Source organism: Coprobacillus sp. (assembly GCF_984815275.1).
On sequence record NZ_CFJNYH010000018.1, the window covers coordinates 1 to 57,671 of the forward strand.

Annotated in this window: 60 protein-coding genes and 1 pseudogene (1 of these 61 running past the window's edge); 10 read left to right on the forward strand and 51 right to left on the reverse strand. The window is 30.9% G+C overall.

The window, feature by feature from the left end:
• Positions 1-30: 30 nt before the first annotated feature.
• Positions 31-906 (forward strand): LysR substrate-binding domain-containing protein, encoded by an 876-nt coding sequence (locus AC5M21_RS07740; RefSeq protein WP_493531483.1) that lies wholly within the window; start codon positions 31-33, stop codon positions 904-906.
• Positions 907-917: 11 nt separating this feature from the next.
• Here AC5M21_RS07740 and AC5M21_RS07745 read toward each other — a convergent pair whose 3' ends face one another.
• The 8 genes from AC5M21_RS07745 to AC5M21_RS07780 form a co-directional block, all read right to left on the reverse strand.
• Complete coding sequence (locus tag AC5M21_RS07745) at positions 918-1,577, reverse strand: MBL fold metallo-hydrolase (RefSeq protein ID WP_008787151.1); 660 nt, start codon at positions 1,575-1,577, stop codon at positions 918-920.
• Positions 1,578-1,761: 184 nt separating this feature from the next.
• Entirely contained in the window at positions 1,762-3,360 is a 1,599-nt protein-coding gene (locus AC5M21_RS07750; protein ID WP_008787150.1) for a permease-like membrane multi-spanning protein, read from the reverse strand.
• Positions 3,353-4,066: an ABC transporter ATP-binding protein gene (locus AC5M21_RS07755; RefSeq protein WP_008787149.1), complete on the reverse strand. Its 714-nt coding sequence runs from the start codon at positions 4,064-4,066 to the stop codon at positions 3,353-3,355. Before AC5M21_RS07755 ends, AC5M21_RS07750 begins: the two co-directional genes overlap by 8 nt.
• A gap of 73 nt (positions 4,067-4,139) precedes the next feature.
• Positions 4,140-4,775 (reverse strand): SdpI family protein, encoded by a 636-nt coding sequence (locus AC5M21_RS07760; protein WP_008787148.1) that lies wholly within the window; start codon positions 4,773-4,775, stop codon positions 4,140-4,142.
• Positions 4,772-5,044, reverse strand: coding sequence for an autorepressor SdpR family transcription factor (locus AC5M21_RS07765; protein ID WP_008787147.1), 273 nt, complete (start codon positions 5,042-5,044; stop codon positions 4,772-4,774). Before AC5M21_RS07765 ends, AC5M21_RS07760 begins: the two co-directional genes overlap by 4 nt.
• 155 nt (positions 5,045-5,199) lie before the next feature.
• Positions 5,200-5,469, reverse strand: coding sequence for a phosphocarrier protein HPr (locus AC5M21_RS07770; protein WP_008787146.1), 270 nt, complete (start codon positions 5,467-5,469; stop codon positions 5,200-5,202).
• Positions 5,470-5,660: 191 nt separating this feature from the next.
• Positions 5,661-6,707 carry a class I SAM-dependent methyltransferase gene (locus AC5M21_RS07775; protein WP_044927313.1) on the reverse strand — a complete coding sequence of 349 codons (1,047 nt, stop codon included), beginning with the start codon at positions 6,705-6,707 and terminating at the stop codon, positions 5,661-5,663.
• Between the two features lie 10 nt (positions 6,708-6,717).
• Positions 6,718-8,235, reverse strand: a complete 1,518-nt coding sequence (locus AC5M21_RS07780) for a WG repeat-containing protein (protein ID WP_008787144.1) — start codon at positions 8,233-8,235, stop codon at positions 6,718-6,720.
• A gap of 104 nt (positions 8,236-8,339) precedes the next feature.
• Between AC5M21_RS07780 and AC5M21_RS07785 the strand changes: the two genes are divergently transcribed.
• The 4 genes from AC5M21_RS07785 (at position 8,340) to AC5M21_RS07800 (ending at position 10,069) form a co-directional block, all read left to right on the forward strand.
• Positions 8,340-8,879, forward strand: a complete 540-nt coding sequence (locus AC5M21_RS07785; protein WP_008787143.1) for a nitroreductase family protein — start codon at positions 8,340-8,342, stop codon at positions 8,877-8,879.
• Positions 8,880-8,972: 93 nt separating this feature from the next.
• On the forward strand, positions 8,973-9,395 hold the full coding sequence (locus AC5M21_RS07790) for a LytTR family DNA-binding domain-containing protein (RefSeq protein ID WP_008787142.1): 423 nt from the start codon (positions 8,973-8,975) through the stop codon (positions 9,393-9,395).
• Position 9,396: 1 nt separating this feature from the next.
• Positions 9,397-9,879 carry a hypothetical protein gene (locus tag AC5M21_RS07795; protein ID WP_008787141.1) on the forward strand — a complete coding sequence of 161 codons (483 nt, stop codon included), beginning with the start codon at positions 9,397-9,399 and terminating at the stop codon, positions 9,877-9,879.
• A 55-nt stretch (positions 9,880-9,934) separates the two neighbouring features.
• Positions 9,935-10,069 (forward strand): hypothetical protein, encoded by a 135-nt coding sequence (locus AC5M21_RS07800; protein ID WP_017143961.1) that lies wholly within the window; start codon positions 9,935-9,937, stop codon positions 10,067-10,069.
• Between the two features lie 877 nt (positions 10,070-10,946).
• Here AC5M21_RS07800 and bglX read toward each other — a convergent pair.
• The 14 genes and pseudogenes from bglX to bsh all read right to left on the reverse strand — a co-directional run bounded on the left by bglX (position 10,947) and on the right by bsh (position 27,005).
• The gene (bglX, locus tag AC5M21_RS07805; protein ID WP_008787139.1) at positions 10,947-13,151 is read right to left on the reverse strand and encodes a beta-glucosidase BglX; all 2,205 of its coding nucleotides are present in this window, start codon (positions 13,149-13,151) and stop codon (positions 10,947-10,949) included.
• A gap of 13 nt (positions 13,152-13,164) precedes the next feature.
• Complete coding sequence (locus AC5M21_RS07810; protein WP_008787138.1) at positions 13,165-14,430, reverse strand: PTS sugar transporter subunit IIC; 1,266 nt, start codon at positions 14,428-14,430, stop codon at positions 13,165-13,167.
• 168 nt (positions 14,431-14,598) lie between these two features.
• A complete protein-coding gene (locus AC5M21_RS07815) occupies positions 14,599-15,426 on the reverse strand; it encodes an alpha/beta hydrolase (protein ID WP_008787137.1) in 828 nt (275 codons plus the stop codon).
• 17 nt (positions 15,427-15,443) lie between these two features.
• Positions 15,444-16,292 carry an AraC family transcriptional regulator gene (locus AC5M21_RS07820; RefSeq protein WP_008787136.1) on the reverse strand — a complete coding sequence of 283 codons (849 nt, stop codon included), beginning with the start codon at positions 16,290-16,292 and terminating at the stop codon, positions 15,444-15,446.
• Positions 16,293-16,311: 19 nt separating this feature from the next.
• Entirely contained in the window at positions 16,312-16,686 is a 375-nt protein-coding gene (locus AC5M21_RS07825) for a hypothetical protein (RefSeq protein WP_008787135.1), read from the reverse strand.
• A gap of 28 nt (positions 16,687-16,714) precedes the next feature.
• Complete coding sequence (locus AC5M21_RS07830) at positions 16,715-17,830, reverse strand: C39 family peptidase (protein WP_008787134.1); 1,116 nt, start codon at positions 17,828-17,830, stop codon at positions 16,715-16,717.
• A 213-nt stretch (positions 17,831-18,043) separates the two neighbouring features.
• Positions 18,044-19,675, reverse strand: coding sequence for a transposase (locus tag AC5M21_RS07835; protein ID WP_008787133.1), 1,632 nt, complete (start codon positions 19,673-19,675; stop codon positions 18,044-18,046).
• Between the two features lie 89 nt (positions 19,676-19,764).
• Positions 19,765-20,523: a ChbG/HpnK family deacetylase gene (locus AC5M21_RS07840; protein WP_008787132.1), complete on the reverse strand. Its 759-nt coding sequence runs from the start codon at positions 20,521-20,523 to the stop codon at positions 19,765-19,767.
• Complete coding sequence (locus AC5M21_RS07845) at positions 20,520-21,428, reverse strand: ROK family protein (RefSeq protein ID WP_008787131.1); 909 nt, start codon at positions 21,426-21,428, stop codon at positions 20,520-20,522. Before AC5M21_RS07845 ends, AC5M21_RS07840 begins: the two co-directional genes overlap by 4 nt.
• A 52-nt stretch (positions 21,429-21,480) precedes the next feature.
• Positions 21,481-22,323 (reverse strand): helix-turn-helix transcriptional regulator, encoded by an 843-nt coding sequence (locus AC5M21_RS07850; RefSeq protein WP_236916414.1) that lies wholly within the window; start codon positions 22,321-22,323, stop codon positions 21,481-21,483.
• A gap of 42 nt (positions 22,324-22,365) precedes the next feature.
• A complete protein-coding gene (locus AC5M21_RS07855; protein WP_008790866.1) occupies positions 22,366-23,832 on the reverse strand; it encodes a family 1 glycosylhydrolase in 1,467 nt (488 codons plus the stop codon).
• Positions 23,833-23,843: 11 nt separating this feature from the next.
• A complete protein-coding gene (locus AC5M21_RS07860; protein WP_017143965.1) occupies positions 23,844-24,578 on the reverse strand; it encodes an alpha/beta hydrolase in 735 nt (244 codons plus the stop codon).
• A gap of 43 nt (positions 24,579-24,621) precedes the next feature.
• Positions 24,622-25,911 (reverse strand): PTS sugar transporter subunit IIC, encoded by a 1,290-nt coding sequence (locus AC5M21_RS07865; protein WP_008790864.1) that lies wholly within the window; start codon positions 25,909-25,911, stop codon positions 24,622-24,624.
• Positions 25,912-26,055: 144 nt separating this feature from the next.
• Positions 26,056-27,005 (reverse strand): annotated as a pseudogene (gene bsh / locus AC5M21_RS07870) (choloylglycine hydrolase).
• A 153-nt stretch (positions 27,006-27,158) separates the two neighbouring features.
• On the opposite strand from bsh, the gene AC5M21_RS07875 reads away from it, so the two are divergent.
• The 3 genes from AC5M21_RS07875 (at position 27,159) to AC5M21_RS07885 (ending at position 29,803) form a co-directional block, all read left to right on the forward strand.
• On the forward strand, positions 27,159-27,698 hold the full coding sequence (locus tag AC5M21_RS07875; protein ID WP_008790861.1) for a transposase: 540 nt from the start codon (positions 27,159-27,161) through the stop codon (positions 27,696-27,698).
• A 274-nt stretch (positions 27,699-27,972) separates the two neighbouring features.
• Entirely contained in the window at positions 27,973-28,743 is a 771-nt protein-coding gene (locus AC5M21_RS07880) for a transposase (protein ID WP_008790859.1), read from the forward strand.
• Between the two features lie 274 nt (positions 28,744-29,017).
• The gene (locus AC5M21_RS07885; protein WP_008790858.1) at positions 29,018-29,803 is read left to right on the forward strand and encodes a MurR/RpiR family transcriptional regulator; all 786 of its coding nucleotides are present in this window, start codon (positions 29,018-29,020) and stop codon (positions 29,801-29,803) included.
• Between the two features lie 10 nt (positions 29,804-29,813).
• Here the strand turns inward: AC5M21_RS07885 and AC5M21_RS07890 are convergent, their stop codons facing one another.
• Positions 29,814-31,133: a PTS sugar transporter subunit IIC gene (locus tag AC5M21_RS07890; protein ID WP_008790857.1), complete on the reverse strand. Its 1,320-nt coding sequence runs from the start codon at positions 31,131-31,133 to the stop codon at positions 29,814-29,816.
• 224 nt (positions 31,134-31,357) lie between these two features.
• On the opposite strand from AC5M21_RS07890, the gene AC5M21_RS07895 reads away from it, so the two are divergent.
• A complete protein-coding gene (locus tag AC5M21_RS07895; protein WP_008790856.1) occupies positions 31,358-32,170 on the forward strand; it encodes an MBL fold metallo-hydrolase in 813 nt (270 codons plus the stop codon).
• A gap of 30 nt (positions 32,171-32,200) precedes the next feature.
• On the opposite strand, the gene AC5M21_RS07900 is transcribed toward AC5M21_RS07895, so the two are convergent.
• From AC5M21_RS07900 to AC5M21_RS07930, 7 genes are all read right to left on the reverse strand, one after another.
• Positions 32,201-32,791, reverse strand: coding sequence for a uracil-DNA glycosylase family protein (locus tag AC5M21_RS07900; RefSeq protein ID WP_008790855.1), 591 nt, complete (start codon positions 32,789-32,791; stop codon positions 32,201-32,203).
• A gap of 41 nt (positions 32,792-32,832) precedes the next feature.
• Positions 32,833-33,645 (reverse strand): Cof-type HAD-IIB family hydrolase, encoded by an 813-nt coding sequence (locus AC5M21_RS07905; RefSeq protein ID WP_008790854.1) that lies wholly within the window; start codon positions 33,643-33,645, stop codon positions 32,833-32,835.
• 3 nt (positions 33,646-33,648) lie between these two features.
• Positions 33,649-34,440: a Cof-type HAD-IIB family hydrolase gene (locus tag AC5M21_RS07910; protein WP_008790853.1), complete on the reverse strand. Its 792-nt coding sequence runs from the start codon at positions 34,438-34,440 to the stop codon at positions 33,649-33,651.
• Between the two features lie 82 nt (positions 34,441-34,522).
• Entirely contained in the window at positions 34,523-34,975 is a 453-nt protein-coding gene (gene bcp / locus AC5M21_RS07915; RefSeq protein ID WP_008790852.1) for a thioredoxin-dependent thiol peroxidase, read from the reverse strand.
• Positions 34,976-35,111: 136 nt separating this feature from the next.
• On the reverse strand, positions 35,112-36,095 hold the full coding sequence (locus AC5M21_RS07920; protein WP_008790851.1) for a serine hydrolase domain-containing protein: 984 nt from the start codon (positions 36,093-36,095) through the stop codon (positions 35,112-35,114).
• A 50-nt stretch (positions 36,096-36,145) separates the two neighbouring features.
• Positions 36,146-36,976, reverse strand: a complete 831-nt coding sequence (locus tag AC5M21_RS07925; protein WP_008790850.1) for a MerR family transcriptional regulator — start codon at positions 36,974-36,976, stop codon at positions 36,146-36,148.
• A gap of 115 nt (positions 36,977-37,091) precedes the next feature.
• Positions 37,092-38,069, reverse strand: coding sequence for an NADH:flavin oxidoreductase (locus tag AC5M21_RS07930; protein WP_017143967.1), 978 nt, complete (start codon positions 38,067-38,069; stop codon positions 37,092-37,094).
• Between the two features lie 110 nt (positions 38,070-38,179).
• Between AC5M21_RS07930 and AC5M21_RS07935 the strand changes: the two genes are divergently transcribed.
• Positions 38,180-38,500: a winged helix-turn-helix transcriptional regulator gene (locus tag AC5M21_RS07935; protein WP_008790848.1), complete on the forward strand. Its 321-nt coding sequence runs from the start codon at positions 38,180-38,182 to the stop codon at positions 38,498-38,500.
• 56 nt (positions 38,501-38,556) lie between these two features.
• Here the strand turns inward: AC5M21_RS07935 and AC5M21_RS07940 are convergent, their stop codons facing one another.
• The 21 genes from AC5M21_RS07940 to murQ form a co-directional block, all read right to left on the reverse strand.
• Entirely contained in the window at positions 38,557-38,859 is a 303-nt protein-coding gene (locus AC5M21_RS07940) for a hypothetical protein (protein WP_008790847.1), read from the reverse strand.
• A gap of 26 nt (positions 38,860-38,885) precedes the next feature.
• Positions 38,886-39,461 carry an SOS response-associated peptidase gene (locus AC5M21_RS07945; RefSeq protein ID WP_008790846.1) on the reverse strand — a complete coding sequence of 192 codons (576 nt, stop codon included), beginning with the start codon at positions 39,459-39,461 and terminating at the stop codon, positions 38,886-38,888.
• Positions 39,462-39,508: 47 nt separating this feature from the next.
• Positions 39,509-39,922 carry a peptide deformylase gene (locus AC5M21_RS07950; protein WP_008790845.1) on the reverse strand — a complete coding sequence of 138 codons (414 nt, stop codon included), beginning with the start codon at positions 39,920-39,922 and terminating at the stop codon, positions 39,509-39,511.
• 101 nt (positions 39,923-40,023) lie between these two features.
• Positions 40,024-41,016, reverse strand: a complete 993-nt coding sequence (locus AC5M21_RS07955; RefSeq protein WP_008790844.1) for a LacI family DNA-binding transcriptional regulator — start codon at positions 41,014-41,016, stop codon at positions 40,024-40,026.
• 71 nt (positions 41,017-41,087) lie between these two features.
• Positions 41,088-42,497: a glycoside hydrolase family 32 protein gene (locus AC5M21_RS07960; RefSeq protein WP_008790843.1), complete on the reverse strand. Its 1,410-nt coding sequence runs from the start codon at positions 42,495-42,497 to the stop codon at positions 41,088-41,090.
• Between the two features lie 8 nt (positions 42,498-42,505).
• A complete protein-coding gene (locus AC5M21_RS07965) occupies positions 42,506-43,945 on the reverse strand; it encodes a glycoside hydrolase family 32 protein (protein ID WP_008790842.1) in 1,440 nt (479 codons plus the stop codon).
• An 11-nt stretch (positions 43,946-43,956) separates the two neighbouring features.
• The gene (locus AC5M21_RS07970; protein WP_008790841.1) at positions 43,957-45,870 is read right to left on the reverse strand and encodes a PTS sucrose transporter subunit IIABC; all 1,914 of its coding nucleotides are present in this window, start codon (positions 45,868-45,870) and stop codon (positions 43,957-43,959) included.
• 189 nt (positions 45,871-46,059) lie between these two features.
• Entirely contained in the window at positions 46,060-46,278 is a 219-nt protein-coding gene (locus AC5M21_RS07975) for a DUF6465 family protein (protein WP_008790840.1), read from the reverse strand.
• A gap of 215 nt (positions 46,279-46,493) precedes the next feature.
• On the reverse strand, positions 46,494-47,399 hold the full coding sequence (locus AC5M21_RS07980; protein WP_008790839.1) for a hypothetical protein: 906 nt from the start codon (positions 47,397-47,399) through the stop codon (positions 46,494-46,496).
• Positions 47,400-47,468: 69 nt separating this feature from the next.
• A complete protein-coding gene (typA, locus tag AC5M21_RS07985; protein WP_008790838.1) occupies positions 47,469-49,289 on the reverse strand; it encodes a translational GTPase TypA in 1,821 nt (606 codons plus the stop codon).
• Positions 49,290-49,438: 149 nt separating this feature from the next.
• The gene (locus tag AC5M21_RS07990; protein ID WP_008790837.1) at positions 49,439-50,176 is read right to left on the reverse strand and encodes an alpha/beta hydrolase; all 738 of its coding nucleotides are present in this window, start codon (positions 50,174-50,176) and stop codon (positions 49,439-49,441) included.
• Positions 50,177-50,188: 12 nt separating this feature from the next.
• Positions 50,189-50,746, reverse strand: a complete 558-nt coding sequence (locus AC5M21_RS07995; RefSeq protein WP_008790836.1) for a hypothetical protein — start codon at positions 50,744-50,746, stop codon at positions 50,189-50,191.
• Positions 50,743-51,342, reverse strand: a complete 600-nt coding sequence (locus AC5M21_RS08000; protein WP_117598968.1) for a GDSL-type esterase/lipase family protein — start codon at positions 51,340-51,342, stop codon at positions 50,743-50,745. The genes AC5M21_RS07995 and AC5M21_RS08000 overlap by 4 nt, the downstream gene beginning before the upstream one ends.
• Positions 51,318-51,632, reverse strand: coding sequence for a branched-chain amino acid transporter permease (locus AC5M21_RS08005; protein WP_008790834.1), 315 nt, complete (start codon positions 51,630-51,632; stop codon positions 51,318-51,320). Before AC5M21_RS08005 ends, AC5M21_RS08000 begins: the two co-directional genes overlap by 25 nt.
• Positions 51,625-52,314 (reverse strand): AzlC family ABC transporter permease, encoded by a 690-nt coding sequence (locus AC5M21_RS08010; RefSeq protein ID WP_008790833.1) that lies wholly within the window; start codon positions 52,312-52,314, stop codon positions 51,625-51,627. The genes AC5M21_RS08005 and AC5M21_RS08010 overlap by 8 nt, the downstream gene beginning before the upstream one ends.
• Positions 52,307-52,951, reverse strand: a complete 645-nt coding sequence (locus tag AC5M21_RS08015) for an HAD family hydrolase (RefSeq protein WP_008790832.1) — start codon at positions 52,949-52,951, stop codon at positions 52,307-52,309. The genes AC5M21_RS08010 and AC5M21_RS08015 overlap by 8 nt, the downstream gene beginning before the upstream one ends.
• A gap of 78 nt (positions 52,952-53,029) precedes the next feature.
• The gene (locus tag AC5M21_RS08020) at positions 53,030-53,917 is read right to left on the reverse strand and encodes an N-acetylglucosamine kinase (RefSeq protein WP_008790831.1); all 888 of its coding nucleotides are present in this window, start codon (positions 53,915-53,917) and stop codon (positions 53,030-53,032) included.
• Positions 53,918-55,012, reverse strand: coding sequence for a DUF871 domain-containing protein (locus tag AC5M21_RS08025; protein WP_117598969.1), 1,095 nt, complete (start codon positions 55,010-55,012; stop codon positions 53,918-53,920).
• 610 nt (positions 55,013-55,622) lie between these two features.
• Positions 55,623-56,921, reverse strand: a complete 1,299-nt coding sequence (locus AC5M21_RS08030; RefSeq protein ID WP_008790829.1) for a PTS sugar transporter subunit IIC — start codon at positions 56,919-56,921, stop codon at positions 55,623-55,625.
• Between the two features lie 19 nt (positions 56,922-56,940).
• Positions 56,941-57,294 (reverse strand): hypothetical protein, encoded by a 354-nt coding sequence (locus AC5M21_RS08035; RefSeq protein WP_008790828.1) that lies wholly within the window; start codon positions 57,292-57,294, stop codon positions 56,941-56,943.
• A gap of 16 nt (positions 57,295-57,310) precedes the next feature.
• Positions 57,311-57,671: the final stretch of an N-acetylmuramic acid 6-phosphate etherase gene (murQ, locus tag AC5M21_RS08040; protein ID WP_008790827.1), read on the reverse strand. Its footprint extends 548 nt past the window's final position; 361 of the gene's 909 nt are visible here — the last part of the coding sequence; its start codon lies off the right edge, out of view; it ends in the stop codon at positions 57,311-57,313.

Consider the following 57,671-nt stretch of genomic DNA (forward strand, 5'->3'; position numbering starts at 1 on the left):
TTATATTATAATCTAAACGAGGTGATTATAATGATAGATATAAAATCGAAAACATTCATAGAAGTTGTAGATTGCAAAAGTTTTACGCGAGCAGCTGAACATCTTCATTTAACACAACCAGCAGTTACACAGCATATCAAACAATTAGAAAACTATTATCAATACAAACTTATTCAAAATCCCCATAAAGAGTTTCAATTAACTGAGGCTGGACTACGTTTGTATGAATACGCTAAAATTCAAGTTCAAAATGAAGAAATTTTTGAATCTCAATTGTATAAAGTTGCCATACCTCTAACAATTGGATCCACATTATCTATTGCTGATTATTATCTTCCTGAAATTCTTGGACAATATCTAACTTCATCTTCACAACGATGCCAGATTTATGTAAATAATACACAAACATTAGTTCAAAAAATGATAGATGGAGAAGTTGACTGTGCCTTTGTTGAAGGACAATTTGATCCACAACTCTTTACCTATCATCTTTTTAAAAATGAGAAATTTATTCTTGTCGCTCATAAAGATCATCCTCTTGCTAAGCAGAAAATTACATTTGATGAATTGCTTACTTTCCCACTTTTTATTCGTGAAGAAGGTTCAGGAACAAGAGCTATTTTAGAAAACTATCTACTCCAAGAGATTTACACACTTTCATCATTTCAAAAAGTCATTGAAGTCCAGAGTCTAACAATGATTAAGAAAATGCTAGCATGTACACAGGGAATTAGTTTTTTGTATGAAGGGGTTGTCCATCATGAACTTCTAACTGGTGAATTAACACAGATCCATTTGGAGAATTTTGAACTTATAAGACCAATGCATTTTATTTACTTAAGGAATAATATTAATAAACAAAAATACAGTGCCTTCTTTAAAAATATTTATAGAGAAAAACTGTAACAGAGTTACAGTTAAGCATAAAATGAAATATATTTTCCCTTATATTCTTTACAAGGGAGTCTTGGATGGAGAGTTCCTTGTAACTCTCCATTTTTTAATGCTATTGCATCTTCTATACAATACTCAATATATTCATGACTCAATGGATACTCATGATGACTAGGCAAAATAACATCTATATCATCTTTTTCTTTCCATAACTTCTTAAGACTTCGTATATACATATTTAAATCTCTACGATCTCCAAACATATAAATAGGTCCTTTTTGGATTGTATCACCGCTGATTAGCAATTTGTGACGCCTATCTAACAAAGCAATACTACCAGGTGTATGTCCAGGAATTTCAATGACTTCAAAACAATATTTCCCTGCTCTAATATATTCACCCTGTCTAATATTATAAGTTTGTACATCACTTGGAATTAAATTCTTGTCTCTTTCATGAACATAACATTCTTCAAAATCACATAAGCCTCCTCGATGATCTCCATCTCCATGGGTCAGTAAAACTGTAATCGGTAATGATGTAATTCTCCTTACAACATCAATAATATGAGTTCCTGGAAATCCAGTATCGATCAATAAAGCCGTGGTCCGACTTAAAAAAAGAAATTCCCTCACTTCCCCATCGTCCAATATAAATATATCATTATAAAGCGATACTTGCATCCTTATCAGCTCCTTATCATAATTGTAACACAAGAAAGAGATTGATTGAAAATAATTTCTATATGTTTCATCTATTATACGTTATCATTTGATGACCATCTAGGTTTAATATATCAATAAAATAATACTTGTATTTCATAATATTTTAACATAATGAATGAAAAAGAGAGAAACATTATTCTCTCTATAATTCATCAAATCTGCGAAGTCCCCAAGTCATTAAAACATAATATAATGCTATACTTAATGTAATAAAGATAGCAATCATAAGATACATATAGCTATTTAAATCAAAGATATTAGCAAACAATCCCAGATACCCACCAACTATTACAAATACCAAGCCCATAGATATAAACATTGTCATCATAACTGGCATACTTTGTTTAACACACACTGTCTCATTCACCCAATCAAATTTTGGCTTCCATAAGTTAAGAAGTAAACCTAACACTGCAATAAAGAATGTAAACAGAACAGGTACAAAAACAACAATAATAGCATCTAATATACTTAGCTGAAATAAAATAACTTCAACGATTGAAAAGAATATCCCAGCTGGAATACATAATACAAGATGCATTCCTAATTTTACAAGTAAAATATCTTGAGTAGCAATTGGTAAAGATTTAATGATCCATAAACGATCTCCTTCTAATGAAACTGAGGAAGCACTAATAATATTCATTGATCCAATTCCTATTCCCATCACACATAGAATTGGTGTTAGCATAGATTCAATACCAGGTAATTCTCTTAATAACATATCTATTGTATCCTTATACATAATCAATGCTATACCACCAATGATTGTAAAGATGATACCAATTGCTCCATTCAACATAACCATTGCATTAGAAGTAAAATGTCTAACTTCTCTAATTAATAATGCTTTAAACATAGAATTTTCTTTCATAGGTTTTTCGACATATTTAATTTTCTTTGTTTTTGGTTGACTTGTTGCTAATTTAACAAAACTTATTGACAAAAGATAGATAACCAATACAAATGGTATCAAAACACAAAGAAGGTAAATCAACAAACTTATAAAGTTTCCTTCATTTAATGCTATTGCAAGATGATAAATTGGAAAAACACCTTGTTCTATCGCCTGTGCAATACTCTTTCCATTCGTAATTAATAAACCTATATATTCTTGAATAGAGGATACTGCATACAAGTAAATACCAAAGAATCCAAGTGATAGAACTAATGTCACAATATTCTTTCTTCTTACATGTCTCATAATATTTGCCATTAACCACCCAAATACACATGAAAGTGCCAATACAAAAAGTGGTAAAGTTAAAAAGACAATAACAAACATAAGGATTTGTACAGCATCCATACCAACAGATGTCAAATAAACATAAAGTGCTGGTCCAGCAACTAATATTTCATAAATATAATTTAAAATTAAAATAACAAAAACACGACTTAATAAAATATCTCTGTTTGAGATAGGCATAGATAACAATAAATCATTATCTTTAGCCTGATATATTTCATGTTGTGTCAAAAAGACACTCCCAACAAAACATAACATAATAATCATTAAACTCATTAAAGCAAAATATAGCCAATCAATCCCCATTAAATGTAGTGGTTCAATTAATGAAGAAAATAACATTCCAAACATACCACAGAAGACAACACCCACATAAGCAAAAAGAAGTCCCATCAAGACAATCTTTCCAATTGAATTACCTTGATTTTTCTTACTGCTCTTTGTTTGCCTTAATAAGATCCCTTGTAATCTTATCTTAATTAAAGTCTTAAGCATTGTCGTTCTCCAACTCTAAGAAGACATCTTCAAGAGAATCATTACCTATAACATCTTGAGTACGACCACTAATGACTAATTTACCCTGTTTAATAATTGCTATTCTATCACACAATTTCTCTGCAACCTCTAAAACATGCGTTGAAAAGAAAATAGCACCACCTTGATCACAATGTTCTCTCATCAATTGTTTTAAAAGATGAGATGCCTTAGGGTCAAGACCTACAAAAGGTTCATCCATAATAATTAATTTTGGATTATGAATAAATGCTGAAATGACTGCAAGTTTTTGTTTCATCCCATGTGAATAAGCACTAATTGGTTGTGCGAGATCAGAAGTTAATTCTAACATATCAGCATATTTCTTTATACGTGCTTCTCTATCAGTTTTTGAAACCTGATAAACATCAGCAATAAAATTTAGATACTGAATACCAGTTAGATATTCATATAAATCTGGATTATCTGGTATATATGCCATAATTTTTTTACATGCCATAGCATTTGTTTTCATTGACTGATTATCAATAAAAATCTCACCTTCATCAAATGGTAAAATACCTACAACAGATTTTAATGTCGTTGTCTTTCCAGCCCCATTATGACCTATAAATCCATATATATGCCCATCTTCAATTTCTAAAGACAAATCATCAACAGCTTTATATTGATCATATTTTTTTGTTAAATGTTCTATTCTTAACATAATATCCCTCTTTTCTTATAAATAATTATTAAAATTATTTATATTATCATTATATATTTAAGTTATTCATAAATCAATCTTTTTCAGTTTCAATTCTCTTAAAAACTATATAAGAATAAATAAAACTAAACACTGCATCAATAAGCAATCCAACGATAACAACTATAAAACTATAAGGCAATTCCAACAATCCATACACTGCAATAATAATACCTACAATCACAAAAGAATATCCACCTATTTTATGCGTCTTCTGCCATACATATTCATTTGATAATGTCCATGGTGTCTTAATTCCTAAAAAATAATTCTGTGGCAAACGTGGCATATAATTTCCCATTCCTATAATTAATATTCCTAATAACAATAACATAATCTTTTCTCCATTGGCTTTAGGAAAAAAAGTCATATAATAGAAAAAACAACATAGAAGAATAAAAAAGAATGACAAACCATATCGAAACAGATCATATGTTTTTTCCCGCGATTGAAAATTATGTCTTTTAGGGTCCACCTTCTTTGCCAAAAGCATTCCATAATACAAAAGAATAGGAATTATAGCAAGAATAATCAGTGTATAACGACTTCCATATCTATCTATTTCCCAATTTCCATTCCAATGGACTGGAACTGATTCTGGCAATAAGAAAATTGCACCTATAAAAAGACCTGTTACACACCATATAAAAATATCATATGCTTTTTTCATTTCTCATTTTCCCCCATACTTGTAAAGTTCATAAACCACTTCATCATATCCTGAAAAACTGACATATCTAAGCTATAAACAATATTTTGGCCATGACGTTCATCAACTATCAATCCACTATTCTTGAGTATAGTTAAATGATGAGAAATAGAAGGCTTTGTTATATGAAAGTAATCTGCTATTTCTCCTGCATTCAAAGATTTCTCTTGTAAAAGTTCTAATATCTTTCTTCTTGTAGGATCACTCAATGCTTTAAAGGCATCTCCCATTTTCTCACCCCTTTAATATTTAGACAATTGTCTAAATATCTAAACAAATCATATCACTACTTATATTTAAAGTAAAGAAAAATCATACCTATTGGTATGATAATATAATAGGACCACATTTCTGTGGTCCTAAGTATATTTTGTGTTGCTAGTTATTATTCAGCAACTTTTTGTTCTTTGATAACTTTTGCGATTGAAGCAATTACATCTTTTTCGTCTTCACCTTCAGCAATAATTTCTACTGTAGCTTTAGTAGGAACACCTAAAGACATAACACCCATAATAGATTTTAAGTTAACTTCTTTACCGTTATAACTTAATTTAATATTACTAGTGAATTTGCTAGCTTGGTTTACTAAGATAGTTGCAGGTCTAGCGTGTAATCCAACTGGATCTGAAACTACAAAAGATAATTTTTCTGCCATTTATAGACTCCTCCTTAATAATTTATAGTCTTATTATAACACAATTAATTTACATTTCCATATATTTTGCAAAGAATTTATGCGCTTTCACAATATTTTTTTGTCAAGATTATTTATGGTATTTTCGCACGACATCTTCTTAGGAATAGCGACAGCAATAAGTGCTGATATCAAGCAGAAAAAGCGTATCTCTAGGCTTTTTGAGCAACAACTAAAAATCTGTGTGTTGTCATTTCATAAAAACTTTTTTCTTTAATTTCTTTTAATGCTTTTAAGTAAAAAATTTGATATTTATTGATATCAGCAATATCTGGTGAATATTTTTTGAAATAACTATGAATTGCTTGAATACTATGAAAACGCAATGTTCCATAGTCATCTATCTTCTCAACAATTCTCATACCAATGCTTTCTAAAGTTCCTGCACATGCATATGCATCCCAAGAGCCTTTCATACGAAATGGCATATAAATATGTAAAAATTCTTTGAGATTCGCAGTTCCATTTTGATTAACAACAAAATAACCACCCGGCTTTAAAACTCGCTGTATCTCAAGTTTGTCATAATTTGAATATTGACACATCACAACATCCATCTTTTCATCTTTAAATGGCATCTGCCCAGATGGTGTATACTTTAAAACTTTAACAGGCATATCAGCAAATTTATTTTGAACACTTGTTATATCTGAATAAGGCTCAATAATAAATGTTGCTTCAGGAAGAGGCTTAAAATTTTTAGCCAGTTCCCCTTGATCTACTGATAAGAAAGAGACATGATCTGTTGGTTGAACATATTTTGATAGGATGATTTCTTCATCGTATTGTCTTGGTGATTCTATCCATGATTCATCCATTGTCATTGTTTCTGCAATTTCTAACAATTCATTTTTTAAAAGAGTTGCATTTTCAATGTCTTTTTGACATCTTTTTTTACTATAAACAAGAATTAAATATTGTACAATAGCATCAGAGACAATTCCCATTGCTAAAAATAATACAAAATAAATAATCCAAGACATACTGAATATAGGTTCTGGACTTGATATTAAATAACAAATAAAGCAAATAAAGAACATATATCCAACACGATGATAATTAAATGGTTTCTTTAATGACAAAAACCAATTCATATTATTCTCTTTTGACATCTTGTTTCTTGTTATCTCAAAGAAAACCAATTGCATCAAGAATAAAACTCCTATAAATGAAGCCAATAAAATAAATAAGTATTCCATAAAATCTCCTTTATTTAATTTCTTCTCCTTCAAAAGTAAAATATTGATTATCAACTTTAAAGTATCCCTTTTCGCTTAAAGTTACACTACCTTCATGAGAAAAAATTTCTTTCATTTCATCTTCAATATCATAAACAAACGATCTTCCATTCTTACCTAATATCAAATAATCATGACTATCATAATTGACAATAGCTTCAGTTGGCAAACTTGTATATTCCATCGGGAAAATCTCTCCAGCATCTTTATCTAAGATACCAAATGTTCCATTTTCATTATAGACTGCATAATATGAACTGCCTATGTACTTGATTTGATTATAAACATCTTTTGTTAAAACTTTACCAGTTTCATCAATTAATGAATACCCCTCTTCTTTACTTTTCACAATAGCACGCCCATTCGCATCAAATGGTTCAGCCGCCAAAAAAGTCTTATCAATAACTTTTTTGTTATCAAAGTTATAATACTGATATCCTTTATCTCTTATATAGACAGGGAAAATCTCATAATATACATGATATGCTACAGGATATAACTGGCAATTTTCAAAATCACCTGTTGATTTTCCATCTTTGAATATATGATGAGGTCCATAGATATCTGTCGAACGTGCAACATATGTATAAGCTGACATATAATAACTTGTCATCAATACTGGAGCTTTTCCAACTTCATAAACAAAAGTTTTATTATCATTTGTTAAAACAATATTTCCTGTTGAATCAAATGATGCTTCCTTAATAGCAATTGTATTTTGATAATATTTTTTATGTTCAAAATCTATATAAATCATACTTTTGGTTGCCTCATCATTTAAAACAACACCTTTATCATTTTGAGCCAAAAATTGAAATGTTCCTTTTTCATTAATTGTTAATTCAATATTATTCTTTTCATCTTGTTTATCAAAATAATAATAATTCTCATTTTTTTCTAAACCAAGAATAACACTTGTACTATTCTTATATTGATTTGCATATCTAACAATTTGAATATCATTGTATAATATTTCACCATTATGATAGAGAACGATATAAGTATTGTCTTTGAGGATAATTGGTAATCCGCTTTTCATAATTCCTGTTTTTTCATCAGCAGAATAAAGAACCTCTCCTTTATTATTAAGAACATAAAGATTATTCTTTATGAATGTTTGAGTTGGTGTAGTTTGTTTCTCTTCCTTTTTATCTTTATCATCTTTTTTTTCTTTTTTGACTTCAACCTTTTTTGTGGCATATAACATTTCATCTACAGCTTCTAAAGTTTCATATGTTCCAGGTTTAATAATTTCATCACCTTTATCAGAAATAACCCCTTTTTGATCATTTGCATCAGTCACAATATATCCAATTCCACTCACTTCTTCAAATGTTTTATAACTATACTCTGTGAGTCTTTCTCCATTTTGATTATATAAAGCATACAACGTATTATCACGTGTAACCATAAATGTTGTATCTTTCTTTTGTTGTGAGCATCCTACTAATAACATCATAGCAAGTACCAATACAAGTAGTTTCTTCATAAACAACCTCCTTAATATCGACAATAGTATAACATAAATATTTGGTATTATCATTGTTTTTTAACATAAGAGGGCTATAATATTATACAGAGGAGGTATTTCAAATGAATGAAACATTAAATACAATAATGACAAGAAGAAGTTGTCGTCAATATCAAAATGAGTGTATCAAAGAAGATGAACTTATAACAATTCTTGAGGCTGGTATTCAAGCCCCAAGTGCCATGAATCAACAATTATGTGAAGCTTTTGCTATTATAAATAAGGATTTAATTGATGAACTTGCAAAGGCAATTAAAGATGTTTTTGATGAACGTGGAGATAAAAAACCTGAAACCTATCATTGTGCATATCATGCACCTGTCTTGGTTATTGTTAGTGGTCCTGAATACGATAGTCGCCGTGTTGAAGATGGAAGCTGTATGTTGGAAAATATGTTTTTAGCAGCAACAAGTTTGAATATTGGTTCATGCTGGATTAATCAATTAAGAGATACACAGAATGTAGATGAAGTCAGAAATATCTTAACACGGATTGGTATTCCAGCAAATCATCAGGTTGTAGGTTGTGCAGCTTTAGGCTATATATCATCACAATCAACAATTAAAGAAAAGAAAAAAGAAAGAATACACATTGTCAAATAAAATGTAACTCAGTGACTTTTCTAAGTAACTGGGTTTTCTTTTATAGATAATTATACAGAATACATATATAATACGCCTAGGGAGTGATTTGATATGAAGATTAAAAATGATACGAAATCATTATCAATTGGTATTGAATTTGATTCTTTTGATGAAAAAGATAAAGTTCTTGCTTCTATCCAAAATATGAATACAAAAATACCCTGTTACAAAAGAGAGAAAAAGTATTTATTAAATATAGATTCTATTTACTATATTGACTTAATAGATAAAAATACATTTATTTTTACAAAAGACGACTGTTTTGAATCTCCACTTTGGTTATATCAAATAGAAGAACTATTAAATGAAGATTTCATAAGAGCAAGTAAATCGACACTCTTTAATATGCAGCATATTAAAAGTTTAAAAGCTGATATTGGTTCAAGAGTTATTGTTTATTTAGATAATGGTGATCAAATACTTGTATCTAGAAAATATGCAAAAGAATTTAAAAAAAGATTAGGAGGTGTTTAATATGGATTCGATTTTTGATTTCATTCTCAATATTTTGAAAAAAACTGTTATGCCTTTTACAGTTTCTATAATATTTTTAACCATTTTTGGATATTTTTTTGGAGATGATATGGCTCAGATTTCACCACTATCTACAGGAAGTGCAATTTCATATATAACTATTTTTCAATTACTTTCTTTAAGCATTTTTATTGGTTTTATAAATACTTTATTTGATTCAACTTATTTTCTAAGAAAAATACTTTTTCTATATAAAAATATTTTAAGAATTATTATTATTGTATTTATCACTATTATATATATTGTTTTATTTGATTGGTTTCCATTAAATAATATTCTAGCATGGATTGGATTTATTATTGCTTTTGGAATATGTTTAATCCTATCTTTATCAATTAGTTTGTATATTACACATAAACAAGACCAAGAATATCAAGTTCTTCTCAAACATTATCAAAAAAAGAAAACACAAAAACGTAATTAATATTCTGTATATTTTTTTAAGATAATCACATAATGATTGTAGGAGTGATAAAAAAATGATTGATAAAAGAAAAAATGTTAAAAAAGAAGCCCCTGCTAAAAAGACGGCTTACAACAATCAATGGACGAATAATTCATTGAAGTATTACCCTGATGAGCGACCACGACAAGATGGCCCAGGCGGCAATTAATATATTTTTCATTTCGATGCGAGCACTATAACACAGGCTGATCCCCTGTGTTTTTATATATTTAAAAAAGTAGACTTCTCAACAAAAAATATAAACATATGTCTTACTTGTGTCCTTAAACAATTCATTTTCAATATCATTTCTATCTTTTTGTGAAACTGCATTTAACGACTCATCCATCAAATATATCTCTTTATTTGATAATGTATTGATATAAGTCGATCCGCCTTAGGATTTTGTATCATGATAATTATATAAGTCATTATTGATTAAAGCATTTCTTATTTTATATGCTTTTTTATGAATAACTATATTTCGAATATTACAATATATAAATCCTAACAGATAGATAATAAGAAGTATAAAACTTATTATTAAAATCAACATAACTAAAGAATTAATAGTAAAATCTTGTTCTAATCCAGAATCAAAAATATATTGAAAACAAAATGACTTTATTATATTTTCAGCTATAAAAAAAGGAAAATTCAAGACTATACCAATTATATATATCATATTTATTGACCTGCCTTTCTAAACCATCTCGTTTTACCTACACTATTGCGTATATTTCATTTCACTTAATATCACTTATAACTTTTTATTTGAATGATAAATGATATTTTCGACATCTTCATTTTAAATCAAATATACTGGTTGTGACAACATATTCTGGTTTGCAAAGTAGCAACCATGAGTTGTACCAGTGATTCTCCAAATTTCACTTACATAACAGAAACTTTTTGTACTATTACTGACTTGACTAGCTTTTCCTAGAACTGTCATTTTATTGTAAATGTTCTGTCTTTAATAATTAGGGATACTTATAGGAGAATAATAGCACCAAATATTATGTTGATTACAGCAAAAAAGAGTCCTAAGACTCTAGTGTAAAGATTTGCTTATTTTGAGTATTGCTGTCATGACCAATGAAGATGTGGAATTCTCCTGGTTCACTTGCAAAACTCATATCCTTAGTTATAAATCTTAGCATCTCTTCTTTGATTTCAAAAGTTACTGTTTGAGATGTATGAGGTGCTAAATATACTTTTTGCACTCCTTTGAGTTCTTTGACTGGTCTCACTACCGAACCAGCAATATCTCTTATATAAAGTTGAACAACTTCTTCTCCTGATATATCTGAAGTGTTGCTCACAGTCACACTGGCAGTGATTGTAGAATCATTTGTCAGAGTTGTCTTGTCTAAAGTGATGTCACTATATTCGAATTCACTATATGATAACCCATAACCAAAACAGTAATAAGGATCATTTGGTATATCAATATATCGTGATGTAAAACGTTTGCTGTGTGTACTTTCTAAAGCAGGTCTACCTGTACTCATATGATTATAGTAAATTGGGCATTGTCCTACTGAATATGGAAATGTCATAGACAATCTTGCACTTGGATTGACTTTTCCATAGACGAGATCAGCAATACCATCACCACCTTCAGTACCAGGAAACCAGCATTGTAAAATTGCATCACTATTTTCTGCAACATCTTTTAATGCTAATGGTCTACCACTAAAAACAAGAGTCACAACTGGTTTTCCTAATTTCTTTATGGCTTTTAAAAGTTCTAGTTGAACTTTTGGAATTGTAATATCTCCTCTTGCACCACCTTCACCACTTTGATGTGAATGTTCACCAATAGCAACGATAACCACATCAGATTCTTTAGCAATATCTATAGCCTCTTGAATTTTTTCATCTTTATTTCCAGTTAAGTTTGTTTCTTTTTTGCCATATCCAAAGCTTTCAAATAGACTATCATCATCCATCATAGGATAACCTTCAGCACATTTGACATGTTTTCCTTGTTTTTTTAGGCCATCATAGATTGTCACAACCTTGTCTGGATCCACATTAATCGACCACATTCCACTTAAATTCTTATTAGAAGCATAAGGTCCAACAACTGCGACTCTTTGATTCTGATTGATAGGGAGGACAGAATCATTTTTGAGGAGGACGCATGTTTTGCTGACAACTTCTCGTGCGACTTTTCTAAATTCATCACACATGACATATTGTTGTTCTTCTAATTCATTGGCTCCACGATATGGATTTTCAAAAAGCCCTAAATCATTCTTAAGTTTTAATACTCTTTTCACTGATTCATTAATAAGCTGAATATCAATTTGACCAGATTCTACTAAATCTTTTAAGTGATTTGAATAGGTTGCCGTCATCATATCAATGTCACAACCAGCTTCGATTGCTAATTTGGCAGCTTCTTCATAATGAGCAGCAATACCATGAGGAACTAATTCTTTAACTGCTGAGTGATCTGAAATAACAACTTCATCGAATCCCCATTCATCTCTTAGGACATCTTTAAGAATCCATTTATTAGCAGTCACAGGGATCCCATCAATTGTATTAAATGATGTCATAACCAAATGACATCCTGCATCAATAGCAGCCTTATAAGCTGGTAAATAGGCTTCTCTTAAAGAACGTTCCCCTAATTCCACAGTGTTATATTCTTTACCTGCAAGTGGTGCACCGTATCCAGCAAAATGTTTAACACAAGACGCAATTGTTGAGTGAGGATCATTATTTCCTTGATATCCTTCAACCATAGCTTTGGCATATTCACAGTTGAGAAAGTTATCTTCACCATAACTTTCCATAACACGTCCCCACCTTGCATCTCTAACCATATCTACCATTGGTGAAAAGGTAATATGAATCCCAGAGACTGCTGCTTCTTTCGCTGCTATTTGAGCAGTTTTCTTAACTAATTCAGCATCAAATGAACACCCTAATCCTAATGGAATAGGAAAGATTGTCTTAAATCCATTAATAATATCTGCCATAAATAACATTGGAATCTTCTTTTCACTTTTTTCTAAATAAGCATTTTGAAGCGTTTTTAATTCTTTTGCTCCTAAAGTATTTAAGATAGAACCTGTTAAATGAATTTTATCTTTATCAATACCAATTTTTTGCACTGGTCCAGTTGCAACCTTTTCATTACTATCAAAGAAATTTCCATTTAATTGTACCAATTGACCAATCTTCTCATCTAATGTTAAACTTTCTAATAATTCATCTAATTGTTCTTGTTTCATAGAATACCTCCTTCTACTTTGCAGCTTCTTGTTCTAATTTATATGCATCATTATCAGCTTTTCTAAAGAATGGATACCATACCAATCCAAGAATCACCATAACAACAATTTGTAAAACAACTGCTTGCCAACTGCCTTGAATAGCAGCATGGAATCCAATTGGTAAGCCAAAAATTGTTGATGCTCCCATTAATGTAGGAACTAATCCAGAGGCAATGGCTGCATATGAAATTAATATAGCAATCACATTCCCAAATACAAACGGTATAAAGAATGTAAAGTTTAAGACCAACGGTGTCCCAAAAATAACTGGTTCAGTAATTCCAAATAATGCTGGAACTAAAGATAAACGACCTAAACTCTTATATTGCGATGACTTTGCAAAGAAAGCCATTAAAATAACAAAACCTAAGACACATCCCCCAAAAGTAAATGTTTCAAAAAATGCCTTTCCAATAATATTTGTGCCTGCTCCAATTCCATTTTGAGCAACAGATGCTTGATTTGCTAAATCCAATGTTAACCAAATTGGTGTATAAATAGGTGCAATAACATTTGTTCCATGAATCCCAAAGAACCATAACAATTGAGCAGCAATTGTAAAAATACACATAGCCCATAAATTTCCACCTAAACCTTGTAAAGGTATTTGAATAATTGAATAAACAAATTGATGCATACAACCATAACTTGTTTTTGCAAAAAGACCACTTATAACAATAAATAAAACAGCAACAATCATTCCTGGTACCAATCCTTCAAAAGTTCTTGAGACCATTGGTGGAACACTATCAGGCATTTTAATTGTCCACCCTTTTGCTTTCACAAAGACAAAGATTTTTGCAGTAATAATTGAAATAATCATAGCTGAGAAAACACCAGCAGCCCCTAACCAAGTTGTTGGAATAGCACTGATTTTATCAGCAGTAGCACCTATTGGTGTCACAATTAAAAAAGACATTAATCCAACGACTGCAGCTGCAATTCCATCTTCTTGTGAATTATATGATTTTACTAATGCATTAGTCACCATAACAACAATATACAAAGCAAGACATCCAATTGTAAAACTATTCACATTTAATAATATTGATGTTATTCCTAAAGCTTCAACCGCATTTCTGACTGCCTCTACTGGAAATACAACCAATAATAAACATAAAGAACCAACCAAAGTCACAACAATAGATCCCATCATCCCCGAAGATATTCCTTTTAATGTTGGATTGTTTGCTAATCTTGTCATATAAGGATTTAACTTCTCAAATATTTTTTCCATCTTTTCTTTTCCTCCAATTTATGTTAGCGCTTAACATTACATTCCTATTATAATTGATTTTCAATAGTAGGTGCTACGCTATTTTTGCATAAAAAGAGGTCAATAATTAACTCCTTATAATCTCTGCAGTCAATTATTAACCTTAATATCGTCATTTTTTAATATTCTTTAAACACCAACATTACCACTACTTATTCCTTCTTCTTTATCATTCAAAGGTAACCACTCTAATACTCTATAAATATATCTATCCCAGAAATCCCATTCATGTTTTCCTTCACCTTCTTCATACAAAACATCAACTTGATGATTCTTTAAATAATCTCTAAAATCTCTATTCACTTGAAGAAGACGATCATCTTTTCCACAAGCCATGTAAATTTTTGGCATTTCTTTTTGATTAACTTTCAATAATAGTGCTTCATAATCTTTATCACTACCTTTAACTTGATCTAAATCACCAAAAACACTTTCTAAATAACTGCGTTTATTCAGATAAGGGATATCATCCCCATCTTTAGCATTGGGTAAACTATCAATTAATAAAGCTGATGATAATGCTGCAATACATCCAAATGTTTTATAATATTTCAAACCATTTGTAATTGCTCCATATCCTCCCATAGATAGACCAGCAATAAATGTATCTTCTTTTTGTTTGGAAAGAGGAAACAATCTTCTTGTTACATCAACTAACTCTTCACCTATAAACTTTGAATAATATTCATGTGACTTTTCATTATCAACATAAAACTTATTCTCTCCTGAAGGCATAATGACTGCTAAATCATGATCTTGAGCCCATCTTTGAATTCTTGTTCCACAAATCCAATCTGTATAATTACCAAAGATTCCATGTAATAGATACAATGTTTTATATTGTTTTCTTTTGAATTCTTGTTCTTCCTCTATAACTTTATCTACTGGAATGAGTGCATTTATTGTCACTGTTCTCATCAATGACTGTGAAAAAAAATCAACTTTTATTAATGCCATATTCAACATCTCCTTCTTTAATTGTCATTTTTAATACTCTTTCGATATGCACTTGGTGTGAGTCCATATGTTTCTTTAAATAATTTATTTAATGATTTTACATTAGCAAAACCATTATTTTCAGCAATTGTTATTATGGAAAGGTCAGTACTCATAACTTGTTTAAACGCTGAGTTTAAACGAATACTATTCAAATATGTTAAAAAAGTACTTCCTGTATACATTTGAAACATTCTTGATAGATATTGTGGAGAATATCCAAATTCAGATGCAACTTCATTGAGTGTTAAATTATATTGATAGTGTTCTTTTATATATTCACAGATTTCTGATAAACGATCTAAATATTTTTGACTTTTAATATCTATATTTTCTTCTTTAACCCTAAAATTTTTAACAAGTAAATATCCTAATTCAAATAAAAGTGAATAAACTTTTAAATAATATGCATCATCTTTTCTTTCACTATAAAGATACATTTGATACAGCAATTCTCTCATTGCTGAAAAAATTTTATTATCTTTTAATTCCAAAGTATTACAATGTATATATAATGATTCATTATTAGAAAATGTTTTTAAAAAATCGCCTGGTATTTGTAAGACTATGACTTCATTATCTTCAGGACTCTGTGTTGAATGAACTTCTTTAGAATTAATATAAATAAAATCGTTTCTATTCAATTCATATTTCCTTTTATTCATCCAAATATTTAATTTTCCTCTTCTTACATAAAGTATTTCTGCTGAACGATGCCAGTGTGATGGTATAATGCGTAAATCATTATGAGCAGAAAAACTAAAGATTTTCACAGGAATACTATCGTTAGGCATAATGAGTTCGTGTTTATATTCTGTTTGATTCATTACTCATAATTTCCTTTCTTTATTGAATAGGTTTGCCTATTCTTTTTTCTTTTCGCCATTGTGGAACATCACCGTCTTCACCCCAATATTCATCAAGCGATGTAATTTTATTATCTACTATCTCAAAAAATGAAACAACGTGAAATGAGGCATCACTTGAATAAACATGCGTGACTGTAACAACAGTATGATTCAAACACTCAATACGTTCAACTTTTCCACACCAATTGCCAGGATAATCACAATTTGCTCTTATAAACTCGTTAACATTAAATTGTTCATTAGAATCATGCCAACGAATATAAGCATTTTCATAAAAATATCTTTTTAATGCTTCTTCTTTTTGTTTTGCAACATCTTCCCAATACTGAATTATAAATAATTGAATATCCATCTTTACTCTCCTTTATTATATATTGATTCTATTCAACACATATAGCAAACTTCATAGCATTATATGCCAAAGCAAAATCTTGAAAAGAAACTTCTTTTAATTCTCTATTCATTGGGTCTTGAATATAAAAAATTTCTTTATTCATATCATAGCCATTCACCAGAACAATATGGAGATTCTTGACAGCCTGTCCGAAATAGTAAGTCTTCAATTGTGGTTCATAAAGATTACCTGTAACCCAAGCAACAACAGGATGATCATTAGTCAATTCGTCTCTTATATCAGCTAAGTCAGAACCAGATATATCACGAAGACCCCCATAATCTTTAGCATATTGAATAAGTGGCGTAGGAAAAATAGTATAGTAATCATCTGCTTGACTTGGCAGTCCAAAAGGATCTCCAGAAAAACCAAAGTATGGTGATTGACTGCTAGGTTGCCGCCTAATAAAATCAACTAATTCTATATTGACTTTTCGCTTATACTTTAATGCCATATAGAGTGCAGTTGTCTCACAACCATTTGGTGCATTGACATCCATTTGATTATAGTATGGAACATCTATGAAAACAGTTTTTTTATTTATAGAATGAACTTTTTTCTGAACATGAACAGTAATATTTCTTTGAGAAGACAATTGATTATCTTTTGTCATTGCTTTTATTATTAGTGAATATGTTCCTACTTTATGAATATCAATATTTGATGAATCAAATTTAGTTTCTTTTAATTCACTATAACAAATCATACGATATTTCTCTTGAAAATCATATTGTTGTCCCTGTTGAAGATAAAGAGTATTTGGACCTAAAATAACAGGCGCTCTTGTTTGTATAACTTCAATTGGAAATTCAAGAACTTCACCTTGATATTTTATTTGAGCCTGATAAATTCCAACATCTTCATATGAATGAGATTGATTTGATTTTTGTAATGACATAATACTATTTCTTTCAATGTCTTGAGTTTGTTTGGCTGTTAACCCATCAAAATTCAAATACAGTTTTGCCTCTAAAGGAATTTTATTTCCTAATTCTATTTGAAATGTTTCTTGTTTTGGTTTTAATATTTTATCTTTTTGACAACCTGTTAAACCAAACAAGCTGATACCTATACATAAACATATTTTAATCCATGCTTTCATTTTCTCACATCACTTTCACGAGTTCTTATTTATTTTATCACTTCCAAAAGAAAAAGGGGCTGTAACGAAAATAACTTTTTAAAGAGTTGATTTCTTTCAGCTCTTTTCTTTTTATGTTTTTGATGTAAAAAACATCTTCTTTCATTTTGAAGATGAATATTGTCGTTTTTATATCATTTTCAGCTGTTTTTGGGCGCAATATCCCTATATCACTCAAATCTCATTTTTTATGTACATAACTTTAAAGTTGAGAAGTTCTTTTTGCCTTTTTTTCTCTATTTTTAGTCGATACCTATGATATTTAATTAGATTGTATCCTAAGTATACTATGAGAAATTCCATTTTTGCATTTTTTACTCCTCCTCTTGTCAATCTTGTAAATTTCATGTCCTGCTTTATCACTCCAAATGCTCCTTCTACCTGTATGCTTCTTTGTTTCCTTAGCTCTTTTCCAAATTCAATAAATAGATTTTTATCAACAACTGCATAGAATTCATCCAGTACTGTATCTCTTATCAGTACCTTCCTATGATTTTTCCTTTTGCAGCATTCTTCCTTATAGGGACATCCCTCGCAGCTTTCTTGGCTTGTCATTTTTTGCTTTATTTTCAGATATTCTCCACTTTCATCATATATGTCTCCAATATGACAATCAAAAACTAGCCCTCCTGGACATACTTTATACCCATTATTATTCTTTTCCCAGTTATATGGATTGAACTTCTTTTTTATGAATCCTGATTCATTCTTCTTTGCATACATTCCATATTTCATATATAGATCCATTCCATGGGTTAGGCAGTACATATAGTTATCTTCACTTCCATATCTGGCATCTGCCATTGGATATATTGGATATCCTCCTGTGAATTTCCTATATCGTTCCGTGAATGGTATAAATGTCTTTGCATCTGCTGGTCGCTGAAACAAATCTGCATTGACTATGATGCCATCACTTACTGCTATCTGTGCATTATAACATGGTCTACTCAACCCGGTATTGCAGTAATAATCCATCTTTGTTGCACACATTGTGGCATCATGATCAGTCTTTGAACAGCTGTTTCTATCTTTTCCTATGACAGACAGCCAATATTCATATTCATCAAGCTTCATATAATATTCAAGAAACAGGTCATACCATCTTTGAATATCATTTTTTCTTCTTCCTCTTCCATAGACTGGTTCAATGTATTCACTAACCATCAGTTCCATGAGATACTGCACAATATATCCTATTTCCTGTGCACAGTAAAAATGATGATATGGAAAGTCAAAACCACTTTCCATGTTTACCTCAATGATTGCATGCGTTATTTTAGAAAACAATCTCATTCTGGCATTGAGTATTCTTGCCTTATATACAAAGGGATATTTGTTAGCATTGGCTTCTATCTTTGTACCATCAATAAATTGAACTGTTTTATCAACATCCATGAGATGACAAATGTTGCCAACGACGTCAAAAAAGATATGTTCAATATCATCAATCAGATAATCATTCATGAGACGTTCAAACGTCATGAAGCTTGGTGTTTCCTCATTCATGATATACATGAATCTGATATCGTACCTACATAAGGATTGCAGATCCCTAAGATGGCATTGTCCAATCATTCTCGCAAAGAGGACAGCCTTCAAAAGCAAAACGTTATCATATCCCTTTCTACCTCGACGCTCATCTTTTTTTAAATACTTCTTAAGATTCACTCCTTCTAGCGCCTTTAAGAAAGAAACAACCTCATCATCAGGATTAATTTTTATACCTAAATCTAGTGGCAAAGATAACTGAAATGCGTTATAATTATCAGTGTAATTAGATTGTGTAAATGTGATGGTTTCCATAATCTAATTATACCAAAAAGGACAATGAGAATCATCAATTGATTTCAGTGTCCTTTTTGGTTGAGCTCATTTATGAAATATTTATTTCGTTACAGCCCCTTTTGATAATCACGAAAATTAACAACCTGAATATGATATTTTTCCAACCAATCTTTTAACCATTGACTACATAAAAACTCACATTCCATGGGTCTAATCAAGGTATAAGAAGAACGCTCTAAAATATATTGATCTAAAAAACCAGGATGAAATACAACAATACTACATTCATTCTTTTGAATATTCGCTAGTTGACTTTCAAAATATGTGTATGGATCATAAAGACCTTTTTCATCAAACGAAAAGAAATCTAAAGAATAAATATGATGCTGCTTTTGCCAGTTTGGATCCATAGGATTATCATAAAAAAGATGATGTCTTTTCGCAACATTTTCTAAGGCCTGTAAATAGTTTTTAGAAAAAACAGCATGTCCTTCAAAATATTCTGGTTTCTTTCCAGTTATCTCTATAAATCTTTTGAGTTGGGCTTCAATCTCTAATTCACATTCCAAAATATCAATTATATCCTCTTGTCGATGATTGATATCATGACTCGAATAAAATTCACCATTATCATTAACCAAAGATGGAATGAGGGCAGGATTACTGATTGGTTTTCCTAAACAGATATTTGTATGTTGTCCCAGGCAAATATCAATATCCTTTATCAATTGATAACCATGTCTGGCACTTTCCATATTAGGCATTATTCCTACACAGCTCAATGCTCCATCCTGAATAGATTTTAATAGACCATAATTTACTCCCTCACTTATACCTAAATCATCACCACGAAAAATCATTTTCATAGTTTTTCACCACCTTTTTGAAATAATTGACAATATGTATAATAAGCTCCAATTAAATTAGAATCATTATGATATTGACAAGTTTTCACTTGAGGCTTTCTAAACAGATAAGCCTTTGTAAAGATTTCATCAATCTTTTCCTGAATTTTTTCTACAAACAATGGGTCTTGGCTGATTCCTCCTCCAATACAAAAACATTCAGGATTCATGATACAATCAATGTTATAACAAAATTTTGCTATAGCATCAAACCAATCCTCTAACACAACAACAACTTCTTCATCCTGCTGACGATAAAGCTGCATCATTTGTTCACCATCAATATTTTCATCTTCTTTCATGTTTTGTATCTTTTTTACAACTGCTAAAGTTGAATACTCACCAGCAAAGCTTTGATAATTTCCTTGATGCAAATCTACAAAAACAGGACTAAATTCACCGGCAATCAAATCCAATCCACGTAAAACCTGATGGTTCATAACGATACCACCCCCAACTCCTGAGCCAAAAATAAAAACGACACAACTTTGACAATCTTTAGCTTGTCCAACCCATGATTCACACAAAGCCGCTGCTTTGCCATCATTTTCAACCGATACAGGTAAATGATCACATAATGCTGAAAGTTTTTCAGCAAGTTCTAAACCTTCCAAATAAACAAGTGCTCCACTTGTTAACATCACACCTTTTTCAATATCTATTTTTCCAGGTACACTCATCGCAATTCCCTGGATATTTTCATTTCTATATGATAAATAAATATTTTGTAATGTCTTAAAAAAATGTTCTTGAGATTCATAAGGTGTTTTGATTTTAGATGTCTTTGTTAACTGACATTCTTCATCAATCAAACCATATTTGATAAAAGTTCCACCTACATCAATCACTAGTACTTTCTTTTCCATTTTGTCCTCCTTATAAAATAAGGACTTTTTCTAAAGAAAAGCCCTTGCTTTTTTATGAATGTTGCTGTTTACGATATTGTGAGGGCGTCATTGCATACCATTTTTTAAAATGATTAATCAAAGCATGTTCACTAGAAAAACCACATTCAAAAGCTATATCAATAATACGTTTTGATGATGTCATTAATAAAAACTTTGCTCTATCTAAACGAAGCTTTGTTAAATAGGTATAATAGTTTGTATTTGAATAACGCTTAAACATCAATGAAATATGCTGAGTTGTATAACCAAAATGATTCGATAAATACTGTAAAGATATATCTTCACGATAATGAGTACTGACAAAGAAAAGAATTCTTGAAAAAATATCATTATTTTCATGATGATAGGATGTAGGATCATAATGACTTTCCTGAAGACAATGAGCCAACAAGGAAAGAAGGGACGCTTTATATTCTAATTGGGAGATAATATCATCATGATTCATTTTAGCAATAACTTGTGAAAACAAGTCTATAAAACCATTATAATCTTTAATCATAAATACTTTATCAAGCAATAATGTAGAAGGCATGTGCTGTATAATAAAACCATTATTAATATGCAAACATTGGAGACGAAAATGACCTGCATTTCCAATCATTTTATGAAGTGACTGCATACCAATGACAATCACATCACCTGGTCCAACCTCAAATGAACCAGATGGTGTAATAGTTGTCATATGTCCATCAATAATGTGAACAATTTCCAGCCATTCATGCCAATGAACTTCTATAGTGGAAGGTGCTTCATTACTTCCTGCTGAATCTATAAACAAACAATATTTATTATCATCATAATCTCTAATACTACTATCAACATCTTCATATTCTTCATCGAAAATCAATCTCATTTCTATCACCAGCAACATTCTAACACATTTTACTATCTTACATCAATCAAGATCTTCTCCATTGGTTTCTATCACTTTTTTATACCAGCTAAAAGATTTTTTGCGTATTCTTTTAAGTGTACCTTCTCCAAAATCATCCATATCCACATAGACAAATCCATAACGCTTTTTCATCTCACCTGTTCCTGCAGAGACAAGATCAATACATCCCCATGGTGTATATCCTATAACGTCTACACCATCATATTCTATTGCTTTTTGAATTTGTTGAATATGTTTTCTTAAATAATCAATGCGGTAATCATCTTGAATACTACCATCTTCTTCAATTGTATCTAAAGCTCCTAAACCATTTTCAACAATCATAAGTGGAAGTTGATATTTATCGTATAAACGATTTAAAACAAGTCTTAAACCTTGTGGATCGATAGGCCATCCCCATTCACTTTCTTCAAGATATGGGTTTTTAACGCCACCTAACTGATTACCACCTGATTTTTCATTATTTCCATGTGTTGAAATAACAGACGAATTATAATAACTAAATGATATAAAATCTACTGTCCCTAAAAGAAGAATTTGTTCATCACCATCTTCTTTTTGTAAAATGATATTCTGTCTTTCTAATTCCTTTAATTTATAGGCTGGATAATAACCACGACATTGAACATCATAGTAGAAATCTTTAAAATCTCTCGCCATTTCCATTTCAGCAATAGCATCATCGGGATGACATGTTTCCGGATAGAATAAAATATTAGCAATCATTAAACCAATCTGAAAATCCGGATTGATTTGATGTCCTAAATAAACTGCTTTTGCACTAGCAAGTAACAAATGATAAATGGCCTGTTGCTGTTTTTGAGGATTGGATGCTTCTGTAATACCTAAAGTAGAATAATCTCTTAAAAAATTAATTTCATTAAAAGTTAACCAGTATTTAACTTTATTTTGATAACGCGTAAAAATAGTACGACAGTAGTTCATAAAGAAATCTATTGTTCTACGATCTAACCATCCTTCATATTGGTAAGACAAATGGAGCGGCAAATCAAAATGATTAATTGTCACAAGTGGTTCAATTCCATATTTATGACATTCATCAAAAACATCATCATAGAATTTTAAACCTTCTTCATTAGGTTGATCATCATCACCATGAGGAAAAATACGTGACCAGTTAATAGACATTCTAAACGTTTTATATCCCATTTCACCCATTAAAGCAATATCTTCTTTATAGTGATGATAAAAATCAGTTGCCACATGACTTGGATAATAAACATCTTCATCAACAATAGCTTTTGCACCTTTTGGCACATCTTCAAAACGATTTATTTCTTTTTTTGTTCCATCCTCAAGTTCAATCATAATACGTCGAGGATGTTTTTGATCACCATTTGTAATGGTATCAGCAGTCGCCAAGCCTTTACCACCACTCAAATAACCACCTTCGTATTGATTGGCTGCTGTAGCACCACCCCATAAAAAGTCTTTAGGAAATCCCATATTTTACCTCCTTAAATTTTTCTTTTTGCATTTGCATAAGCATCACTTCGCTGAATCCAATCTAAAAATTCTTCAATACACTTGTCCCAGAAACGCCATTCATGCTCATAGCCTGGTACACTCAACCATGTTAATGACATCTTTTTTTCTTTTAAACTTTTAACGAATTGAACATTCGTATCATAAAGAAAATCCTTATCACCACAAGCCATATAAATAGGAATCTCATGTTGACATTGATCCAAAACTTCATAAAGATCAATTGGATTTCCCTGCATTTCAATACCTGGTGAAAATGCACCAATTGCACTATATTTTTCAGGATGACTCAATCCATGATAAAGAGCACCAAATCCACCCATAGAAAGTCCTGCAATATAAGTATCTTCTTTTCTTGTAGAAACAGGGAAAACCTGAGTAATAAATTCTGGTAATTCATTTTCTATAAAATCTGCGAATAAATCCTCATCTTGATCAATATATTTTTTATTTTCACCTGAAATCATAACAACAGCAATCTGTCTTTCTTCAGCATATAATTCAACATTTGTATAGCCACACCATTGTGCATGATTATTTCCAAATCCATGTAAAAGATAGAGTACTGGAAATTTCTTATGATAATCATGATGAATTTTTCCCTTATTAATCATACTTTCAGGAATCGTAACTGTTGGTAAAATCACATCAATATCAACAGTTCTCATTAATGTATATGAAATGACATTACATTGTATTTTTGCCATAATGTTTTCTCCTTTCCAAAAAGAAGTTTGTCTAAACAAACTTCTATTTCGCTTTTAATTCTTGTTCTTGTTTTAAAGCATTGTTGTCATCAATTAAGAAGAATGGTAAATACATGACAAAATGAATAGCCAAGCTTATTAACCATAATAACAACATGAAGACTCCACCTTGGAAGAACACAGTAATGAATCCAGGTGTTACCCAAGGCATAGAAATTGTTGGATTAAAAGATATTGGTAAAATACCAATTAAAGCCCAAGCAACTAATCCTGAAGCTGCAGGTGAAAAGACCATTGGAATCACATATAAAGGATTTAACATAATTGGGAAACCAAAAATGATTGGTTCATTAATATTGAAAATATTAGCTGGGATAACAAGTTTACGCATTGCTTTATACTTTTCAGATTTTGCAAATAGGGTTGCAATACATAATCCTAATGTATTTCCTGCACCACCAATTTGAACACAAGCCCCTAAAATTCCAAAAATAAGATAAGGCATTGTTTCTCCGGCTAGAAAAGCTTCAGTGTTAGCCATAGAAGCCATCATTAAAACAGGCATATATGGCATTAAAATAGCATTTGGATGAATACCAAAGAACCAGATTAAATTCATTAATGAAAAGACAATAATTAATGATATTGGTGAAGCTCCAAAATATGAAATTGGCTGACCAATAAATGTTGAAACAACATTGAATACATTTCCATTTGGTGTAAATGTACATGCCCATTTTAAGGCCAAAACTAATGTAAAGATAATCATAGCCACAAATGTAGGTGCTAATGACATACTTACCATTGGTGGTACTGAATCTGGTAATTTCAATTTCAAGTTTTTACTCATTAAAAAACAGTATAATCTTGGAATTAATAAACCTAAAATTAATGCCAAGAAAATTCCGTCACTCCCCATATAATTGGTAGCTAAAGCTGAAACTGAACTTCCAGCTTCATTAGTAAATGTTTGAATTGGCATTAAAATAATAAACGCTGCTGTAGACATGACAGCTCCAATAATTCCTTGCTCACCTTCATTTCTAGTAAAACAATATCCAATTGCTCCTACAACATAAATAGCAAGTAAAGATAATGTTAAAGATATAACCTCTTGCCCTACTGTATATAATCCTGTACTGTTTAAAAAATCAACCCATGGATCAATAGGCAAATTAGACAAAACGGCAATAACTGCTACCCCTAATGTAATTGGCATTGTATACATAAAACCTTCTGTTAATGCTTTAATGTATTTACTATTGGCGACCATTGTTGCAAATGGACCAACAACTTTTTCTAAGACAGTCTGTAGCTTATTAAAAAAATTCATATTTTTCCTCCTAATATTATGAAATTCGTAGCGCTAAATCCCTTTCATTTTCTAAACAAAGTATAACCTACTTTTTCTATATAAAATGTTTTATTTTTAATATTTTTATGAACGATAATAAACAAAAAAACTGCCTAAGCAGTTTTATTGATATTGAATATTTTGTTGTCTATTTAATGGGTAGATAGATAATTGTGAAGCAGAAACTTTATTTTTCATTTGAATACAATGAATTTGATTATTTTCATATGTCTTGTAATAATAAGCTCCATCATTCATGCTCATACAACAAGAATAAACCGTATAATCTTCTTGATTTTGCATTGTTTTTACTGAACCTTTGACCATTGCGACAGCATCTAAAATATGAAAAATCTGACTGACATTCTCTTCTTCTTTTTCATTTATCATAACATTTTCCTTTAACCACAATGTCTTCACAAAACGTGAAGCAGGTGAAAAATCACCAGGAATACCAATTGTCCCAAATCCATTTCCATAAGGCTTCAATGATTGACTAGTTAAATGATCTTGAGGATAAGACGATGTCAAATGCATATAGTTATGAACATTCCATTGATGATAAGGATATGGTGGATTGTTGGTTAAAATATGAAAAGCATCTTGATAAACCTGCAATCCTGACTGCGTTGATTGTAGAATCAGACTTTCTTTTTGATCAGCAATGATCCAATGTAAAGGTGTTAAAGGAATTTTTGCATTGAAAGAAATATCTAAAAGAGAAATTTGTTCAATGACTGTTTTCATTTCCTGTACACTTTCATATTGTCCTAATAGATAGGGAATCAGCTCATAAGGTGTTATGTTCGTTTTATTTGCCTGTTCAGGAAAATAACGAGCATTTTCTGGAAAATATAAGCCAGCCATGCATAATCCCTTTTCATTCATAGCTTCAGCATATAATGGATAATTTTCCATGCCATACCAATCATTGCATATTGATTTTTAAACAATGTTCCATTTTTTAATGGAAAAGAATAATGTCTTGGTGTCAATACAACTTGTTCACCAAATGTTGTTTCCAAATCTAAATTTCTACCAAAATATCCATTGAATTGAAATGCTGTACACATATCAAAATCACCTCATTACCATTATAGACCAATTTCTATAAAATAACAAAAAAGAGGCTGTAACGCATTAAAATAAATGTATATGATAGTAAATGAAAAATAGCACGTAGATTCTGGAATGAATTTATGTGCTGTTTTTAGTATAATTAGATTATGAATACGATTGAAATATTAGAATCTAATTATCCCATAAGCAATGGTAATTATAACGCATTTCAATGCAAACTTCCACTAGATTTTTTTACATTCGTTCCTGCAGATGATCCTGTGGCATCATTCGTAGAAATCATGAAAGGAATTGATACTTCTAAATATTTTAATTGCTCTCATAGAGGCAATAAGGGCTACGACCCTAATATGATGTTGCAAGTTACATTGTTTGCATTCATGAATGGCGAAGGTGAATTAAGAAAAATGGAGGAGTTGTGTAAATACGATATTCGATATATGTGGTTATCTAATGAACAGACTCCATCATTTATGGCTTTTCAAAGATTTATATCAGATAAATTATCGATGTCTATTGAAGATATTTTTTATGATATTGTCAAAAGAATTATTGAATTAGATGATGTTGATGCTTCTAAATTGTATATTGATGGAACTAAAATAGAAGCTAATGCAAAAAAGAACAGTTTTGTATGGAAAAAGCGATACTTGGATATCAGGAAAAACATTTTCAAAAGCAACTGATTTCATTTCAAAGTTAAATGAGCATTTTCATTTAAGATATGAAACAAAGTCAAAATATTCTTCCAATGATATAGGATTCATTGTAGAGCAGTTAATGAATATGATGGTTGAAAATAATACTGAAATTGTATATGGAAAAGGTCGAAATCGATCTATATTACAGAAATATTATGATGAATTTCTTGATATTTATATGAGATTGGATTGATATGAAAAATCTTTAGAAATTTGCGGTGATAGAAACAGTTATTCAAAAACTGATCATGATGCAACTATGATGAATATGAAATATGACTATTATAATCAGACGGGTGTTTTTAAGCCAGGGTATAACTTGCAGATTGGTGTATGTGACGAATACATTATGCATATGGAAATATTTTCAAATCCTACTGATACCAGAACATATATCCCATTTATGAAAAAGTATAAAGATATCTACGACAGGTATCCAAGATGGCCTATAGCTGATGCAGGTTATGGGAGTTATGACAATTTATTATTCAATGTTATTAATGGAATGGAACTTGGATTAAAATATAATTATTATGCAAAAAAGAATTCATCAGATTTTAAAAAACAGATCTATAATCCAATGAATTGGCAATATGATGAACAAGGATTTAAAGTTTGTCCACAAGGACATCCATTTCATATTGAAAAGGATGAACGATGGAATACCAAAGGAGAATATTTACAAATAAGTCGAGTATTTGAATGCGGTCAATGTCATACTTGCCTAGTCAAGGATAAATGTACGAAAGCAAAAGAACAACGAAAAATACAAATCAATTATGCTTTAAATGAATTACTGAATAGAGTTGATGAAAACTTAGGTAATGATGAAGGGAAAGAAATGAAGAAGCAACGATGTATTCAAGTTGAAGGAGCATTTGGTGTCATTAAACAGGACATGAATTACGCTCGATTAAGAAGAAGAGGAAGACTCAATGTAAAGACTGAATTATTATTAATAGGGATTGCCTATAATATATGTAAATACCACAATAAAAAGTCTCGAAAGAGATCACAAATAATTTCGTAAAATTCAAAATGAAAAAGTGCAAAAAATGCATGTTATTTTTATGGTACTCAAAAAGTTATCCCCACCCGGATAACTTTGTTTTTTTCTAAATCATAACAATAAAGTAAAAAAAGGCGTAACACCTAAAGATTAAAAATCTTTATTCGTTACAGCCTCTTAATATTGAACATTCTTTTATCTTTACTTTCATTATTAAACAAAATAACATAAAGTGTAATATAATTGAAATATATTTCATATTTGTTATAATAATTGATATAGAGAGGTGTCTTATATGGATCCAATGCAAAAAGTATCTATTCATTATTGTAACTTAACAAAAAAAGAAAGAGCAACTTGTGATTTAATTATGGAAAACCCTGAGGTGGTCATTCATAATCCCATTGCGGAAGCGGCTGAAATTTATCAAGTTTCACCATCTTCTATCTTACGTTTATCTAAGAAAATTGGTTATAAAGGTTATAGTGAATTTCGTTATGCTTTAGAAGGTTATTATAATCATCGTTCAAGAAATCAAAAGCAAACAATTCTTTCTGATGAAATTATTGATATTTATCAAAGTTCCTTTAATGAGTTGAGAAACAGTATAGATGAAAGTAAGATTATTGAACTTGTTCATATTCTACAAACAAAAAATTTTAAAACTGTTGGGATTGGTAATTCTTCTCTAGCAGCGAAACAGTTAATATATTCTTTATATGTAGAAGACTACTGGGGAGAATGTGTTAATGATAGTGTTAAAGTGAGTTTTCTTGACAAGACACTGACACCAAATGATGCGATTATTGTGTTCTCTGTCTCTGGTAATCATGATCTTTACTATAAAGAGATGAAAAAATGGAAAGAATCAGGTGCAACAATTGTCTTAGTCACAACCAATCCTGAATCTCAATTATGTAAACTATGTCAACTCTCAATTACTCTTCCTTCCTTACCGCTCACACTTTTCCAATCTCCTAAACAAGTTCACTATCTTGAAAATCGTACTATTTTTTATGTCTTCATAGATATTCTGCTGGCTTACTTTGTTACAACAAAGACCACTAATCAAACTGACTAGTGGTCTTTTTCTATGCTTCATTCTTGGCTTCTTCAGCAAGCAAAGTTTTATCATAGTTTTTAATAAACGGCATAATGATGAGAACATCTAAGGCACACAATAGTATCCATAAAACAGGTGCTTTCCAATCCATTGTCGATAAGAAAGCGGCTAATGGTGCAGGTGTTGTCCAAGGTAATACCAGATATGTTTTTCCAATAATATCAAAATATGTACAGGCATAAGCAATACAAATATTTAAAATAGTACAAAGTAAAGTTGGAATAAGTGTGAAGACATTCAAGACTGTAGGCACTCCAAATACAAGGGGTTCATTAATATTAAAGGCTGTAGATAATGGTGCAAGTTTACAAAGAGCTCTCATTTGTTTAGATTTTGTGACTAAAATCATAGCAATCAAAAGTGCTATATATGTACACCATCCACCCCAGACACCATTAAATTGACCAGCAAAAATATGTGTCATTTCTTGATGTGCTTGATATGCTTCAAGATTAAGTGCAATATTCATAGTAATGATAGGTGTTACAACTGCTCCTACCATATTATCTCCATGAATTCCAAAGAACCAGAACATCTGTGATAACAATAGCAATAATAAGATAGAAGGTAAAGATTCACTAGCACTTAATAACGGCTGTAATACATGAGAAAGTAAATCACATAATCCTCCTCCTGTCATTTGCGTACATACAACATTTAACAAGATAAATCCAATAACATTCATAGCCATTGGTATTAAAACTTTAAATGGTGAGGCTACATTGGGAGGAACTGAGGCAGGCATTTTAATTGTCACATTGTGTTTAACACAGAAATTTGTAATTTCTACTACAATAATTGCAACCAAAATAGCAGTAAACATTCCTCCTGCCCCAATGTTCGCAGTTGGCATAAATGAGCCAGTCTCCAATGTTTGTGGCGCAGCCGCAATACACAAGAAAGTTAAAAGAGCAGTAAAGCAGCTTTCTAGTTTTGGAATGCCATATCGTTCTGCTAAACGATAAGCAACGGCACCAACAACATATAAAGAGATAGCTCCTAATGTTAAGTTATAAGGTATAAATAATATATTTGAGTTTGCACTCGCCCAATCATACCAAGTTAATAGAAATTGATAGAAAAAGTTTGATCCAGTCATAGTTGTTGGATCAACTGGTGGTTGCGCTAATAATATCGCAAACCCACCAATGATTGTTAGTGGAATCAAAATTCCCATAGCATCTCGAACTGCAGCCAGATGCCTTTGTTCACCTAATTTTTCAGAAATAGGTAATAATATCTTTTCAAGTTTTTCTTGAAATTTTCCAATAAACCCATTTGTTTGCATTTTTCTTCTCCTTTGTAGATATTTGTCGAGTCATGTAAGTGTTTACAATTTGAGTATATCATATATGAAATATATTTCAATATTTATTTTATATTTAATATATTTTTCATTTATATCTTTACAAAATGTTTTCAATTTGTATAATGAAAGTAAGTTATGTATGTGTTTGTCTAAGAAACAGTCTAATTAAGAATGAAATATATTTCATATAAGGGAGGAATATAATGAAATATTTTAAATCAGAAATTTTAAGTGAAAGAGTGATTAGAATAATTGAGCTTGGTGGTGTATGCTGCTACTTAGTTATAGGAGATAAAAAAGCCTGTCTACTAGATACAGGTTCAGGATACGGGAATATTAAGGAATACGTAGACACATTAACTGACAAGCCCGTCTTTGTTATTTTATCACATGCTCATTATGATCATATGGGTGGAGCTGCACTTTTTGAAGATGTCTACATCAATTTAGAGGATCTTCCCGTTTTTCGTAAACATGGGGATATGACAACACGCTATGAGGAAGCGCAAAGAATTCCAGAAACCAAAACAATTCCCTACTCAGATATGATTCCTACACGAATGAAACCAATGAAAGGCATTAAGAATGGCGATATCTTTGATTTAGGAAATGTTCATATACAAATGATATCTGTATCAGGACATACTCCAGGTATGATGTGTCCTTTGATTCAAGAAGAAAGAACAATTATTTTTGGTGATGCCTGTGGGGTTTCTGTATTGTTATTTGATGAATATTCATCTTGTGTTTCTGAATACTTGAAAAGTCTTGAAGTTTTAAAAACATATGAGAATGATTATGATACTATCTATCGTAACCATGGTACCTTTTTTTCAGAAAAATCATTATTGGATAATGTTATTGAATGTTGTCACCTGATTCTTACAAACCAAGATGATCATATTCCTGTTGAGTTCCATCATTATCATCTCTATGCTGCAAAAGAAACCAACGAGTTTCATCGTATAGATGGCAAAGAAGGTAATATTCTTTATTCACTTGATAAAGCAAAATAAAAAGGAGTGATTGTCTAGATTTCTAGATAATCATTCCTTTTCTATATATTTGTGTATAATTGTTCTTATTTGAGGCATTCTATCTTGCTCAAATTGAGGATGATCTTTTAACCATTTTCTATTCAATGGTGAGGGATGTGGCAATACATACAAAGGTCTTCCTTGAAAGATATGATCATTAAAAATTAATGATTCTAAAGTTTCATTGGGAAAAAGATACTTTGCAGCATAACTTCCAATAATAATATAAATTTGTGGTTCAATAATGTTAAGTTCTTTCTTCAAAAAATAATCCGCGCAATGTGTTGGTGGAGGAATATCACCTGTTGTTTTAGCTTTACCAGGATAACATCGTCCAACTGATGTTATGTAAAAATATTGAGGATTATCAAATTCTTCTCTCGTAATTTGATACCAATCCTTTAACAACTTGCGACCACTTGCATCATTAAAAGGTTTACCAGTTTCCATGACTTTTTGAGATGGTGCTTGACTAATTTGCATAATTACAGAATCTCTATTTCCTTGAAACACTGGTCTTGGATCATTTTCAAAAATATCTTTACATTTTTGACATGATAATAATTCTTCTTTTAATTTATTAAATGCATCAATACTCATTATTCATCACACCTTCTTTATGAACAGTATACCCTTATACACTACATATTTATTAAATATTTTGCAATGCCATTATTTTCACAGTCATCACAAATATCATCAGCAGCACTTTTAACACTTTCAAAAGAATTACCCATAGCAACTCCAATTCCTGCTGTTTTTAACATATCAATATCATTTTCACCATTTCCAAAAGCAATCATTTGATTTAATGGAATGTTTTTGATTCCAGACAATACTTTTAAAGCATGTCCTTTACTTAATCCTAATGGATTAATTTCAACCCAGGCGTCTTCAACCATACATAATTCATATTTATTTTCAACTTCATTCTGTAAATCTTTAATGATTTGACTCATTGTACCAGCTGTCTGAATAAATGCAATTTTTTTAAGACAATCAAAATAAGACATAGGTATCTCAGATATATCATGTATCTCATTTTTAACAGAAGTCATAAAATGATCATTAATAATACCTGTGTTTCCATATTCTAAAATATATAAACAATCTTTGAAAAAGAAAATCATATCTATATGATACTTTTTAGCTAGATCAGCAAGTTGGACTCCATCTTCATACTTTAATTTTTCTTCTTTATGTAATAATCGATTTTCCATATCATAGATTTCTAAACCATTTAAACAAATGTAAGTATTTTGTAAATAATCAGACATATTTAATTTCTTACCAATTTTTTGAATACTGTCAATATCTCTTCCACTGGCTAAAACAAGTGAGATACCTTTTTCCTGATATTTCATCAATACATCTTTTGTATAAGGTAAAATATTTTGATTTTTCGTTAACAATGTTCCATCTAAATCCATAACAATCATTTTTATATCATTCATATCTTATTCCTCATTCAATATCTCTTTTATTTTTTGAATAACACCTTGTTCATCATTAGAAGCAATGACTTCATAGGCTATATCTTTTATGGGTTGAACTGCATTGTCCATTGCATATCCATACTTAACTTGTTGAAGCAATTCATAGTCGTTCATTTGATCTCCAAAAGCGACACATTCATCTGGCTCAATATCATATATAGCTTGTAAGAATTGCATTCCTAATCCTTTATGTGCTTCTTTATTCTGGATATCCATCCATTCATTACCTGATGTCACAACCTTAACTTTAGAAGGCAATTGACTTTGAATATCATTTATAATATTTTGAATATGATGTTGAGTATCATAGATAGCAATTTTCATAATATCATCATCAATATAATCAAACGAATCAATAAATGTATATGCACAATAATACTTTTTAACTTCATCCTGATACTGTAAATCCCTTTTTAATATATAAGCACCCTTTCGTCCACATAAAATCATAAATAAACTAGGAATTTGTGAAATCAAATGTTTAACTTTTTCAACATGTTCTTTGAAAATAATATTGCAATAGAGTTCAGTTGCACCTTCAGCAATATAACTTCCATTTTCTGCAATAAAATACATATGTTCGCTAAATGGTAGGAATTTCTGATACAAACGATAATATTGATTACCACTTGCAGCAACAAATTTAATATTTTTTTCTTTTAATTTATAAAATAAACTTAAGAATTCAGGGTCAAATTTTTTCTGTGAGTCTAAAAAAGTTCCATCCATATCAGTTGCTATTAACTTAATCATGTTCAACCTCCTATCAATGGAAGTAGTATAACATATATTACCCTTATAATTCAAAAAAAAAGAAATCCACAAATATGAATTTCTAAATTTCTCCTAACATTTGATTCGCATTTTCAGCTGCTTTCACTTTCCCAAAGACTTTTTCAATATAACCTTCTTCATTAATTAAATAAGTAGTCCTCACAACACCCATAACTTTTTTACCATACATGTTTTTTTCTTGCCAAACATCATATGCTTTAATAGCTACTAACTCTGGATCAGAAATTAACACAAATGGCAACTGATACTTTTCTTCAAATTTCTTATGAGAAGCAACAGTGTCCTTGCTCACACCTAGAATGACAGCTCCTTTGTCTATAAATTGTGGATAGTTTTCTGCAAAACCACAAGCTTGCTTAGTACATCCAGGTGTATTATCTTTTGGATAAAAATAGAGAATAACTTTTTGACCTCTATAATCACTTAATGAGATATTATCTCCATTTTGATTTAATAATGTAAAATCTGGTGCTTTTATACCTACTTCTAACATATACTCACTCTCCTTGTTTCTATCATAAGAAAACTGAAATAAAAAAGCAAATATAATGCTTAATTATTCGCTTATCTTTAAGTTAGACAATATAACAAGAATAATGATTATCAAAGTTACTTTTCTAACTCAATTTTTATAACATAATAAATGGTTCAATATAATCTTGTAAAAAGTCAATGCGATCAAAAATTGTCGGTTTAAAATATGATGTCACAGTAATCACTATATTGCATGTTGGATTTACATATATAACATTCCCACTATTTCCAATAGCTGAATATATTTGCTTCTTTTCATCTATAATCCACCAAAGATATCCATAAGACATATTTCTAAATTCTTCTCCACATTTATAATTTGGTTTTGTCATTTCTTCAATCCATTGAGAGGATATAATTTGTTTTCCATTATAAACGCCTTTATCTAAACAAAGCTGTCCGATTTTTGCCATGTCTATTGCAGAGAAACATAAACCATAGCCTGCAGCCCCTACTCCTTTAGGATCACAGAACCATACATTTGTTTTTGGATCTTTACACATAGTAAAGTGTTTATGTTCTTCAGCAGTTTCTGCCAAATAATTCATATGCTTTTCTATTCCAATAGGTTCAAATAAATATTTATTTGCAAAATCAACAACTTTTAAACCACTTGTTTTAGATATAATACCTGTTAATATATGTATACCTAAAGTTGAATATTGAAATTCACCAGTTAATCCCTTTCTTCCACCAAGAAAATCTAAAGCTGAAATCGTCCAATCATCACTTGAACAAATTTTAGTCCAAGGTTCATATTTATACTTATAAGGTGCCATCATAGTTAATAAATGTTTAATTGTGACTTTTTGAATTGTTTTTTCTCCTCTTTTTATTTTATAATCAGGAAAGAAATCCAATACAGGTTGTTCTATACTTTTTATATAGCCTTTATCAATTGCTATCCCTACAAGTAATGCGACTATACTTTTTGTTGCAGACATAACATGACATGCATCTGTTTTCTTATAATTATTCCATTCATCTGAATAGACTTCTTTACCATCTTTATAACAAGATATCTGACAAATATTAGGTTGTTGTTCCTTAATCAAATCATGTAATTGTTTTTTGTTCATATTTCCCTCCATTTTTATTTATATAAATTTTATCCTTAAGTTTGTTATCTCTATCTTTTTTCTTTCTTTTTTACTGGATAATAAACTTCCGTAATAAGATCATTCTCAGTTTTAACCTGTTCTGGATCATTGACATAAACTTCAAACAAAGCATCATTATTTTCATAACCATTCTTTTCAGCCCATTCAATCTGTTTTGTATAAACTGAAGAAAGTTGTGAATAAGATCCACGAATAACTGTTTTCAAACATAAATGGGGATGAAATTCCCGTGAACCAGTCACTTGTTCTTTAATGGGTAAAGCAAATTCATAATCCAATCCCAGTTCTCCAAATTCTTCACTATGGAAAAGAGACATCGGAGGAGCAGTAATCGTAAGTTGATTATCTATAACTCTTCTGACTAATTGGTTGAAACAACGGACTGCTTCATCTTCACATTCATATTCATGCACTCTTTTACGAATATATAAGATATTCATTTTTGGTACTTCTACCAATTGAACATCAATATTTTCTAAATAGGACATCATTGCGTTCCCTTGTTTCACATTCAATATATCATCATTTAATTGATTGAGTATTTGATTATATTCTTGGACCTGTCTTTCCATTTCTTTTTTCTTTTTCATAAGTGATATATAGAGTTTTTTATCTTGTAATTTATTTGATTCTAAAATTGTTTTGATTTCATCTAAAGAGAAATTATAAGATTTTAATCTATTAATAAATAACATTCTTTCTAATTGATCAATAGAATAATATCTATAACCATTTTCAGGATTAATTTCATCTGGTATAATAAGTCCTATTTCTGCATAATAACGGAGTGTTTTTGTAGATACACTACAGATCTTTGAAAATTCTCCAATCGATAACATCACTAATCCTCCTTTGTATGTCTTTCAAACATCTTATATTATCATACACCTTTCCCTAAGGGAAAAGTCAACCAAAAAATCCCTTCTTTTTTAAGAAGGGATATAAGAATAATCTTTATATCTGAGTTTGTAGTCTTTTAATAAATGTAGCATCTTTGATAAATGGTCTTGAGAACCCAAAAAAATGAACATGGCTTGTTTCATAAATGGGTTGAATATCTTTTAACTCTCTTAATCCTCCAGTTAAAATAACAGGTGTAGAAATGACTTGTGATAATCGAACTGCTGCATCTTTATAATAAGCACGTTCTTGAGCTTTATGTTTTTTCAATTGATTTCCACTCACTTCAATGGCATTCATTCCAGCATTTGAAAGTTTAGTTGCTATGTTTATAAACTCTTCTACACTCAAGCCACCCTCTTGTTCATCAGATGAATTGATTTTTATCCATATAGGATAATCTTCACCAACCTCTTCACGTATAGCTTGATAAACCTCTAGAACAATACGTGAACGATTTTCAGTATTTCCACCATATTGATCATGTCTGTGATTGAAGAGTGGAGATATAAACTGTGATAACAAATACCCATGGGCACAATGTATTTGAACACCATCAAACCCAGCAGATTTCGCTCTTTTAGCAGCAAGTGCAAAATAATGAACAACATTCTTAATATCTTCCTTTGTCATTTCCTGAGGTGTGATTTGTGATGTTGGATGAGTTATTGCTGATGGTCCTAAAACCGTAGCTGTTTCAATATACCCTTGTCCAATTGAACTGCCATGAACAATCTGCATAATAATCTTAGTTCCATATGCATGAACAGCATCTACAATCTTAGCATAGTCAGGAATAAGACTATCATCATAGATACCTAATTGATTTTTAGTTGGTTGTTCATAAGGTGTGATATATGCATAACTTGTAATAATCGTACCAACATCCCCCTTAGCGAGTTCTACATATTGATGTTTAATTTCATCAGTTGGTCTTCCATCTTCAGTCGCTTTGCCTTCATAAGTCGCAGAACGTATAAAATGATTTTTTACAGTTAAGTTGCCTATTTTTGTTTCTTTAAATAATGTCATATGATTTCTCCTTATTTTTATATTCATTGCAATTCTATTATATTTTATATATACTCTTTTGTATAGAACGCACTTTTTATATAGATACTATCACAAAGGAGAGTGAATATATGGAATTATCTTATGAAGACATTAATATTAAACCTTTTGCTTACGCGTTTTCATTAATAGAAGGAAAATGGAAAATGCATATTTTATTTTGGTTATGGAAAACAGAAGTCATGCGTTATAGTGAATTAAAAAGAGCACTTCAAGGAGTGACTCATAAAATGCTTTCAAATAAACTTAAAGAATTAGAGGTAGATGGATTGATTGTTCGTCATGAATATCCCCAAATACCACCAAAAGTTGAATATTCTTTATCTGACAAAGGCAAATCATTTATGCCTATTTTACAGGAAATGTGTAAATGGGGTTCTAAAAATATATAAATATAATAGAAAACACAATCAGATGAAAAATTCTTTTTGTGTTTTATTATCTTTAACTATTTATTTTTTAACTTTTCAATCTCTTCTTTAATCTTATCAATACTTTTTTCTAATAAATCATAATCACTGTCACTTTGGTCTTTATCTTGATTTTCATCTTTGTTATCCTGATTCAAAAGTTGATTTTGCCCTTGAATATATAACAGATAAACGCTGTTTAAAGAAACTACACTGCCAAGTGTTGCTAAAAAAGTTCCTACTACAGCCTGTTCATCAGCTGAAAAGGATTCCATGAAAGCGGCACTTATTAAGACAATAATTTCATCTAGCACCAAAGGATGGACATTAGGTAAAGACATAGACATCACCAATATAATATATGCAATTAATCAAATAATGATTGTTGAATCTGACCAGAAATAATATTTAATTCATCAGGAACCAAACTCAAAAAAGATTCCAAATATTGATTATCATATAACCACTTATGAAGATCACTTTGTGGAATGACTAAAGGCATTCTTGAATGGATACCCTGCATTGTCTGATTAGCCTTAGTTGTAATGATTGTAACCTCATTTTGAGTTTCACGATATATTCCAGCCATTAATAAGATAGCATGTTGCTTTGGCTCAAATGAGATTTTATTCTTATGTGAATCCCACTCATAAAAGCCTTTTGCTGGAACAATACATCTATGTGTTTTCGCATCTGCAGCAAACATTCTTTTTTCTAATAATGTTTCACATCTTGCATTGATAACTAATGATGAATTTTGTTTCATTGTATAACCCCACTTTAATGGAACCAATGTTAAATGTTCATTCTTTACAATGATGACTGGTATATCCTGACTTGGAAAGAAATCTCTTTCACCCTCATCATACTCATATTGATTATCTTGAACAATAGACTTTATTAGAGTATATGTTTCACCATCAAAATAATATCTTCCACACATAACTTCATCTCCTCCCTTAAATTATTGCCAATAATTTCTTAATGATTCTAAATTAAAATCCCTTGACAATGATCTATTTCATGTTGGATAATTTGTGCAACATATCCTTCAAATGTTTTAATCTTTACTTTAAAATGAATATCTTTGTATTCTACCTTTATTTTTTCATATCTTTTCACAGCTTTTTCTCCAATATGTGAAAGGCATCCTTCATGGGTATCGTAATATCTTCCAGATGTCTTTAAAATAATCGGATTTATCATAACAAGATGATCATTATTATTTTTCACAATAATGATACGTTTATGATACCCAATCATATTGGCAGCCATACCTACACAATGATCCTCATGAGCAACAAGTGTATCTCGTAAATCTTGTACTATTGCCATATCATCTAGAGTCGCTTCTACTGATTTTTGACTTAATATAAACTGATCAGTCACTATATCTCTTATCATTTCTCATTTTCCTCTCATTCATATTTAAGAAAAGACAAACTTATGGCTTGTCTTCATTTCCATTTCTACTATTATAAATCTTTTCTCAAACTCATCATAACTTATAATTTTTTTACAGATTCACCTTTTATCAATTGATAACCAATTAGCTGAGTATGTGCAACCAGTTCTTCCTGAATTAATTGAATTATAGTTTTTCCAGCCATTTGTCCAGCAAGTTCATTATCATAGCGAATTGTGCATAAACTTGGTGTCACAAGTGCTGAAATTTCATAACCTCCAAACCCAATCAATGAAATATCATCAGGAATTTTTAATCCCATTTCATGAATTTCTTTATAACATGCCAAAGCAATATTATCTGTTGCACAAATAATCATAGTTGGTCGATGATTTGTTAAATATTCTTTAATAACTTTGCGTGATTCTTGGAAAGAAAAGTTTGTTTCTTTTACAACAATATTTTCTATATTGTAATCTTTCAAAGCATCTAGAACACCTTTTTTTCTTTGAACACCAACTGCTTCATCTTTACGATCCACACCCATATATAAAATTTGCTTATGATTCATTTGAGCAGCATATGTTCCAACATCATAACCAGCATGATAATCATCATAAATAATTGAGATTCCACCCTTAAATAACTGAGCAACCACCAATATTGGAATATCTAATTTGGCTGCAAGTTGCTGATGAGTCATAGTTAATGCAGTTGCTAATAAAATAATACCATCAACATTCATTCGCCATAAGTGTTCTATTGATGCGAGTTCTCTAATCTCATTATGATTTGTATTTATAATAATTGTTGAATACCCATTATTCTTTAAATATTCATCTATTGCCATGAGCATTCGTGATGAGGTAATAGAGTCTAGACATGGTGCAATAATCCCTATTGTATGTGAGTGCTTTGCTTTTAAACTTTGGGCAACTGCATTAGGTTCATAATTATACTCATCAACAATCTTCTTCAGTTTAATTCTTGTTTCTTCCTTTACATAGCCACCATTAAAATAACGAGAAACAGTGCTCTTGGCAACGCCTGCTATTTTGGCTATATCATTCATTGTTAATTTCTTTTTATCCATAATATTTTCCTCATCCTTTATTATAAGTGAAAGGTTCTTTGAAAACAAGAAAATCCTTGCTAGCAAGGATTTTACCATTCTATTTGGTATGGCAATAATTCATAAAAATCAGCTTGTGCATTGACTTTATTGATGATGATATCATCACAGTTTCCAAAAATACGTGTAGACATTGTATAATATCCATCATTTATAAATATCTCAAGTGAACTTATATCACTAAAGATTTGTAACTTATATAAGTCCTGAATAATAACTGATCTTTTTTCTCTACCATCACCACATTGATACATTGTTAATGTTAGGAGACTTTCTTGACAATTATATGAAATATAGCAATCTTCCCTTAAATGCATATGGAAATCAGTAGATGTTAAAAAGTGAATTATCATTTCAAAACACAAACTGTTTTTATGGAATTTTTGTTGAAGGTTGAACTGTTCATGGTGATGACGTAATGATTTCAACTGTGGAATTGGTATTTGATAAATATGATGATCTTTATATTTAAGAAGACGTGGTAAAGCAAGAGCTTGTTCCCAGCCATCTTGTGCGGTTTGATTCTTTGTATAACTTGCTTCAGACATACCCAACCATGCAAAAAGAATACGCTCACCATTTTGATTTATAAATGTACGTGCTGAATAAAAATCAAATCCATAATCAAATTGTTGAAATTCTCCTAAAGTTCCATTTTTACGAAAATCACCATGAACTTCAAAATAACCACATTGATGACTATTTTGATATTTATATTCAACGCCTTCAACACCTTGGGGACAAGCAATAAGAAATCTATGTTTGCCCAGTATAATGATATCAGGACATTCCCACATGTAACCAAATGTATTTGAGGTAGTTAGTTCATTTAAGTAAGTCCAATGTGTCATATCCTGACTTTCATATATCAGAACAAGCCCTTTATTCTCAAGATGACGTGCCCCAAGCACCATATAATATTGATTATCTTCTTTAAAAATCTGAGGATCCCTAACATGTTTTGTCATGGTATGAGGGAAATCCTTATTTGTCATTAACAATTGCTTATGATTGAAATGAATTCCATCTAAAGAGGAAACAGATAACACATTTTGTTCACGTCCAGATGTTACATAATCGTAATCTCCAGTATATCTCACATTTCCTGTATAGAAAACATGTAAAACACCAGATTCTAAAAGACTGCTACCACTATAGACACCATCTTTATCATATTGACTATCTGGATAAATAGCAATCTTCTCCCTTTTAAAGTGCACAAAATCCTGAGTACTGTAATGCCCCCAAACACAGGCTGTTCTCTCATCTGTTATACATGCAAGTGGATTATAAATATAGTATATATGATATGTGTCACCTATTTGACACATTCCATTAGGGTCTGCAAGTGATCCAACAGGTGGCATTAAATGATAATGAAGACGATAGGTTTCTTGATTCACCTGATTGAAAGCTTGTTCTGCTTCATGTATGTTTGACATTATCATATCTACTTTTCTATATGATATCCTGACAATTCATAAAAATGAACCTGCCCATTATTATGAGAATTGATATGAACTTTCTGTTGGAGTGTTTGACTATAAACACGTGTTGTAAAAACTTCTTTTCCACCATTAACAAATATTTCTATACTAGATGTATCACTATAGATTGTAAAATCAGTGATTTCATTTAATTGCACACTCCTATTTGTACGCCCACAACCACTCTCACCTAATGAAAGAGTTAAAACATTATTTTGATAGATAAACTGAACATCATCTCTTATATTAATATTAAATTCTTGATCATTATCAAATTCCACTTTCATTTCATAACAAATACAAGTTGGACAGTGTTGATTGAAATCCTGAAGAGAAGTCGTTAATGAAGATTTTCTCAGTTGTTTTAATTCTTCAAGGGGTTGTTGAACTATTTGATTATCTTGATAACTTAAAACTCTTGGCATTGTTAATGCATGTTGCCAATCATGTGAGATAGTGGGCTGGTTATGATATGATGCATCAGGTATCCCCATCCAACTCAACTGAATTCTTCTTCCCTTTTCATCAATGAAACTTTGTGGAGCATAAATATCAAAACCGCGATCTAATTCTTTGAACTCTCCCAATTGATAAGTGTTATTGTCAAAATCAAAATTGATTGGATAATAGCCTGTTTGATATACATTTGCATAATCATATGCAATTTGTTCAACACCTTGAGGACATACCATAAGTATTAACTGTCCATCTAACTCAAATAAATCAGGACATTCCCACATATATCCAAACTTATCTGGTGTTTCAATACGATTGTAATAATCAAAATGGATAAAATCATGACTCCTGTACATTAAAACACAACCCTTATTATTCTGGCTCCTTGCTCCTAAAACCATATAATAATCATTACCCTTTTGAAATATTTTTGGATCTCGCACATGAGCAGACATATCTGCAGGATAATCATGATTTGTTAAAACAACTTCTTTCTTTGAAAGACTGTAACCATCCTGACTCGTTATATGAATAGTATTTTGTTCACGTCCATTTTGAATATAATCATAATCATCACGATCCATTAATTTCACATTTCCTGTATAAAAATAGTGAATTGTATTATTTTCAATAAATGCCGATCCACTATATACACCATCCCTATCAGCTTGCTGATCTGGAAATAAAAATGGCTCTTCTTGTTTAAATGTAATCATATCTTGAGTTGTATAATGACCCCATAATTTTGTTCCCCAGCCACAATCAAATGGTGTGTACTGGAAATAGATATGATAAGTTCCATGATTCTGACATAATCCATTGGGATCATTAAGAAACCCAGTTGGTGGCATGAGGTGATAGTGCAAACGATATGGATCTTTAGCAACATTATCACGCATACTCTGATAATTCTTATATTGTTTTAAATAATCTTCTTTTGTCATCATAATGAATTCCTCTACTTTAAAACTGCTATAACATCTTGACCATTTGTTTGTCCAGTAAATTTCATTTCAAGAGTACGTCCTTCTTTCACTTCAAAAGCCATCATAGTTTCAGAAGAATAACCTTTTTCTTTCACTAAAGTAATATCAAATGTTAATAATGGGTCACCCATTTTTACAGTTTGACCAACAGTTACAAATGTTTCAAATCCTTCTCCATTCATATTCACTGTATCAATTCCACAATGAATCAAAACACTTGAACCATCTTTCATCGTTATTCCAATAGCATGTTTGCTTGGAAATACAAATGTTACTGTTCCATCACAAGGAGAAAGCACTTGTCCATCTTCAACATCAACCACAATGCCATCTCCCATTGATTTTGAAGCAAATGTTGCATCACTTGATTGGCTAATATTTTTAACAACTCCAATAACTGGAGAAACAACTTGAATTTCACCAGTAAACTCATTTTGATCTTCCATTTCATAAACCACTTCTTCTACATTGTCAGCTGATTTTTTCTTAGACAGCTTGCCAAAGATAACTGTTAATACACAGCCAATAATCAAAGCAATAACATGTGCAATAATATAATTGATATAACCATTATGACTAGGATCACAAATAGCAATTCCTGGAACAGCAGTTGTTCCAAAACCGAATGCAGCCAAATCAGTAATATAAACATAAGCTCCAGCCACTGCTGCACCTAAACATCCTGCAACTAATGGATACTTATAACGCAAGTTGATTCCAAAAATAGCAGGTTCACTAATTCCAAAGAGAGTTGATGCAAAAGAAGGAATACATAATTCTCTTGCCTTTAGATTTTTCCAATTCATTGCAAGATACCCCAAGACTGCTCCACCTTGACCAATCAGTGCTACTGACATTAATGGATTCAAGAAATTTCTTCCTGTGTCTGCAATAAGCTGAGCTTCAATTGCACCCAAAATATGATGTAATCCTGTAATGACAATGATCTGTTGTACACCTGCAAAAATCATATATCCAACAGCCCCTAAATTTTGTGTTACCCAGATCAAAATACCTGTAATCCCATTCGATAATTCACGTCCAACTGGCCCAATAATTGTAAATAGTAAGACTGTTGAAATAAAGACAGTACACAATGGCGAAAACAATAGTTTTACAACATCAGGTATCTTTTTATCAAAGAAAATATCTAACTTAGCAACAATAAATCCCATCATCAAAGCAATGATAATTCCCCCTTGAAATCCAACAAGTTCAATTGGCAATCCAAGAATTCTAATCACTTCCGCAGTCGCACTTCCGGAACCAACAGAGTAAGCATTTGCTAAAGAAGCATCTAACATAATAGCACCAACTATCATTCCTAAGATAGGTTTTCCACCATATCGTTTAGTAGCACTATAACAAACTGCCATTGGTAAAATAGCAAAGATACCATTTGAAGCCAAACTTGCTAATTTATTAATAGCATATAGAGTTTCATTATTAGCAACAACATCCCACTTACTTAAAACTCCTGTAATTCCCATTAATAATGCTGCCGCAAGAATTCCTGGCATAATATCAATAAAAACATCTGATAAGGATTTAATAATGGCTTGTAATGGATTTTGTTTTTTAGCACTTTGCTGTTTAATATCTCCTAGTGACATATTTTCAGTATGAGTATATTGGCTAAAAACGTTATAAACATCATTCACGAGACCCGCTCCAAAAATTAACTGTAACTGATCCCCAGCAATAAATACACCTTTTACCAAATCAATTTCTTCTAACTTTTCTATATTAGCTAATGCATTGTCATTTAAAACAATACGTAGTCTTGTTGCACAATGCGCAACACCTTGAATATTATCCAAACCTCCTACATTCTCAACAAGTTCCTTAGAAATACGCAAGTACTTTTCTTGTTTATTCTCGCTCATTTTCATTCTCCTCCCACCGTATAGAACCGGTTCCACAATTGCATTATAAAACGCTTTCATGATTTAGTCAATATTTTTTTATAAAAATATTTATTTTTTATGGAACCAGTTCCCTAAACAAAGAAATAAAGGAACCATGATTGGTTCCTTTATCATTTTGGGTATATTTTATTGAAGTAATACTAAGAACTAGCTGATGTAAAGTGGTTGATCATTACCAACAACTTCACCAGTTTTTGTTGTAGCAACATAATATACTGAAGAATCTTCTGGTTTATAGTAAACCTCTAATGTGTCCACAGTTGTCATTTTAACACCTTGTGCCTTAACATCCTCTTTAACTAGTTTTTCGATATTTGTTGTTTCAACATTTTTATTATTAAATTGTACTTGTAATTTTAGTTTCACTATCCATCCTCCTTACTTGTTATTATAAATGAAAGCGATTACTTTTTCAAGAGAATACCCTCATTTATTAATGATAATATATCACTTTTTTCTTCTTTATACAAACTTTATTCCATTTTTTGTAATATTCCCATATATTTCTTTGCAATCGTACATATTTATTGTCATATTTACAAAACTTATGTCATTATATGTAGAAAGGTAGAGATTTCTCACTACCCTAAACGTTCTACAACACCATCCGTGCTAACTGTTCTATTAATATTTTTAATATATGAGAAGCTTGCTGCCGCCATAAATACATATCCAAATAATAAATCCTTAACAATTGGCCCCATTATTTCAGGTTCTTCTAAAAAAGCAGGAATAGCTCTAAATGCATCAGCCATACTTATTCCATACATCTCTCCAAAGACATCATAAATTTCTAAACCAACTGATATGAGCTCAGCAGCACCTAGCATAACAATCGCTATAGCAACAGCAATCCAAACACCTTTTTTATCAATTCTACCACCAAGCATTTCATATCCTTTAAAACAGCATACTGACATAATAAAACCAGTAATACCAGCAACAAATCCCATTTTATAAATAATTACCCAAACTAAAACGCCAATCAGTGATCCAGCCAACGCTCCCACAATTCCAAGTGGTAGATTAACTTCTTTCAATTTTGGCTGATTTTCAGCAAGCTGCCCTAAACAGTTAGGACATGATAAATCATTATAACCATTTATACTACATACATCTATTGGTGTTTCTTGTCCACAATGACGACAACATTGGACATAACCATTTTGAGATGCAAAGCCTGCAATTTCTTTCATAATTTTATCTAAATCCCACACAGTAAGATTTTTATCATTTTTTAAGTTAACTATAACTGCATGATCTTTATAATGAGTCCAATTGATAAACTGACCTTTATCCATAGTTTCTAAATATTGTGATAAGACTCCCGTTTCATTATCATTTTTCATTGTTGCAATTATAGAATATTGTCTTTGTTGTGGTAAAAAATTAATAATAAATTTATATTCTCCAACCGTTCCAAATGCAACATTATGTGCTTTATTGACTGTAAAGCCAATTTGTTCAATACCTTCAAATTTCTTCATAATTCCCCTCTCCCTTCTTGTTTATTATATCATATTTGTCAAATTTCGGAAAATAAAAAAAGAACGGAATTATCCATTCTTCTTATTATATGCTTTTCTTCTTTCATTTTCAGTTAATAAACGTTTTCTTAAACGAATATTCTCTGGTGTAACTTCAACAAGTTCATCATCATTGACATAATCTAAACATGCTTCAAGATTAAAGAATCTAGGCTTTTTTAAGACAACTGTTGAATCTTTTGAAGAAGAACGTGTATTTGTTAATTGTTTTCCTTTTGTGACGTTAACAACCAAATCATTATCACGACTATGTTCACCAACAATCATACCTTCATAAACTTCAACACCTGGACCAATAAACATAACCCCACGATCTTCTACACCACCTAAAGCATAAGCTGTCGTTTGTCCAGCGTCAATTGAAACAAGAACACCAAGTTGTCTCTCTCCAACTGCATCGCCTTCCATAGGTCTATATTCTAAATAGGAATGATTGATAATTCCATATCCTTTTGTCATTGTTAAGAAGTTTGTCATGAAACCAATTAATCCACGTGAAGGAATAACATAATGGACTTTTGTCATTCCATTATCAGATTCCATATTTTCTAATGTTCCACGTCTAAATCCTAATGATTCAATAACACTACCAATACACTCATCTGGCGCTTCAATGAAGACTTCTTCATATGGTTCACATTGAACCCCATCAATTTCTTTAATGATAACTTTAGGCTTTGAAACTTGTAATTCATAACCTTCTCTACGCATATTCTCAATCAAAATTGATAAATGTAATTCTCCACGTCCAGAAACAATCCATTCCTCACTATTAGGAATTCTTTCGATTTTCAAAGAAACATCACGATTTGTTTCTTTAAACAATCTTTCTTCAATTTTACTTGCAGTTACAAATTTACCATCTTTACCTGCAAATGGTGATGTATTTGTACCAAATACCATCTGTATCGTTGGTTCATCAACTCTTAATAATGGTAATGGCTCTTCTTGTCCCATTGTACATACTGTTTCACCAACACCAATATCAGCTAAACCAGCAATTGCAACAATATCTCCAGCACTTGCTTCTTCGATTTCAATTCTATGTAATCCAATAAAACCAAATAATTTTTGAATTCTAAATTGTGTCTTTGTTCCATCTCCACGTATACAAGAGACAGTTTCATTGACTTTGATTTTTCCTCTTTGAATACGTCCAATCCCAATACGTCCTACATAATCATTATAATCCAATAATGCTGGCTGGAATTGTAATGCACCTTCTTCATCAACCAAAGGGGCAGGTATTTCATTAATTATCATATCAAACAAGCAATCCATATTAGGAACCTGAGTAGCAAGATCAGTATCTAAACTTGATGTTCCCATTAAGGCTGAAACAAATACAGTTGGGAAATCTAATTGATTGTCATCTGCACCTAATTCCATAAATAATTCAAGAACTTCATCCATGACTTCATTAATACGAACAACTGGTCTATCCACTTTGTTAATAACAACAATTGGTTTAACCTTTGCTTCTAATGCTTTCTTTAATACAAAACGTGTTTGTGGCATTGTTCCTTCATAAGCATCAACAACCAATAAAACACCATCTACCATGTTCATGATACGTTCTACTTCACCACCAAAGTCTGCGTGGCCTGGTGTATCCATAATATTAATTCTGTAATCTTTATAATTAATTGCTGTATTTTTTGCTAAGATTGTAATACCTCTTTCTCTTTCAATTGCATTACTATCCATTGCTCTTTCAGCAATTTGTTCATTATCTTTTAATGTACCAGATAATTTTAATAATTGATCCACAAGAGTTGTTTTTCCGTGGTCAACGTGTGCTATAATAGCTATATTTCTAATGTTATTCATGTATTGAGCACTCCTTTTCGCCTTTATGATTATAACACAATTATGTCAAAACACAATAAAATATGGCGATGAAATCAATAAAAATTATACACAGTGACATTCCTTTCTTATGTGTAGCGGTTTCATCTTCCTAGAACCAAAAAAAGATGCTAAAGTGCATCTGTTAGAAATTCATATGTATATTTAAGAACCTCTTGGATATGTTGTAAACAATCATAATTATGAGAGCCATTTTCAATAGGTTTAAAAATAGCATTATGAAAACCTTGAAGATATTTTTCTGATATAGCAAATGGTACTGTTTGATCATTTGTTCCATGAATAATCATTAATTGGTTCTTATAAATCTCTATACCTTTATAAAAGTCTCTTGAAAGCATATCTTTGACAAACTCATCTGATATTTGAAAACCATTGTGATCATAGAAATCTGCTTGAGGAACATGACCTTTCAAATATTCAACTGCACTTGGCAAATTGAATGCTGGTGCCCACAAACATAATTTAGAAATATCATTAGGATAAAGTTTCGCAAGTTCACTTGCGACAGCACCACCCATAGAATGCCCCAATACATAGATTTTCGTTGTTGATGGCATTTTTTTAACTTCTTCTAAAATAATCCTAGCACATGATAATTCATCATCAAATGTCATATCACTAAAATTCAAATCTGATTCTCCACTCCCCAAAAAATCCATACGTATCGTTCCAATCCCTTGAGTTACTAGCATCCTTGAGAGTTGAACATATGAAAACTTGGTTCCTGTATTACATCCTGTAAATCCATGGAAGATGATACAGACAGGAAACTCTTTGTTTTGTGGTGTATGAAAGAACCCTCTCATTACACCTTTTGGAGTTGATATTTCACAATAGTTTTGCATAAATGTCTCCTTTTATCGAATTGTCTCTTGTGCAAAAGAAAAGTTCTCAATAATATCTCCATTCTCATCCACAAGATTTATAAACATTGCTTCATCAATTATATTATAACATTCAATAATATATTTTCCTGAAGTCATTATAGGCTTTGTACCGCTAACATCTGTTTCACTAATAACTGATATTCCAGCAATTTGACGAAACTCATTATTACAAATCACATATGTTGATTTATGACGTGAATCAGTAAGCATAAGCACTGTCTTATCATCTAGTATATAATTATAATATTCTTCATACCTTTGATACTCATTCTCTTGAAATATTTGTAATATTTTCATTCCTTGCGAACGCACAACAACGAGCATTAATTGATTATCCTCATTTTTATATATACGCTTTTGCAGTATTTCAACTGCATCAGGTATGTTATTTACAATTTTTCCCATCACCTCAATGATCTCTTTATCCGTTGAAAGTGTATACCCTTCTTTCATTTTTAAAGAAACACCCAAACCAATTATAAAAAAAGCACTTATGATTGATATAATTATAATAAGTTTCTTTTTCATAATTGATCTTGAATTGCTTTAGATAAAGCAAGATATCCTTCATCATTAATATGTAAACCATCAACATAATAGTTTTTAATTGGTTCACCTTTTTTATTACATAAAGCTGGATACACATTTATAAAATGAACATATTCATAGGGAATCATTCTCTTGTATTCTTTAAAAATCATCTTTAGGATATCATTACTTCTCATTCCCTGTTTTGTTGATTTATAACCATGTTGATCTTCAATACATGGTATACAGCTTAACAAATGAATTTTACAATGAGGTAAATTATAATGAATAATTTCAATCAATTCTTTAACGTTTAAAGCAATATCTCTAGGACTTAACATCAGTGTATTTCCTAAATCATTTGTACCAATCATTAAAAAAACTTGTTCCGGTTCATATTTTAATACCCCCTCATCTACAAAGTGAAGCAGCATATTTGAAGTTATACCTCCTATACCACAATTATATTTATGATCTATTGCAGGCATAAATCTCTCTAAATCAAAATATTCTGTAATAGAATCACCTCTGTTTTTATTATAACAAAAAAATGTTCTTGAATGAACATTTATTAAACAAACAAAACTTGCACACATAACATATAAACAAGCGTTCCTCCAAATATAGATAACAATGTATTCCTTTTTATCATGTGGAGAATAATAACACTGCCAACTCCAATCATTTCACATATACCATGGTTTCCACTTAATAAATGAACACTTTTTAAACAATAAACCACTAACATTGCCATAATAGCATAAGGCAAAACGTCACCTAAATATTCAATAAAAGCATTCTTATGATTCTTAAATAAGAGAAAAGGAATTGTTCTTGTGAAAAGCGTAACTATAGCTATAACAACAATTAACAATAACTCATGCATCTTTCATTCCTCCCTTATTATACATAAATAACAGGCTTAAAATAATACCAATCATGGACGGAATAATAAAGGACTCACTACCAAATATCAATAAACAGATGACACTCACACCAAACCCAATATATGTATAAATATGTCTCTCACTTGTTAAGAACTGCTCTAAGACAATAACAACAAATAAAGCTGTCATAGCAAAATCTAAACCTGTTGTATTTATTGTCATTAATGATCCAACAAATGCACCAATAATGCTCCCAATGATCCAATAACATTGATCAAAAAAAGAAATAAGAAATAAATAATACCTTTGATTACAATCTTCTGGCACTTGAGAACCAACGAGCAATGAATATGTTTCATCTGTAAGTGAGAAGATCATATAGAGCTTAAACTTTCCCATATCATCAAATTTCTTAATCATTGATAACCCATAAACCATATGTCTTGCATTAATTAAAAGAGTCATAATGGCTGCACTTATTAAACTTGCTCCGCTTGTTAAAAGATTAATAGCCACAAATTGCATACTTCCAGCATAGATAAAAACACTCATTAACAGTGCATAAACAACACCATATCCTTTGTTTTCCAGCAACATTCCAAAAGCGATTCCTAATACGATATATCCCATCATAACTGGAATAGAAGATAGAAAAGCTTCTCTTATAACTCTTTTATACATTTTCAATAACACCTTTTAATTCATTTAAATCTTGTACAATATAATCACATTGATAATTTTCAAATTCTTCTCTATTTCCATAACCATATAAAACACCAATACAAGGAATATGATTTGCATGAGCACCTATAATATCATGTTGACGATCCCCTACCATTATACAAGTCTCTGAATTAAGTTTCTCTTTTTCAAGACAATAAGCAATAACATCGCCTTTATTCTTTCTTGTTCCATCTAACTCTGCACCATAAATCCCATGAAAAAAATGCTCTAAATGAAAATGTTCTAATATTTTTTGTGCAAAGACAAGCGGTTTACTTGTACATATATAAAGTCTTTTTTGATTATCTAGCAAAGATTGTAAAAAATCTTCCATTCCTTCATAAACTTTATTTTCATATAATCCTTTATCAGAAAAATATTCACGATATTTATCAACTGCTTTTAAACTATCCTTTTCACTCATTTGATAATATTCTCTAAATGATACATCCAATGGTGGACCAATGAACACTTTTAAATCATCCAAACTCTTCACTGTAATTCCAAAACTTTTTAAACTATAAGCAACTGATTGTGTAATCCCTAAAAATGGATCAGTAATTGTTCCATCTAAATCAAATAAGATATTCTCCATTTTGCCCCTCCTTATTTTGTTCATTATAACATAATCTGATGACAAACTAAATATTGTCTTTATAGTAAAAAAAGAGTCTTAAAGACTCAATCTTGCAAACATATATGCTCCTACAAGAGCATTATGAATTGGTTCTATGAATTCACAATCTGGTAACTGGGAACAAAATGATTGTTTAAAAATAGCATTTTGAAAAACACCACCATAATAAGTCACTCGTTTTTCTTTTTCAAAGTGGGGTAACAATCCTTTGACCAGTTGTGAAATATGATAACCAGCCTGTTTTAGAATATCTTGGCATACTGAATGGCCTTTATCTGCAAAGTCACTACATATCTTAGCTAATGCCGCAATATCTGTTCTTTCATTCTTCATATCATGAATAACAGATATGATTTCATAGGGGTTTTCAATTGTAAAATAATCTAAGAGATAATTATATAACTCATCTCTTGGTTGTCGGTTATCTGCCTGTTTACAAAATTCATTTAATACTTGTTTACCTATCCAATAAGCTGAACCTTCATCACCAAGTTGATAACCCCAGCCACCACTTCGATAAATTTGTGAATGAACATGCGCCATTGCGATCGATCCTGTTCCTGCCACTACAGCAATTCCATCTTGCCCATTAAGTGCTCCAATTAATGCAATATGCATATCATTCGTTAAAACATAGTGATATCCCTTCAATTCTTTTTCAATATGAGATTCCAACTGTTCACGGATAACCTTATCATTGCCATATCCAGCAATACCAATACCAATTAGTAATTGCTGATAAGAATCAGGAAAATGCTTTACAACATCTTCTATACCTTTTTTTAAAAGTTTGGCACATCCATCAAAACCTACCTGTAAAAAATGACAAGTTGGATAATCCACTTGGTATAAACATTTTCCATAATCATCAAATAACCCAAATGCAGTTTTTGTTCCACCACCATCAATTCCTATATAATACATTTACTTCACCTCATTAAATGTAAATTTTTGCCATGGCTTTATATATGTTAATAAAAATCTTTCAGTTTCAACGATATGTCCAACAATATTACTTTTCCCACTATTCCTCATTTGTGTTTTCGCAATCTGTAATTCACCTGCATAATGTCCATATTCAGAACTTTCAATAATAATATCACCAGGATTAATATAATCAGGCACATTGAAAAGTTTAAATTCATGGCCTTTGTATTTCACACGACTTTGTGTAGAACGAATCATATTATCATTATAATCTCCTCGATTAAAATGCAATTCTTCTAAAACAATCTTTCTTTCAACTTCAGGTATAGAATTAACAAGTTCAACATTAAATGTCACAAGATCCAATCGCATATGTGAAATCTTTTTAAGTTCTTCATCGCTTGGATAACAATTAGAAATAATAATATTGTCAATGACATCTAGTGCTATCATATGTTTGATTTGAACCTCTAAAGGTAATTCACGGTGCAATTCCAATGTTGGCAAGCCCTCTTTTGTAGGCCATGGACCATATGCATTGGTCTGATTCGTTGAAACAAATGCTGCTGTTGTTAAACCATACTTCTTAAAGTTTTGAGTACATTTTAAGAAATGTTCTAAAGATAACCCACTATAACGATGGGGATAAAAATTATGACATCCCACCAATTGACTGCGATTAGGGCAATAATCCATAATTGTGTCAATGTAATGTGTATCATTGCTCATATTGATTTCAATCTTTAATCCTTGTGGATTAAAAGTCATTAAGGCTTCTTCATTTCCACTAAATCCTGCATCCAAACGGATGCCATCAGCACCAATGTCTTTAAAAAATGTTAAATCCTGATAACTAATGCTTAATTTATCAAATACCTTGGGACTCACATCTACAAAGATTTCAAATCCTTTTTCATGAGCATACTGATTGATCATAGAAAAATCTGATTTTATCTTATCAATACTTTCATTCACTGATAATAAACATGAAAAGATGCGCGAAAAACCTGCTTGATGAGCCTTATCTATATATGCTTTCATTTCCTCTAGATTAGATTTTTCTACATAGAGTGAAATTCCTAATTTCTTCATATCTGTTTCCTCCTATTAATAATACTTTTTAATAAGTTGCTGATACCAATAAAAACTATCTTTTCTGTATCGACAATACCTTACTCTTCCTTCATTGTCAGTATCAACTCATTCTTTTTAAGCTTCTCGAATCCCATGAAAATGTTCTTTCAGATATGTCATTTGATATGGAGCATGAATAGTCCTCTCTCATTCTAACATATCTTGATTGCCTAATCCATTTTCTGCAATAATAATTGGCTTTTGATGACAATAATAGAATTGATTGAATGTGACTCTTATTCCAATTGGATTCATTGACTATCGCCATTTTGTAACAGTTAAATATGAATTTTGATTGCTTAATAATCTGATTATAATATTGTAAAACGTTCTCATTAGAATAATATCCAACGCTCTCACTTTTGTTTAATCATTTGCTTATTTAATAAACGTATCTGTGTCGTTCATTGTAAAGTCCTAGAAAAATAAACAACAATCTTAAATATCTAAACCTTTATGCTCAAGGTCATACCCTCTCATATTGAATAGACAAAAGTGCTTCACCCCATCATATTTTTTCATATGTTTTCTATAAGAAAAGCCCAGCATTCGCTAGGCTATTCATTTTTTACTCTTCAGTTAGTTCTCCTTGTTCTTCTTTTAATAAGTTTTTATCATAAATTTTAAAGAACGGATAATAAAGAATAACTGATAAGGCAATCAAGAAAATATTCAAGACTGCTGCTCGCCAATCCCCACCAGTTGCGAGATATGCTCCTACTGGTCCTGGTAATGTCCACGGTGCTGTCATGACGACTTTATCTACAAAATTAAGTGAAGTGAATATCCACGCAATCGTTGCACAAACCATTGGAACAACAATAAATGGAATGATTAAGATAGGATTTAAAACAATTGGTGTTCCAAAAATGACAGGTTCATTAATGTTAAACAAAGATGGAACAATACATGTTTTTCCTAAAGAACTCGCATATTTAGATTTAGCACGGAATGCCATTAAAATAGCAAGTCCAATTGTACATCCTGAACCACCAATCCAGATAAACCATTGGAAAAATGGTTCTGCGGCTATTGCTGTAGGTGCTTGACCAGCTGCTGCCATTGCTGTATTTGTATCAATTAATTGTAACCATAAAGGTCTTGCTAAAGAACCAATGATGGAAACACCATGAATACCAAAAGACCAAAATCCTGTAATCAAGAAAATCAATAATAAAACACTTGGCAAGCTGTCCGCTGCTTTAACAAGTGGTGATACGACAGTTGCAACTGCACCATGCCAATCAAATCCTATAAAATAAGTAATACAAGCCATTCCCACAATGATAACAATTGTTGGTGTTAACGCTTCAAACGAACGTGCTACAGCTGGTGGAACTTGAGCAGGCATCGTGATTTTAAATTTAGATTTTGAAGTTAAACGATAAACTTCCACTGCTAAACATGAGACGATGATGGAAACAAACAATCCACCCCCACCTAAATTAGCCATTGGCATAACCCAACCTGAAACACCAGCCACTTCTGCTGCTTCTGCCGCTACAGATATAGGTGTAATTGTGCATAAGAATGCAATCATTGCTAAAATTCCACCAGTTAATCTATCTAACTTGTAAGATTCTGCTAAACTATATCCAATTCCAAAAGTCGCATAAATTGTCATAATAAACATTGTCATACGATATGGAAGCATAATTGTTGCTGCATTCCCATTTAAGAATTGATAAATCTCCCAATCTTGTGGAAGAGGTGGCATTGCAATAATCAAGAAAAATGAACCTACAATAATTAATGGTAAAGTTGCCACAATACCATCTCGAATTGCACGCAAATGTCTTTGTTGTGCTAGTTTTTCCATAGGTCCAGATAATTTTTGATCAAAAAACATTGTTAATTTATCTATCATGAACTAAATCCCCTTTCTTTTACATATAAAGTCCAATATACAACCAGAAATAACTAATAATTCCGATTGCTATAAAAAATCCCAAATACATTCCAATAAAGTTTTTATGAAAACCTTTATCAGTTTCTATAAAATAATGACAATAACAAACTGCAAAACTAATGATAACAGCGTTTCCTATCATTGTTGTGATTCTTGTGTCTACTCCAAAAATTGCAAGCATGTTAGGGAGGAAAAAGCAAGAGAGTGCAGCACTTATAACAATAATAAAAGCACTTTTATAACTGAACTTTGGTATTGGAGATGTATTGACATCTTCTTTTTTAATTCTCTTCACTTTTTTATAATTGGGTGTTACAACTTTTGTCGCCATTTGAATCACTCCTTCATTATTTTTTATACTGTCTTATAACTTTTGCAACATTGTTCTGATATTTTAATAATAAATCTCGGCACGATTCAAAATCTAATCCTGTTTTTTCTATTAAGATTGCACATTTGACATCATACCTTGTTGTCTCTAATAATTTTTTTGCTTCTATTGATGAAAGTTCTGTACAATTTTCAACAATACCAATTGCTCTATCTTTTAATTTCTCATTTGTAGGTTGAACATCAATCATTAAATTACCATAGACTTTCCCAAGTTTGATCATGACTGAAGTAGATAACATATTGAGCACCATCTTCTGTGCAGTTCCTGCCTTCATTCTTGTTGATCCAGTGATGACTTCAGGCCCTACTTTCACT

Coding starts and splice junctions, on each gene's coding strand:
- AC5M21_RS07740 (WP_493531483.1), top strand. CDS start 31: ATGATAGATATAAAATCGAAAACATTCATAGAAGTTGTAGATTGCAAA.
- AC5M21_RS07745 (WP_008787151.1), bottom strand. CDS start 1,577: ATGCAAGTATCGCTTTATAATGATATATTTATATTGGACGATGGGGAA.
- AC5M21_RS07750 (WP_008787150.1), bottom strand. CDS start 3,360: ATGCTTAAGACTTTAATTAAGATAAGATTACAAGGGATCTTATTAAGG.
- AC5M21_RS07755 (WP_008787149.1), bottom strand. CDS start 4,066: ATGTTAAGAATAGAACATTTAACAAAAAAATATGATCAATATAAAGCT.
- AC5M21_RS07760 (WP_008787148.1), bottom strand. CDS start 4,775: ATGAAAAAAGCATATGATATTTTTATATGGTGTGTAACAGGTCTTTTT.
- AC5M21_RS07765 (WP_008787147.1), bottom strand. CDS start 5,044: ATGGGAGATGCCTTTAAAGCATTGAGTGATCCTACAAGAAGAAAGATA.
- AC5M21_RS07770 (WP_008787146.1), bottom strand. CDS start 5,469: ATGGCAGAAAAATTATCTTTTGTAGTTTCAGATCCAGTTGGATTACAC.
- AC5M21_RS07775 (WP_044927313.1), bottom strand. CDS start 6,707: ATGGAATACTTATTTATTTTATTGGCTTCATTTATAGGAGTTTTATTC.
- AC5M21_RS07780 (WP_008787144.1), bottom strand. CDS start 8,235: ATGAAGAAACTACTTGTATTGGTACTTGCTATGATGTTATTAGTAGGA.
- AC5M21_RS07785 (WP_008787143.1), top strand. CDS start 8,340: ATGAATGAAACATTAAATACAATAATGACAAGAAGAAGTTGTCGTCAA.
- AC5M21_RS07790 (WP_008787142.1), top strand. CDS start 8,973: ATGAAGATTAAAAATGATACGAAATCATTATCAATTGGTATTGAATTT.
- AC5M21_RS07795 (WP_008787141.1), top strand. CDS start 9,397: ATGGATTCGATTTTTGATTTCATTCTCAATATTTTGAAAAAAACTGTT.
- AC5M21_RS07800 (WP_017143961.1), top strand. CDS start 9,935: ATGATTGATAAAAGAAAAAATGTTAAAAAAGAAGCCCCTGCTAAAAAG.
- bglX (WP_008787139.1), bottom strand. CDS start 13,151: ATGAAACAAGAACAATTAGATGAATTATTAGAAAGTTTAACATTAGAT.
- AC5M21_RS07810 (WP_008787138.1), bottom strand. CDS start 14,430: ATGGAAAAAATATTTGAGAAGTTAAATCCTTATATGACAAGATTAGCA.
- AC5M21_RS07815 (WP_008787137.1), bottom strand. CDS start 15,426: ATGGCATTAATAAAAGTTGATTTTTTTTCACAGTCATTGATGAGAACA.
- AC5M21_RS07820 (WP_008787136.1), bottom strand. CDS start 16,292: ATGAATCAAACAGAATATAAACACGAACTCATTATGCCTAACGATAGT.
- AC5M21_RS07825 (WP_008787135.1), bottom strand. CDS start 16,686: ATGGATATTCAATTATTTATAATTCAGTATTGGGAAGATGTTGCAAAA.
- AC5M21_RS07830 (WP_008787134.1), bottom strand. CDS start 17,830: ATGAAAGCATGGATTAAAATATGTTTATGTATAGGTATCAGCTTGTTT.
- AC5M21_RS07835 (WP_008787133.1), bottom strand. CDS start 19,675: ATGGAAACCATCACATTTACACAATCTAATTACACTGATAATTATAAC.
- AC5M21_RS07840 (WP_008787132.1), bottom strand. CDS start 20,523: ATGAAAATGATTTTTCGTGGTGATGATTTAGGTATAAGTGAGGGAGTA.
- AC5M21_RS07845 (WP_008787131.1), bottom strand. CDS start 21,428: ATGGAAAAGAAAGTACTAGTGATTGATGTAGGTGGAACTTTTATCAAA.
- AC5M21_RS07850 (WP_236916414.1), bottom strand. CDS start 22,323: ATGAGATTGATTTTCGATGAAGAATATGAAGATGTTGATAGTAGTATT.
- AC5M21_RS07855 (WP_008790866.1), bottom strand. CDS start 23,832: ATGGGATTTCCTAAAGACTTTTTATGGGGTGGTGCTACAGCAGCCAAT.
- AC5M21_RS07860 (WP_017143965.1), bottom strand. CDS start 24,578: ATGGCAAAAATACAATGTAATGTCATTTCATATACATTAATGAGAACT.
- AC5M21_RS07865 (WP_008790864.1), bottom strand. CDS start 25,911: ATGAATTTTTTTAATAAGCTACAGACTGTCTTAGAAAAAGTTGTTGGT.
- AC5M21_RS07875 (WP_008790861.1), top strand. CDS start 27,159: ATGAATACGATTGAAATATTAGAATCTAATTATCCCATAAGCAATGGT.
- AC5M21_RS07880 (WP_008790859.1), top strand. CDS start 27,973: ATGATGAATATGAAATATGACTATTATAATCAGACGGGTGTTTTTAAG.
- AC5M21_RS07885 (WP_008790858.1), top strand. CDS start 29,018: ATGGATCCAATGCAAAAAGTATCTATTCATTATTGTAACTTAACAAAA.
- AC5M21_RS07890 (WP_008790857.1), bottom strand. CDS start 31,133: ATGCAAACAAATGGGTTTATTGGAAAATTTCAAGAAAAACTTGAAAAG.
- AC5M21_RS07895 (WP_008790856.1), top strand. CDS start 31,358: ATGAAATATTTTAAATCAGAAATTTTAAGTGAAAGAGTGATTAGAATA.
- AC5M21_RS07900 (WP_008790855.1), bottom strand. CDS start 32,791: ATGAGTATTGATGCATTTAATAAATTAAAAGAAGAATTATTATCATGT.
- AC5M21_RS07905 (WP_008790854.1), bottom strand. CDS start 33,645: ATGAATGATATAAAAATGATTGTTATGGATTTAGATGGAACATTGTTA.
- AC5M21_RS07910 (WP_008790853.1), bottom strand. CDS start 34,440: ATGATTAAGTTAATAGCAACTGATATGGATGGAACTTTTTTAGACTCA.
- bcp (WP_008790852.1), bottom strand. CDS start 34,975: ATGTTAGAAGTAGGTATAAAAGCACCAGATTTTACATTATTAAATCAA.
- AC5M21_RS07920 (WP_008790851.1), bottom strand. CDS start 36,095: ATGAACAAAAAACAATTACATGATTTGATTAAGGAACAACAACCTAAT.
- AC5M21_RS07925 (WP_008790850.1), bottom strand. CDS start 36,976: ATGTTATCGATTGGAGAATTTTCAAAGATCTGTAGTGTATCTACAAAA.
- AC5M21_RS07930 (WP_017143967.1), bottom strand. CDS start 38,069: ATGACATTATTTAAAGAAACAAAAATAGGCAACTTAACTGTAAAAAAT.
- AC5M21_RS07935 (WP_008790848.1), top strand. CDS start 38,180: ATGGAATTATCTTATGAAGACATTAATATTAAACCTTTTGCTTACGCG.
- AC5M21_RS07940 (WP_008790847.1), bottom strand. CDS start 38,859: ATGTCTTTACCTAATGTCCATCCTTTGGTGCTAGATGAAATTATTGTC.
- AC5M21_RS07945 (WP_008790846.1), bottom strand. CDS start 39,461: ATGTGTGGAAGATATTATTTTGATGGTGAAACATATACTCTAATAAAG.
- AC5M21_RS07950 (WP_008790845.1), bottom strand. CDS start 39,922: ATGATAAGAGATATAGTGACTGATCAGTTTATATTAAGTCAAAAATCA.
- AC5M21_RS07955 (WP_008790844.1), bottom strand. CDS start 41,016: ATGGATAAAAAGAAATTAACAATGAATGATATAGCCAAAATAGCAGGC.
- AC5M21_RS07960 (WP_008790843.1), bottom strand. CDS start 42,497: ATGTCAAACATACATGAAGCAGAACAAGCTTTCAATCAGGTGAATCAA.
- AC5M21_RS07965 (WP_008790842.1), bottom strand. CDS start 43,945: ATGATGACAAAAGAAGATTATTTAAAACAATATAAGAATTATCAGAGT.
- AC5M21_RS07970 (WP_008790841.1), bottom strand. CDS start 45,870: ATGAGCGAGAATAAACAAGAAAAGTACTTGCGTATTTCTAAGGAACTT.
- AC5M21_RS07980 (WP_008790839.1), bottom strand. CDS start 47,399: ATGAAGAAATTTGAAGGTATTGAACAAATTGGCTTTACAGTCAATAAA.
- typA (WP_008790838.1), bottom strand. CDS start 49,289: ATGAATAACATTAGAAATATAGCTATTATAGCACACGTTGACCACGGA.
- AC5M21_RS07990 (WP_008790837.1), bottom strand. CDS start 50,176: ATGCAAAACTATTGTGAAATATCAACTCCAAAAGGTGTAATGAGAGGG.
- AC5M21_RS07995 (WP_008790836.1), bottom strand. CDS start 50,746: ATGAAAAAGAAACTTATTATAATTATATCAATCATAAGTGCTTTTTTT.
- AC5M21_RS08000 (WP_117598968.1), bottom strand. CDS start 51,342: ATGTGTGCAAGTTTTGTTTGTTTAATAAATGTTCATTCAAGAACATTT.
- AC5M21_RS08005 (WP_008790834.1), bottom strand. CDS start 51,632: ATGCATGAGTTATTGTTAATTGTTGTTATAGCTATAGTTACGCTTTTC.
- AC5M21_RS08010 (WP_008790833.1), bottom strand. CDS start 52,314: ATGTATAAAAGAGTTATAAGAGAAGCTTTTCTATCTTCTATTCCAGTT.
- AC5M21_RS08015 (WP_008790832.1), bottom strand. CDS start 52,951: ATGGAGAATATCTTATTTGATTTAGATGGAACAATTACTGATCCATTT.
- AC5M21_RS08020 (WP_008790831.1), bottom strand. CDS start 53,917: ATGTATTATATAGGAATTGATGGTGGTGGAACAAAAACTGCATTTGGG.
- AC5M21_RS08025 (WP_117598969.1), bottom strand. CDS start 55,012: ATGAAGAAATTAGGAATTTCACTCTATGTAGAAAAATCTAATCTAGAG.
- AC5M21_RS08030 (WP_008790829.1), bottom strand. CDS start 56,921: ATGATAGATAAATTAACAATGTTTTTTGATCAAAAATTATCTGGACCT.
- AC5M21_RS08035 (WP_008790828.1), bottom strand. CDS start 57,294: ATGGCGACAAAAGTTGTAACACCCAATTATAAAAAAGTGAAGAGAATT.